The organism is Rhodococcus zopfii NBRC 100606 = JCM 9919, assembly GCF_001895025.1.
Classification (GTDB): domain Bacteria; phylum Actinomycetota; class Actinomycetes; order Mycobacteriales; family Mycobacteriaceae; genus Rhodococcus; species Rhodococcus zopfii.
Genome location: NZ_BCXI01000048.1, coordinates 1 through 53,609 on the forward strand (window position 1 = coordinate 1; position 53,609 = coordinate 53,609).

General features: G+C 69.3%; 42 protein-coding genes and 1 pseudogene. 12 read left to right on the forward strand and 31 right to left on the reverse strand.

The genetic code is table 11. The features are described from left to right. Positions 1 to 229 precede the first annotated feature (229 nt). The 19 genes from tyrS to infC all read right to left on the reverse strand — a co-directional run bounded on the left by tyrS (position 230) and on the right by infC (position 20,932). Positions 230 to 1,507, reverse strand: a complete 1,278-nt coding sequence (tyrS, locus tag RZ1_RS24885; RefSeq protein WP_072815237.1) for a tyrosine--tRNA ligase — start codon at positions 1,505 to 1,507, stop codon at positions 230 to 232. A gap of 7 nt (positions 1,508 to 1,514) precedes the next feature. Continuing rightward, a complete protein-coding gene (locus RZ1_RS24890; RefSeq protein ID WP_072815238.1) occupies positions 1,515 to 2,105 on the reverse strand; it encodes a DNA-3-methyladenine glycosylase in 591 nt (196 codons plus the stop codon). Between the two features lie 82 nt (positions 2,106 to 2,187). Next, positions 2,188 to 2,409 carry a Trm112 family protein gene (locus tag RZ1_RS24895; protein ID WP_068164102.1) on the reverse strand — a complete coding sequence of 74 codons (222 nt, stop codon included), beginning with the start codon at positions 2,407 to 2,409 and terminating at the stop codon, positions 2,188 to 2,190. Positions 2,410 to 2,448: 39 nt separating this feature from the next. After that, complete coding sequence (locus tag RZ1_RS24900) at positions 2,449 to 5,475, reverse strand: AMP-binding protein (protein WP_083583908.1); 3,027 nt, start codon at positions 5,473 to 5,475, stop codon at positions 2,449 to 2,451. Between the two features lie 103 nt (positions 5,476 to 5,578). Continuing rightward, on the reverse strand, positions 5,579 to 7,024 hold the full coding sequence (argH, locus tag RZ1_RS24905) for an argininosuccinate lyase (protein ID WP_072815240.1): 1,446 nt from the start codon (positions 7,022 to 7,024) through the stop codon (positions 5,579 to 5,581). 2 nt (positions 7,025 to 7,026) lie between these two features. Further along, positions 7,027 to 8,226 carry an argininosuccinate synthase gene (locus RZ1_RS24910; protein ID WP_072815242.1) on the reverse strand — a complete coding sequence of 400 codons (1,200 nt, stop codon included), beginning with the start codon at positions 8,224 to 8,226 and terminating at the stop codon, positions 7,027 to 7,029. A 47-nt stretch (positions 8,227 to 8,273) separates the two neighbouring features. Continuing rightward, positions 8,274 to 8,801, reverse strand: a complete 528-nt coding sequence (locus RZ1_RS24915; RefSeq protein ID WP_139281970.1) for an arginine repressor — start codon at positions 8,799 to 8,801, stop codon at positions 8,274 to 8,276. Between the two features lie 2 nt (positions 8,802 to 8,803). Further along, positions 8,804 to 9,733, reverse strand: coding sequence for an ornithine carbamoyltransferase (argF, locus tag RZ1_RS24920; protein ID WP_072815244.1), 930 nt, complete (start codon positions 9,731 to 9,733; stop codon positions 8,804 to 8,806). A 3-nt stretch (positions 9,734 to 9,736) separates the two neighbouring features. Next, positions 9,737 to 10,957, reverse strand: coding sequence for an acetylornithine transaminase (locus tag RZ1_RS24925; RefSeq protein WP_072815245.1), 1,221 nt, complete (start codon positions 10,955 to 10,957; stop codon positions 9,737 to 9,739). Next, on the reverse strand, positions 10,954 to 11,883 hold the full coding sequence (gene argB / locus RZ1_RS24930) for an acetylglutamate kinase (protein WP_072815283.1): 930 nt from the start codon (positions 11,881 to 11,883) through the stop codon (positions 10,954 to 10,956). Before argB ends, RZ1_RS24925 begins: the two co-directional genes overlap by 4 nt. A 26-nt stretch (positions 11,884 to 11,909) precedes the next feature. Beyond that, on the reverse strand, positions 11,910 to 13,112 hold the full coding sequence (gene argJ / locus RZ1_RS24935) for a bifunctional glutamate N-acetyltransferase/amino-acid acetyltransferase ArgJ (RefSeq protein ID WP_238072370.1): 1,203 nt from the start codon (positions 13,110 to 13,112) through the stop codon (positions 11,910 to 11,912). A 62-nt stretch (positions 13,113 to 13,174) separates the two neighbouring features. Beyond that, a complete protein-coding gene (gene argC / locus RZ1_RS24940) occupies positions 13,175 to 14,248 on the reverse strand; it encodes an N-acetyl-gamma-glutamyl-phosphate reductase (RefSeq protein ID WP_072815247.1) in 1,074 nt (357 codons plus the stop codon). Positions 14,249 to 14,401: 153 nt separating this feature from the next. Continuing rightward, positions 14,402 to 14,836, reverse strand: a complete 435-nt coding sequence (locus RZ1_RS24945) for a PspA/IM30 family protein (RefSeq protein ID WP_072815249.1) — start codon at positions 14,834 to 14,836, stop codon at positions 14,402 to 14,404. Between the two features lie 130 nt (positions 14,837 to 14,966). Beyond that, a complete protein-coding gene (pheT, locus tag RZ1_RS24950; RefSeq protein ID WP_072815251.1) occupies positions 14,967 to 17,450 on the reverse strand; it encodes a phenylalanine--tRNA ligase subunit beta in 2,484 nt (827 codons plus the stop codon). Between the two features lie 58 nt (positions 17,451 to 17,508). Further along, a complete protein-coding gene (pheS, locus tag RZ1_RS24955; RefSeq protein WP_072815252.1) occupies positions 17,509 to 18,579 on the reverse strand; it encodes a phenylalanine--tRNA ligase subunit alpha in 1,071 nt (356 codons plus the stop codon). Positions 18,580 to 18,660: 81 nt separating this feature from the next. After that, positions 18,661 to 19,473: a TrmH family RNA methyltransferase gene (locus tag RZ1_RS24960; RefSeq protein WP_072815253.1), complete on the reverse strand. Its 813-nt coding sequence runs from the start codon at positions 19,471 to 19,473 to the stop codon at positions 18,661 to 18,663. 38 nt (positions 19,474 to 19,511) lie between these two features. Then, positions 19,512 to 19,892 (reverse strand): 50S ribosomal protein L20, encoded by a 381-nt coding sequence (gene rplT, locus RZ1_RS24965; RefSeq protein WP_006553977.1) that lies wholly within the window; start codon positions 19,890 to 19,892, stop codon positions 19,512 to 19,514. A 62-nt stretch (positions 19,893 to 19,954) separates the two neighbouring features. After that, positions 19,955 to 20,149, reverse strand: coding sequence for a 50S ribosomal protein L35 (gene rpmI / locus RZ1_RS24970; protein WP_068164069.1), 195 nt, complete (start codon positions 20,147 to 20,149; stop codon positions 19,955 to 19,957). Between the two features lie 69 nt (positions 20,150 to 20,218). Beyond that, positions 20,219 to 20,932, reverse strand: coding sequence for a translation initiation factor IF-3 (gene infC, locus RZ1_RS24975; protein WP_169918115.1), 714 nt, complete (start codon positions 20,930 to 20,932; stop codon positions 20,219 to 20,221). 416 nt (positions 20,933 to 21,348) lie between these two features. Here infC and RZ1_RS24980 point away from each other — a divergent pair, with 416 nt between their 5' ends. Further along, positions 21,349 to 21,699, forward strand: a complete 351-nt coding sequence (locus tag RZ1_RS24980) for a DUF1844 domain-containing protein (RefSeq protein ID WP_072815254.1) — start codon at positions 21,349 to 21,351, stop codon at positions 21,697 to 21,699. On the opposite strand, the gene RZ1_RS24985 is transcribed toward RZ1_RS24980, so the two are convergent. Together RZ1_RS24985 and uvrA are read right to left on the reverse strand one after the other, a co-directional pair. After that, positions 21,693 to 23,510, reverse strand: coding sequence for a pyruvate kinase (locus tag RZ1_RS24985; RefSeq protein ID WP_072815255.1), 1,818 nt, complete (start codon positions 23,508 to 23,510; stop codon positions 21,693 to 21,695). The genes RZ1_RS24980 and RZ1_RS24985 overlap by 7 nt on opposite strands. A 79-nt stretch (positions 23,511 to 23,589) precedes the next feature. Beyond that, positions 23,590 to 26,514 carry an excinuclease ABC subunit UvrA gene (gene uvrA, locus RZ1_RS24990; protein WP_072815286.1) on the reverse strand — a complete coding sequence of 975 codons (2,925 nt, stop codon included), beginning with the start codon at positions 26,512 to 26,514 and terminating at the stop codon, positions 23,590 to 23,592. Between the two features lie 178 nt (positions 26,515 to 26,692). Here uvrA and RZ1_RS24995 point away from each other — a divergent pair, with 178 nt between their 5' ends. Next, positions 26,693 to 27,382 carry an MBL fold metallo-hydrolase gene (locus RZ1_RS24995; RefSeq protein ID WP_072815287.1) on the forward strand — a complete coding sequence of 230 codons (690 nt, stop codon included), beginning with the start codon at positions 26,693 to 26,695 and terminating at the stop codon, positions 27,380 to 27,382. Positions 27,383 to 27,455: 73 nt separating this feature from the next. Here the strand turns inward: RZ1_RS24995 and RZ1_RS25000 are convergent, their stop codons facing one another. From RZ1_RS25000 to RZ1_RS25015, 5 genes and pseudogenes are all read right to left on the reverse strand, one after another. Beyond that, on the reverse strand, positions 27,456 to 27,629 hold the full coding sequence (locus RZ1_RS25000) for a hypothetical protein (protein ID WP_218020488.1): 174 nt from the start codon (positions 27,627 to 27,629) through the stop codon (positions 27,456 to 27,458). Continuing rightward, a complete protein-coding gene (locus tag RZ1_RS31490; RefSeq protein ID WP_238071839.1) occupies positions 27,629 to 27,985 on the reverse strand; it encodes a zinc ribbon domain-containing protein in 357 nt (118 codons plus the stop codon). Before RZ1_RS31490 ends, RZ1_RS25000 begins: the two co-directional genes overlap by 1 nt. A gap of 94 nt (positions 27,986 to 28,079) precedes the next feature. After that, positions 28,080 to 29,108, reverse strand: a pseudogene (gene tnpB, locus RZ1_RS25005) (IS607 family element RNA-guided endonuclease TnpB); the annotation flags it as partial. After that, a complete protein-coding gene (locus RZ1_RS25010) occupies positions 29,108 to 29,290 on the reverse strand; it encodes a hypothetical protein (protein WP_218020489.1) in 183 nt (60 codons plus the stop codon). The pseudogene tnpB and the gene RZ1_RS25010, both read right to left, overlap by 1 nt. Positions 29,291 to 29,520: 230 nt before the next feature. Then, positions 29,521 to 29,706 (reverse strand): hypothetical protein, encoded by a 186-nt coding sequence (locus RZ1_RS25015; protein WP_072815257.1) that lies wholly within the window; start codon positions 29,704 to 29,706, stop codon positions 29,521 to 29,523. Between the two features lie 38 nt (positions 29,707 to 29,744). Here RZ1_RS25015 and RZ1_RS25020 point away from each other — a divergent pair, with 38 nt between their 5' ends. Beyond that, complete coding sequence (locus RZ1_RS25020; RefSeq protein WP_083583909.1) at positions 29,745 to 31,481, forward strand: alkaline phosphatase D family protein; 1,737 nt, start codon at positions 29,745 to 29,747, stop codon at positions 31,479 to 31,481. An 11-nt stretch (positions 31,482 to 31,492) separates the two neighbouring features. Here the strand turns inward: RZ1_RS25020 and RZ1_RS31495 are convergent, their stop codons facing one another. Further along, entirely contained in the window at positions 31,493 to 31,738 is a 246-nt protein-coding gene (locus tag RZ1_RS31495) for a hypothetical protein (protein WP_072815259.1), read from the reverse strand. A 277-nt stretch (positions 31,739 to 32,015) separates the two neighbouring features. Further along, positions 32,016 to 32,270, reverse strand: coding sequence for a hypothetical protein (locus RZ1_RS30705; protein ID WP_169918113.1), 255 nt, complete (start codon positions 32,268 to 32,270; stop codon positions 32,016 to 32,018). Between the two features lie 290 nt (positions 32,271 to 32,560). On the opposite strand from RZ1_RS30705, the gene RZ1_RS25035 reads away from it, so the two are divergent. The 3 genes from RZ1_RS25035 (at position 32,561) to RZ1_RS25045 (ending at position 44,416) form a co-directional block, all read left to right on the forward strand. Next, positions 32,561 to 33,292 (forward strand): hypothetical protein, encoded by a 732-nt coding sequence (locus tag RZ1_RS25035; RefSeq protein ID WP_072815262.1) that lies wholly within the window; start codon positions 32,561 to 32,563, stop codon positions 33,290 to 33,292. A gap of 115 nt (positions 33,293 to 33,407) precedes the next feature. Beyond that, on the forward strand, positions 33,408 to 33,665 hold the full coding sequence (locus tag RZ1_RS25040) for a site-specific integrase (RefSeq protein WP_072815263.1): 258 nt from the start codon (positions 33,408 to 33,410) through the stop codon (positions 33,663 to 33,665). Between the two features lie 161 nt (positions 33,666 to 33,826). Next, positions 33,827 to 44,416: a type I polyketide synthase gene (locus RZ1_RS25045; protein ID WP_072815265.1), complete on the forward strand. Its 10,590-nt coding sequence runs from the start codon at positions 33,827 to 33,829 to the stop codon at positions 44,414 to 44,416. A gap of 37 nt (positions 44,417 to 44,453) precedes the next feature. Here RZ1_RS25045 and RZ1_RS25050 read toward each other — a convergent pair whose 3' ends face one another. Continuing rightward, entirely contained in the window at positions 44,454 to 46,052 is a 1,599-nt protein-coding gene (locus tag RZ1_RS25050; protein WP_072815266.1) for an MFS transporter, read from the reverse strand. A 524-nt stretch (positions 46,053 to 46,576) separates the two neighbouring features. On the opposite strand from RZ1_RS25050, the gene RZ1_RS25055 reads away from it, so the two are divergent. Next, a complete protein-coding gene (locus tag RZ1_RS25055) occupies positions 46,577 to 47,962 on the forward strand; it encodes an aromatic ring-hydroxylating oxygenase subunit alpha (protein ID WP_072815268.1) in 1,386 nt (461 codons plus the stop codon). A 75-nt stretch (positions 47,963 to 48,037) separates the two neighbouring features. Here the strand turns inward: RZ1_RS25055 and RZ1_RS25060 are convergent, their stop codons facing one another. Next, positions 48,038 to 48,373, reverse strand: a complete 336-nt coding sequence (locus RZ1_RS25060) for a hypothetical protein (protein WP_238071838.1) — start codon at positions 48,371 to 48,373, stop codon at positions 48,038 to 48,040. 112 nt (positions 48,374 to 48,485) lie between these two features. Between RZ1_RS25060 and RZ1_RS25065 the strand changes: the two genes are divergently transcribed. From RZ1_RS25065 to RZ1_RS25085, 5 genes are all read left to right on the forward strand, one after another. Beyond that, the gene (locus RZ1_RS25065) at positions 48,486 to 48,956 is read left to right on the forward strand and encodes a hypothetical protein (protein WP_072815269.1); all 471 of its coding nucleotides are present in this window, start codon (positions 48,486 to 48,488) and stop codon (positions 48,954 to 48,956) included. Between the two features lie 64 nt (positions 48,957 to 49,020). Then, positions 49,021 to 49,560, forward strand: a complete 540-nt coding sequence (locus RZ1_RS25070; RefSeq protein ID WP_072815271.1) for a hypothetical protein — start codon at positions 49,021 to 49,023, stop codon at positions 49,558 to 49,560. Positions 49,561 to 49,681: 121 nt separating this feature from the next. Next, positions 49,682 to 50,491 (forward strand): TauD/TfdA dioxygenase family protein, encoded by an 810-nt coding sequence (locus RZ1_RS25075; protein WP_072815273.1) that lies wholly within the window; start codon positions 49,682 to 49,684, stop codon positions 50,489 to 50,491. Beyond that, positions 50,488 to 51,192 (forward strand): SDR family NAD(P)-dependent oxidoreductase, encoded by a 705-nt coding sequence (locus tag RZ1_RS25080; RefSeq protein ID WP_072815288.1) that lies wholly within the window; start codon positions 50,488 to 50,490, stop codon positions 51,190 to 51,192. Before RZ1_RS25075 ends, RZ1_RS25080 begins: the two co-directional genes overlap by 4 nt. A 22-nt stretch (positions 51,193 to 51,214) precedes the next feature. Further along, the gene (locus tag RZ1_RS25085; protein ID WP_238071837.1) at positions 51,215 to 52,615 is read left to right on the forward strand and encodes an ABC transporter substrate-binding protein; all 1,401 of its coding nucleotides are present in this window, start codon (positions 51,215 to 51,217) and stop codon (positions 52,613 to 52,615) included. Positions 52,616 to 52,702: 87 nt separating this feature from the next. Here the strand turns inward: RZ1_RS25085 and RZ1_RS25090 are convergent. Then, the coding region (locus tag RZ1_RS25090; protein ID WP_072815277.1) for an RNA-guided endonuclease InsQ/TnpB family protein at positions 52,703 to 53,609 on the reverse strand (907 nt) is incomplete at its 5' end.

Sequence of the window (53,609 nt, forward strand, 5' to 3'; positions counted from 1 at the left end):
TTCCGGGGCAACTGTTCCAACCTAGCAGAGGCGCCTCACCGAGTCAAAATCTCTCGGATCGATACGATCTTCTGCTGGGTGTTCGATCATCTCGGGGCACTAAAGTTGCCCGTACCTTCCGGTCCGGGTCTGTGTCCCTGTCGCTCGAACGACGACTAAGTTACGCCTCCGCTAACGGGCCGTCAAATCCGCAGGTCAACGGCCCGTCAGCCGTAACGGTCGAGGCTGGTCAGTCCCGCAGGACGCGCACGCCGGCGAAGTTCCGCTTGCCTCGCCGGACGACCAGCCACTGCCCGTGCAGGAGATCCGACTCGCCCGGTGTCCAATCCTCCGCGGCGATACGCCCGTTGTTGACGGACGCGCCGCCTTCCTTCACCGTGCGGCGTGCCGCGCCCTTGCTCTCGCACAGCCCCGTCGCGACGAGCAGGTCGACGATCGTGGACGACTCGCCGTCGCGGACTTCGGCGATCGACGCCTCGGCCAACGCGGCCGCGAGGGTGCCCTCGTCGAGATCGGCGAGCTCGCCGCGACCGAACAGTGCCCGGCTCGCCAGTTCCACAGCACGGGTGTTCGCCTCGCCGTGCACGAGGGTCGTCATCTCCGCCGCGAGCCGGCGCTGGGCCTCGCGTGCCTGCGGCCGTTCCGCGGTGGCGACCTCGAGTTCGGCGAGCTCTTCCTGACCGAGGAAGGTGAACCAGCGCAGGTACTTGATGACGTCGGCGTCACCGGCGTTCACGAAGTACTGGTACCAGGCGTACGGCGTGGTCATCTCCGGATCGAGCCACAGGCTGCCGCCGCCCGTGGACTTGCCGAACTTCTTGCCGTCGGCGGAGGTCACCAGCGGAACGGTGAGCGCGTGCACCGACGCCCCGTCGGTGCGTCGATTGAGTTCGACGCCGGCGATGATGTTGCCCCACTGGTCGGAGCCGCCGACCTGCAGCGCACAGCCGTACTTGCGGCGCAGTTCGACGAAGTCGTTGGCCTGCAGGAGCATGTAGCTGAACTCGGTGTACGAGATGCCGTCACCTTCGAGGCGGCGCTTGACGGTGTCGCGCGCGAGCATCACGTTGACCGAGAAGTGCTTGCCGATTCCGCGCAGGAAGTCGATCGCGCTGAGTTGTCCGGTCCAGTCCATGTTGTTGGCGACGACGGCGCCCGTCGGGGAATCGTCGAAGTCGACGAACCGCTCGAGCTGACTGCGGATGCGTTCGGACCACTCGGCGACGGTATCGACGGAATTCATCGTTCGCTCCCCCACCTCGCGGGGGTCTCCGATCATGCCGGTGGCGCCACCGGCGAGAACGATCGGTCGATGGCCCGCGCGCTGGAATCGCTTGAGAGCGAGAAGCGGCACGAGGTGACCGGCGTGCAGGCTCGGCCCGGTCGGATCGAAGCCGGCATACAACGTGAGCGGACCAGCGTCGAGGTCTCGGCGCAGTGCGTCGATGTCGGTCGATTGGGCGATGAGCCCGCGCCAGGTCAGTTCGTCGAGAATGTGCTCAGTCACCGCTCGATCATCCCATCCGGGGATCGGCGGCCGGCGCCCGCGGGCTCCGCCGGTATGCCGAGACGCCGACTGCGCCGGGGATCCACAGCCGCCACGGCCGGTCGGCCGCCTGCGAGATTCCGACGCGGGGGCCGGTCTGCACCGAGTCCGTCACGTCGCCGGCAGCGAGGTCCAGACGCACCCGCGATGTCGCATCGAGCACGTCGAGGCCGTTGTCGGCCAGGGTCAGGCCCAGTGCTTCGGCGAGATTGCCCGGGCCCCTCGCCAGGTTCGGAGCTGCGGTGCCCGGGGTCCGGCGGGCGCGGACGGTTTCGGCCCCGGACACGACCTGCGCTCCGCGCAGCAGCGCCGCACCCGCGACCCCGTCGGGTCCGATCGAGATGTTCGCGCAGTGATGGAGGCCGTAGCTGCGGTACACGTACAGATGTCCGGCCGGGCCGTACATGACCGCGTTGCGGGTGGTGCGACCGCGATACGAATGGGCCGCCGGGTCGGGCCAGGGACCGTCCTCGGGTCCGCCGTACGCCTCGACCTCGGTGATGCGCAGTGCGACGTCGCCGACGCTGAGGATCGCGCCGAGCAGCATGCGGGCGCCCATGACCGGGTCGACCGCCGCGAGCGGCGTTCGACGTACCGCCGCGAGCGGGTTCTGCCGGGTCGAGTCGTCGCCGGTCAGCCGGTCAGTCCTGCGTCCAGCCCGCGACCCCGCGCGCGACGTAGTCGTCGTGTTCGGCATCGGTGACGTCACGAGCTTCGTCGACGAGGAGGACGGGAATGCCGTTCTCGATGGGGTAGGCGCGCCGCAACCGTGGGTTGTAGAGCACCGCGTCGTCCACGAGGAGCAACGGCCCCTTGTCCTGCGGGCAGGCCAGGATGCTCAACAGCGTGGGGTCGACAGCCACCGTTGTCCTCTCGAAGTGCGATATGTGATCCGGACCAGGCTACCGCGCGGTGGAACCCGCATCGACGATGCCCGCCTCCAGTCGCGCGACGACCGCCTTGGTGAACCTCTTGTAGGTTCCCGTCTCGGGATCGGCGTACCAGGAACGCACGGTGGGTTTCGGCAGACCCTGCGCTCGCAGCGTGTCCGCGATGGGCCTGAAGGAGGGGCCGAGCGGGATGTGCGGCACCACGTGGACCACGTCGGGGCGTTCGGCGGGAGGAAGCGCGTCGAGTGCCGCGGTGATCTCCAGGACGCTCGGTGCCTTGTTCTCCCGCAGTGTGCACGCCGCGACGGCGAGGTCGGCGTCGCCGGCGCGCACGTCGTAGGCGACGACGAGATCGACTCGGGGTAGCGCTCCGAGGGCGTCGACGACGGGCTGCGCATAGACGGGGCCGTGTGGTGTGAGGATGACGGTGCGTTTGTTGTCGAGCAGCCAGAAGTCGCCGTCGGTGTCGCGCCGGAACAGGTTCTCGGTGGGGACCCAGGCGTCACCGGCCTCGAACACGCCACGCATCACTCCTGCGGAGATGTCCGTGGTCGCGCTCTGACGGCCGAGGAGCAGCCCGACCTCGCCGGGCGCGCTCTCCCGGACGAAGCCTCGCTCGTCCTCGAGGAATCGTCGGCCGACCGGATCGTAGGCAGCCAACCGGACGTCGGCGCTGCCGGGCAGCGCCCGGCCCTTCGACCCGACCTTCGCGCCGGAGACGTTGGCCAGCACGATCGCGCCTTCGGTGGAGGCGTAGAACTCGAGAACCTGCGCGGGCGTGAACCGCTCCATGGTGCGCCGCCACAGCCCGGGCGTCATGCCGGATCCGAGAAACAGGCGCACCGGATGGATGTCGTCGATGTGCAGCGAGGGGCTGTCGAGGATCTCGCGCAGCATCGCCCACGTGTAGGTGACGACGGTGACGCCGTACCGGTGCACTTCGTCGCTGAACCGTGCCGGGTCCAGTCCCCGTGACAGCGCGATGCGGGATCCGCCGGCGAGCGCACCGCCGAGACTGACGAGCAGTCCCGAGGAGTGGTGCAGTGGCGCCAGGCAGTACACGGTGTCGCCGCGGCCGAGGGCGGCGGCGGTGGCGGTACCGAACGCCGACAGTGCCCACCTGTGGTTGGTGATGAGCTTCATCTCGAGCGAGTCGCCGTGACCGGTGAACAGGATGAAGCCGAGTTCGCGGGCCGTGCCCGGGTCCGGCACATACCACCCCGGCAGTTCCACCGTGGTGGTGTCGAGGCGTTCGAGGTCGACGACGTCGGAGCCGGGTTCGATGTCGATGTCGCGTAGGTCGCCGCCGCCGAGCACGAGGGCGGGCAGGCCGGTCGCGACGGCGGTCGGGAGGTTCTCCGGGTCCGTGACGATCTTCTCGACGGTACCCAGCCGTAGTGTCTCGTCGAGGTCGGAGCCGGGCGGCAGCAGCACGGACACTCCGCCGATACGGGAGACCGCCGCGACCGCGGCCATGGCGCTGGGGCGCGTCTCCATGAGGACACCGACGTGCATGCCCGGGCGGACGCCGCTGTGGATGAGCCCCGCCACGACGTTGTCGATGCGGCGGTTGACGGCGGCGTAGGTGTAGACGCGGTCGTCGAAGATGAAGCACTCGCGGTCGGCGGCCTTGCGTCCCTGCTCCGCCAGCAGACTGCCGACGGAGATCCGCGTGCGCGGCTGGATCTGGCCGAGCCGGGCCAGCCGCGGCAGAGCCCGCGCGGCCTCACCCGACAGTTCGCGAGCGCCGCGGACGGTGCCCGCGGCGATCTCGGCGATGCCCTTGCCGACTTCCACGCCGACCTCGGCGATGGTGGCGGCGGTGTGGGTCAGCCGGCTGGTGACGGACACCCCTGTCTCGCCTTCGGCATGCGGTTCGGGCGCGGCCATCGGGACGATTCCGACCGGTCGATCACCCTGCTTCTCGCGCCACAGCACCCATTCCCCGACGGCGGGCCACGTGTGCTGCGCCGCGGAGGTACCGACAACCAGACCGAAATGACCTGCCCGCAAACAGTATTCGAAAACCTCTGCGCGAGGCGATGCCTTGCGGATGCCGCGTACGGCGAGCGGCTGCCCGATGTCGTCCACCTCGCCGACGAACGCGAGGATCGGGCAGGTGATGTCCGCGAGGGTTACGGCACGGTCGTTGATGACGAACCCGCCGCTGACCATCCGGTTGTGCGCGATGAACTGACGCAGCAGATCCGCGACCGCGGGACCCGACCAGGCGACCCAGCCCTCGGTGTCGAGGAAACGGCGTTGTGGTTCACGCGGCAGCAGCGCTTCGCGGTCGTGCAGTTGCATGACGAACTCGAGCCGGGCCCGCACCGTCTTGATCGGGTCGAGGAACTGGAAGCCGGTGCGGGCCATCCACCCGGTGATCGCCATCCGGTTGAAGACGTGGTCGGCGAGGAAGTCCGCGCCGCGGATAGCGACGGCGTCCGGGATACCCAGCGGCAGCGCGGCCAGGGTGTCCACCGGGCTGCCGAACGTGATCAGGCTCGCGATGTTGCGACTGCGCCGGTATGCCGCGGCCTGATAGCAGAACATGCCGCCCTGCGAGTATCCGGCGAGATGGATGTTCCGGCCCGTGTAGTCGTGTACCCGGTCGACGATCTCGTCGAGGGCGACGATGTGATCGGTGAGGGTGCGCTGCCAGCCGCCCTCTTCCTGGTCCGGGGACCCGAAGTCGACGACCCATGGATCGAGGCCGGCGGCGTGCAGCATCCCCACGGCGCCCTTGTCGCGGGTCACGTCGTACACATCGGCCGACATCATCATCGGCGGCACCAGCACGATCGGGATCCCCGTCGCCGCGGTGTCGGCCTCGGGGAAGTAGCGGCGCAGGCGGTACATCGGGGTGCGCGCGACGACCTGGAACGGCGACGGTGTCGCCCCCGTCTCGAGCCCGCCGAACCGAATCACCTCGAGTCCGTTCTGCGCCGCCGCCACGACGCGACGCAGAGGCCCCATCACCGATTCACTGCCAAGTCCCACGAACCGCACCTCATCCGCCGCGCGTACGAAATCCGACATGCCCAGAAGACCCAGACTGCCACACGCTCGGTATGCCACAGGCCGGTTCGAAACGCCGTGTGCGTCACACTCGGTGTCGATCGAACCGGCCTGCTCGGATCGCTCAGGCGCGAACCTGGTTCCTCAGCTCCTGCGCGGCCGCGCGGACCCCGGCGAGCTGCTCGGCGACGCGGTCGCCGGCCGTGCCCCCACGCGCGTTGCGGGACGCGATGGATCCCTCCACGGTGAGCACCTCACGCACCTGCGGGGTGAGCGCGGGATCGACCGCGGCGAGTTCCCCGTCGGTGAGGTCCTCGAGCCCCACACCGCGGCTTTCGGCGACCTTGACGCAGGCTCCGGCCGCTTCGTGCGCGACCCGGAACGGCACGCCCTGACGCACCATCCACTCGGCGATGTCCGTCGCGAGGGTGAATCCGGCGGGTGCGAGCTCGGCCATCCGGTCCGTGTGGAACGTCAGTGTCGCGACCAGGCCGGTGATCGCCGGGAGCAGCAGCTCGAGCTGCGCCACCGAGTCGAACACCGGTTCCTTGTCCTCCTGCAGGTCGCGGTTGTATGCGAGCGGCTGCGCTTTGAGCGTCGCGAGCAGACCGGTGACATTGCCGATGAGACGACCGGCCTTGCCGCGGGTGAGTTCGGAGACGTCCGGGTTCTTCTTCTGCGGCATGATCGACGATCCGGTGGACCACTCGTCGGCGAGGGTGATGTACCCGAACTCGGGGGTGCTCCACAGGATCACCTCCTCCGCCATACGGGACAGGTCGACGGCGATCATCGCGAACACGAACGCGGCTTCGGCCGCGAAGTCCCGCGAACTGGTCGCGTCGATCGAGTTGTCGGCGGCCGAGTCGAAGTTCAGCTCGGCGGCGATCGCGTCGGGGTCGAGCCCGAGCGACGACCCGGCGAGGGCGCCGGACCCGTACGGGGACACGGCGGCACGCTTGTCGAAGTCCCGGAGCCGCTGGACGTCACGCAGCAGCGGGTGCGCGTGCGCGAGCAGGTGGTGCGCGAGCAGGACCGGTTGTGCCGCCTGCAGGTGCGTCTTACCCGGCATGACCGCCTGCGGGTGCGCGGCCGCCTGATTCGCGATGGCCTCGACGACGTCGAGCACGCCCTCGGAGATGCGCCGCGCGGCGTCGCGCAGCCACATCCGGAACAGCGTGGCGACCTGGTCGTTGCGGGACCGACCGGCTCGCAGGCGCCCGCCGACCTCCGGTCCGACCCGGTCGATGAGGCCGCGTTCGAGGGCACCGTGGACGTCCTCGTCGGACTCGGCGGGAACGAATGCCCCGGAGGCGACGTCGGCGGCGAGCCGGTCGAGGCCGTCGAGCATGGTGGCGAGGTCGTCGTCGCTGAGCAGCCCGGCCCGGTGCAGGACCTTCGCGTGCGCCTGGGAGGCGCGCACGTCGTACGGGGCGAGTGCCCAGTCGAAGTGCGTGGACTTGCTCAGTGCCGCCATGGCGGCGGCCGGTCCGGATGCGAACCGGCCGCCCCACAGGGCACCTTCGTTGGTGCCGTGTGCCTGGACGCCTCCGGCGTCGTGCGCGGTCACCGTTACAGGCCCAGATCGCGCTTCGCGGCGACCTTGGACGACAGGCCGTGGATGTTGACGAAGCCCTTCGCGAACGACTGGTCGAAGCTGTCGCCCTCGTCGTAGGTGGCGAGATTGAAGTCGTACAGCGACTGCGAGCTGCGCCGGCCGTTGACGGTGATCGCGCCGCCGTGCAGGAACAGCCGGATGTCGCCGGTGACCTTCTCCTGGGTCTTGAGCACGAACGTGTCCAGGGCCTCCTTCAGCGGCGAGAACCACAGGCCGTCGTAGACCAGCTCGGACCAGCGCTGCTCCATCTGCCGCTTGTAGCGTCCGAGTTCGCGCTCGAGGGTGACGTGCTCGAGTTCCTGGTGCGCGGTGATGAGCACCATGGCGCCCGGGGCCTCGTAGATCTCGCGGCTCTTGATGCCCACGAGCCGGTCCTCGACCACGTCGAGGCGGCCGACGCCCTGTGCACCGGCGCGCTTGTTGAGTTCCTGGATGGCTTCGAGGACGGTGACGGGCTTGCCGTCGATGGCGACCGGCTTGCCGGCCTCGAAGCTGATGATCAGCTCGTCCGGGGTGTTCCAGTTGAGGGTCGGATCCTGGGTGTAGTCGTAGACGTCCTTGGTGGGCGCGTTCCACAGGTCCTCGAGGAAGCCGGTCTCGACCGCGCGGCCCCAGACATTCTGGTCGATCGAGAACGGCGACCGCTTGGTGACGTTGATCGGGATCTGGTTCTCCTCGGCGAAGGAGATCGCCTTCTCCCGGGTCCAGGCGTAGTCACGAACCGGGGCGATGACGTCCAGGTCGGGGGCTAGGGCGCCGAAGCCGACCTCGAAGCGGACCTGGTCGTTGCCCTTGCCCGTGCAGCCGTGCGAGACGACGGTGCCGCCGTGCTCGCGCGCGGCCTTGACGATGTGCTTGACGATCAGCGGCCGGCTGATCGCGGAGACCAGCGGGTAGCGGTCCATGTACAGCGCGTTGGCCTGGATGGTGGGCAGGCAGTACTCGTCGGCGAATTCGTCCTTGGCGTCGACGACGACGGACTCGACGGCACCGCAGTCGAGTGCGCGCTGACGCACCACCTCCATGTCCTCGCCGCCCTGGCCGAGATCGATGGCGACGGCGACGACCTCCTTGCCGGTCTCCTTGCCGATCCAGCTGATGGCAACGGAGGTGTCCAGCCCGCCCGAGTAGGCGAGTACGACGCGATCGGCCATTGTTCTTGCGCTCCTTCTTTATTCGACTGACGTCTATTGGTTGTAGTTCAGGCGAGTGATTCGATTTTCGCGGCCAGTTCGGCGCCCGTCATCGGCTCGCGGGCGATCACCGCGATGGTGTCGTCCCCGGCGATCGTGCCGACCACCTCAGGTAATGATGCCCGATCGAGTGCACTGGCCAGATAGTGCGCTGCCCCCGGGGGCGTGCGCAGCACCGCGATGTTGCCGCTGTGGTCCGTGGAGACCAGCAATTCGCCGAGGAGGCGGGACAGTCGATCGGTGCCTCCGGACACCCCGCGCACGGGGCTGCCGTCCTCCGGGACGACGTATACGCCGGCTCCACCGTCGGCGGCGCGGAGTTTGACCGCGCCGAGTTCCTCGAGGTCACGCGACAGCGTCGCGGTAGACACCTCGATGCCCTCGGCGGCGAGCAGCGCGGCCAGTTCGGTGTGGCTGCGCACCTCCCGGGTTGCGACGAGCGCGGTGATCCGCGCCTGCCGCGCCGCGCGCGTGGGGGCCGAGGACGCGGCGGGACGGTCCGTCGCTCCCTCGGGTCGGCTCGCCGCGGTACTCACGGTCAGTTCTCCCGCTGCTCGAGCAACCACACGAGCAGTGCCTTCTGGGCGTGCAGCCGGTTCTCGGCTTCGTCCCACACGACCGCGCGGGGTCCGTCGAGGACGTCGGCGGTGATCTCGCGACCGCGGTAGGCGGGCAGGCAGTGCAGCACGATGGAATCGGGCTTCGACAGGGCCAGGAGCTCGGCATTGACCTGGTACGGCCGGAACACCGAGTCGCGGTCGAGTCCGTCGTCCTCCTGCCCCATCGACACCCAGGTGTCGGTGACGAGCACGTCGGCGCCCGCCGCGGCGGCCTGCGGGTCGTCGGTGAGGGTAACGCTGCCGCCGGTCTCCTCGGCGCGGGCACGGGTCGCGGCTACGACGTCGGGGTCGGGCACGAACCCGGCCGGGGAGGCGATGGTGACGTGCATGCCGGCGGTGACGCCGCCGAGCATCAGCGAGTGGGCCATGTTGTTGGCGCCGTCGCCGAAGTAGGCCATGGACAGGCCTGCGGGGCTGCCTTTGTGTTCGCGGATGGTCTGCAGGTCCGCGAGCACCTGGCAGGGGTGGAAGGTGTCGGTGAGTGCGTTGACGACCGGGACCGTCGAGTGTGCGGCGAGCGCCTCGAGGCGGTCCTGACCGTAGGTGCGCCACACGACGGCCTCGGTGAACCGGGAGAAGACGCGGGCGGTGTCCTCGAGGGTTTCACCCTTGCCGATCTGGGTCGACCCGGCGTCGACGACGATGGCGTGACCGCCGAGCTGGGCGATGCCGGCGTCGAACGAGAGGCGGGTGCGCGTGGACGTCTTGTCGAACAGCACCGCGACGCTGTACGGGCCTTCGAGAGGACGCTGCGACAGGGGTGCCTTCTTGAGCTCGGCGGCGAGGTCGAGGATCTGTGTCTGTTCCGCGGGGGTGACGTCGTCGTCGCGCAGGAAATGCCTGATCATGGGTTAGCTCGTTCCTTCCTGCAGGGCCGTGTCGAAGATCGCGGGCAGTGCGGCGACGAACCCGTCGGCCTGTTCCTCGGTGAGGATCAGGGGCGGGGCGAGCCGGATGACGTCGGGGGCGGCGCCGTTGACGAGGTACCCGGCCTCGCGTGCGGCGGTCTCGACCGCGGCGGACTTCGGTTCGGTGAGGACGATGCCGAGCAGCAGGCCGGAACCGCGGACCCGGTCGACGAGCGGGTGTCCGAGTTCCTCGATGCCGGTGGCGAGGTGCTTGCCGACGGAGTTGACGTGGTCGAGGAGATTCTGGTCGTCGATGGTGCGCAGCACGGCGAGCGCGGCGGCGGCACACACGGGGTTTCCGCCGAAGGTGGTGCCGTGCTTGCCGGGCTGGAACAGCTCGGCGGCGGGTCCGGTGGCGACGACCGCGCCGATGGGCAGGCCACCGCCGAGACCCTTGGCGAGGGTCATCACGTCCGGGACGATCCCGTTGGCCTGGTGCGCGAAGAACGTGCCGGTGCGGGCGATGCCGGTCTGCACCTCGTCGAGGACGAGCAGCGCGCCCTTGTCGGCGGTGATGCGCCGGGCCGCGGCGAGGTAGCCCTCCGGCGGGACTACGACGCCGGACTCGCCCATGATCGGTTCGAGGAACACAGCGGCGGTGTTCTCGTCGACGGCGGCCTCGAGAGCGGCGGTGTCGCCGTAGGGGACGAATTCGACTCCGGGGGGCATGGGTTCGAACGGTGCACGCTTTTCGGGCTGGCCGGTGAGGGCCAGCGCCCCCATGGTGCGTCCGTGGAACGCCCTCTCCGCGGCGATGATCTTGGGCCGGCCGGTGAGCCGCGCGATCTTGAAGGCGGCCTCGTTGGCTTCGGTGCCGGAGTTGCAGAAGAACACGCGGCCCTGGCCGGGGCGAGCGGAGCGACGGGTGGTGTCCTCGCCGAAGTGCGCGAGCAGCCGTTCGGCGAGTTCGAGCACCGGCGGCGAGGCGTACAGGTTCGAGACGTGACCGAGCTGGTTCAGCTGCGCGGTGACCGCGTCGATGATCGCCGGGTGGCGGTGACCGAGGCTGTTGACGGCGATGCCACCGAGCAGGTCGAGGTACTGCTTGCCGTCGGCGTCGGTGACGATCGCGCCGTCGCCGGCGACGAGCGCGACCTTCGGCACGCCGTAGTTGTGCATGAGCGAATGCGCCCAGCGTTCCTGCAGGTCGGACGTGCCGGTCATGCTGTGCCTTCCTGGGTGGGGGTGGGCGTCTGGGGGTGGGTGAGGGTCACCATCGTGCCGATGCCCTCCTCGGTGAACAGTTCGAGCAGGACGGAGTGCGGCTGGCGGCCGTCGATGACGTGCGCGGTGGGGACGCCGCCCTGCACGGCGCGCAGGCAGGCTTCCATCTTCGGGACCATCCCCGTGTCGAGGGAGGGCAGCAGCGCCGAGAGCGCGGTGGTGTCGATCCGCGAGGTCAGCGAACTGCGGTCGGGCCAGTCGGTGTAGAGCCCTTCGACGTCGGTGAGGACGACGAGTTTCTCGGCGCCGAGCGCTTCGGCGAGCGCGGCCGCGGCGGTGTCGGCGTTGATGTTGTGCACGATCCCGTCGGCGTCCGGTGCGATCGTGGACACGACTGGGATGCGTCCGGCGGCGATGAGGTCGAGGACGGCGGCCGGGTCGACGGTGGTGACGTCGCCGACCAGCCCGATGTCGGTGTCCTCGCCGTCGACGACGACCGTGCGGCGGGTCGCGGTGAACAACCGGGCGTCCTCGCCGGAGATACCGACGGCGTACGGTCCGTGGCTGTTGATCAGCCCGACGAGCTCGCGGCCGACCTGACCGAACAGCACCATCCGCACGACGTCCATCACTTCGGGGGTGGTGACGCGGAATCCGCCGCGGAACTCCCCTGTCATGCCGAGGCGCTCGAGCATGGCGTTGATCTGGGGTCCGCCGCCGTGTACGACGACCGGGTGGATGCCGACGGTGCGCAGGAACGCCATGTCGGCGGCGAACGCCGACTTGAGGTCGTCGTCGATCATGGCGTTGCCGCCGTACTTGACGACGACGATCTTGTCGCGGAATTTCTGCAGCCAGGGCAGCGCCTCGGCGAGCACGAACGCCTTCTGGTGCGAGGTGAGGCTCGCGATGAGGTCCTCGAGCATGTCGTCTCCCGTCACGTTCTGTGCCGTCACGACGAGTACGCCGAGTTCTCTTCGACGTACGCGTGCGAAAGGTCGGTGGTGCGGATGGACACCTCGGCGTCGCCGATGCCGAGGTCGATGTCGAGGGCGATGTCGATGCCGGACAGGTCCACGTCGCGGGCTCCGGGGGCGCCGACGCCGTCGGTGCACACCGGGCTGCCGTTGAAGGTCACCGAGATCTTGTTCGGGTCGAGTTCGATCGGGGCGATGCCGATGGCGGCGAGGACGCGCCCCCAGTTCGGATCGGATCCGAACAGTGCGGTCTTGACGAGGCTGTCGCGGGCGACGGTGCGGGCACCGACGAGGGCGTCGGATTCGCTGGCGGCGCCACGGACGGTGACGGTGACGCGCTTGGTGACGCCTTCGGCGTCGGCCATCATCTGGTCGGCGAGGCTGTCGCACACGGCGAGGACCGCGGCGTTCAGTTCGTCCTGGGCGGGGGTGATGCCGCTGGCCCCGGAGGCGAGCAGCAGCACGGTGTCGTTGGTGGAGGTGGCGCCGTCGATGTCGAGCCGGTCGAAGGTCTGCCGGGTCGCGTGGCGCAGTGCTTCGTCGAGCTGGGCGGCGGTCGCGACCGCATCCGTCGTGAGGACGACCAGCATGGTGGCGAGCGCGGGGGCGAGCATGCCGGCACCCTTGCCCATGCCGCCGACGTTCCACTTGTCGGCGTGGTGCAGCGCGGCTTGCTTGGGGACGGTGTCGGTGGTCATGATCGCGTGCGCGGCGTCGGTGCCTCCCGAGATACCACCGGCGAGTTCGTGGACGATCTCGTCCACACCGGTGAGGACCTTGTTCATGGGCAGCCGGTCGCCGATGAGGCCGGTGGAGCACACCGCGATCTCGCCGGCACCGGTTTCGGTGCCCCAGTTGCTCAGCGCGGAGGCGAGCGCCTCGGCGGTCGCGTGGGTGTCCTGGAAGCCTCCCGGGCCGGTGCACGCGTTGGCGCCGCCGGAGTTGAGGACGACCGCGCGCAACGCGCCGGCGGTGAGGACCTGTTGGGACCACAGGACCGGCGCGGCCTTGACCTTGTTGGTGGTGAAGACACCGGCCGCGGCGAGGCCGGGGCCTTCGTTGAAGACGAGTGCGAGGTCGGGGTTGCCGTTGGCCTTGATGCCGGCCCGGATCCCGGCGGCCCGGAAACCGGCGGGGCTGGTCACGCCCTGGGTGCGGATGAGCCGCCCGCCGGCGATCTCGACGGCGTCGGCGTAGACGTGCTCGGCGTGCGGGTCCGCAGCGGGCGAGGTCGGGTCGGTCACGGGGCCACTCCTACGGTGGACAGGCCGGCGGTCTCGGGCAGGCCGAGCGCCAGGTTCATGGACTGCACCGCTGCTCCGGCGGTGCCCTTGGTCAGGTTGTCGAGTGCGGCGACGACGACGAGCAGGCCGGCGTCGGCGTCGACGGTGACGGCGATCTGCACGGCGTTGGAGCCGACCACCGAGCCGGTGGCCGGCAGGACACCCTCGGGCAGCAGTTGCACGAACGGCTCGTCGGCGTAGGCCTTCTCGTAGACGGCGCGGGCTTCGTCCGCGGTCGCGGTGGTCGGTGCGGTGCAGGTGGCGAGGATGCCGCGCGGCATGGGGGCCAGGACGGGGGTGAAGGAGACGGAAACCTCGGTGCCGGCGAGGGCGGAGAGGTTCTGCTTGATCTCCGGGGTGTGCCGGTGGACGCCGCCGATGCCGTAGGCGCGGACCGAGCCCATCACCTCGGAGCCGAGGAGGTCGACCTTGGGGGACTTGCCGGCGCCGGAGGTCCCGGAGACGGCGACGATCTGCACCTTCGGTTCGACGATGCCGGCGGCGACCGCCGGGGCCAGGGCGAGCGACGCAGACGTCGGGTAGCAGCCGGGCACCGCGATGCGGGTGGCACCGACGAGCCGCTCCCGTTTGCCGGGGAGTTCCGGCATGCCGTAGGGCCAGGTGCCGGCGTGCTCGCCGCCGTACCAGCGCTGCCAGTCTGCGCTGGACTCGAGCCGGAAGTCGGCGCCGCAGTCGATGACGACGGTGGTGTCGGGGAGCTGCTCGGCGATGACCGCCGAGTGACCGTGCGGCAGGCCGAGGAAGACGACGTCGTGACCGGTGAGGGTGTCGAGGTCGGTGGCGCCGAGCACGCGATCGGCGAGGGGCAGCAGATGCGGATGGAACTCGCGGAGGGTGGCGCCGGCGTTGCCGCCGGCGGTCAGTGCGCCGATGACGAGGGAGCCGTCCTGGTAGGCGGGGTGCCCGAGGAGCAGGCGCAGGACTTCGCCGCCCGCATAGCCGCTGGCACCCGCCACCGCGACCCGAATCGGCGACTGCGGCGTCGCCGTGAATGCCGGTGAGTTACCCATACGATTCATTATGCACGGCGATGCAAATTTATTCATTCGCGGGTCGTCGAACCACCCGTCCCCACCCGAGCGAATGTATCGTTCGGCTCCTTCAACCGAGCCAGCGGTACATTCGCTCGGACGAACGGGAACGGACGGCGGGCGGGCGGCGGGTCACGAGGTCATCGATCGCCGGATCTCGGCGAGTTTGTCCGCGGCGGCCTTCTTCCTGTCCTCGAACTCCTCCTCGAGCGTGCGCGCGGGTTCGGTCTCCCGAGCGAGTTCCTCCGCACCCATCGCGGTGCCGAGCCGCTTCTCGATCTTGTCCCGGACCGCATCGAAGGTGGGCACTCCGCCCTCGGTGTAGCCGGTGACCTCCTCGATCGACGGTGCGCGCACCACCCCTTCGGCGGGGGTCACGTCGGGCACCGACGGTGACGGTTCGACCTCCGGCTCCGGATCGGCGGGCGTCACGTCCGGAATGTCCGGGCCCGGCGGCACGTCCGGTACGGTCGGAGAATTCGGTTCGGCCGGAGTCACATCCGGCACGGGATGATCGGGCCGCTCGGGGTCGGGAGCACGGTCGGGGTCGGTCGGGTCCGTGGTCATGTCTCCAGGCTACGTCGCCGGTCTCCGTCACCGGCCTCCGCCGCTGCAACAAGTTCGACCGTGCCGGGTCGCGATCCGGTCACGAGGATGGGCACGCACACCGACCGTCCGGTACGTGCCCATCCGACGATCATCCGCGCAGTTGCGCTCCCACGGCAGCCGACGCGGAAGCCACGGCGGCATCCCGCGCCGCGCTCGCCTCGTCCTCGGTGAGTGTCCGATCCGGGGCGCGGAAACGCAGCGCGAACGCGAGCGACTTGCGGTCCTCCCCGACCTGGGCGCCTTCGAACACGTCGAACAGGCGCACGTCCTCGAGCAGATCACCGCCCCCGGCACGCAACGCGGCCTCGACGATCGCCGCGGGCACCGCCTTGTCGACGACGACCGCGACGTCCTGCAGCACCGGTGGGAACGGCGACACGGCCGGAGCGGGCAGCGACTCGACGATCGGCAGCGCATCGAGATTCAGCTCGAATGCGCAGGTCCGTGCCGGGAGTCCGGCACGCTCGATCACCGCCGGATGCAGTTCACCGGCGTGTCCGACGACCTCGCCGTCGACGAGCAGCGCGGCGCAGCGGCCCGGATGCCACGGCAGGTACCGGGCGGCTCGACGCTCGAGTCGCACCCCGGCGGCCGCCGCGACCGTGTCGGCCGCCGCGAACGCGTCGACGGCGTCGGCGGCGCGACCGCCGCCCCACGGACCGGCAGGCTCACGCAGGCCGCAGAGCACACCACCGATGTGTACCGGCTGCTTCGGCAACGATCCTTCGAGCACGGCGATCTGCTCGTCGGTGGGTCGACGATCCACCGGCAGCGCCTCGACCGCGCGCGTCTCGGCGCCGGGCAGCACGACCTGCGCGATCGAGAACAGCGACAGGTCCCGCTGGCCGCGAGCGACGTTGCGCGACAGCACCTCGAGCAGCCCCGGCAGCAGCGTCGTAGCGAGTTCGGGACGATCCGCCTCGAGCGGGTTGAGCACCCTGGTGGTGGTGCGGCGCGGGTCGTCGACGTCCAGACCCCACGTGTCGAAGACGTGCGCGGGCAGGAACACCGGCGCCAGCACCTCGACGTATCCGTCGGAGGCCAGCGCCCGGCCCACCGCGCGGCGGCGCTTCTGCGACGGCGTCAGGCCGCGCCCGGCCGGGGCGGCGGGCAGCACCGACGGGATCTGCTCGAGGCCCTCCAGCCGCAGCACCTCCTCGACCAGGTCGGCGGGCTGACGCAGGTCCGGCCGCCACGACGGCGGCGTCACGATGAGCTGACCGTGCCCGTCCACCCCGACCCCGACCTCGACGGCGCAGCCGATCTGGGTGAGCCGACGCGCGGCGGTGCCGTTCGGGTAGGCGACCCCGGCGACCCGGTCCGGCAGGTCGATGTCCATGCGGATCGAGACGGGCTCGACCGGGATCGACACGTCGGTCAGCAGCGGCTCGACCCGGCCACCGGCGATCTCCACCAGCAGCGACGCCGCCCGGTCCAGCGCGGGCAACGCCACCTCGGGGTCGACGTTGCGTTCGAAGCGCTTACCGGCCTCGCTGGAGAGCTTGTGCCGGCGGTTGCCGCGGAACACCGCCAGCGGATCCCAGGTGGCGGCCTCGAGCAGCACGTCGGTGGTGGTGTCGCCGACCTCGGTGGTGGCGCCGCCCATGATGCCGGCCAGGGAGACGACACCGGAGTCGTCGGCGATGACGACGTCCTCCGGGTCGAGGTCGCGCTGGACACCGTCGAGGGTGGTGAGCTTCTCCCCCGCGCGAGCCCGGCGGATGACGAGCTCACCCTGCAGGGTCGCCGCGTCGAACGCGTGCAGCGGCTGACCGAGCTCGAGCATCACGTAGTTGGTGACGTCGACGGCCGGGCTGATCGGGCGCACCCCGGCGGTGAGCAGGCGCCGCTGCAGCCACCACGGCGACACCGCGTCCGGGTCGATGCCGGTGACCCGGCGCGCGGCGAACCGCGTGGCACCCGACTCGGGTTCGAGCCGGATCGGGTACGCCTCGCCGTCCGCCGGATTTGGGGTCACCTGCGCCGGATCGGAGAACTCGAGGTCGAAGCCGCACGCGAGTTCGCGGGTCAGGCCCCGCACCGAGAAGCAGTAGCCGCGGTCCGGGGTGATGTTCAGTTCGATGACGGTGTCGCCGAGGCCGAGCAGGTCGTTGGCGTCGGTGCCGGGCACCGCGCTGCCCTCCTCGAGCACGAGGATGCCCGAGTGGTCCTTGCCGATGCCGAGTTCGGCGATCGAGCAGATCATGCCGTCGGACACCTGGCCGTAGGTCTTGCGGGTCGCGATGACGAAATCGCCGGGCAGCACCGCGCCGGGCAGCGCAGCGACGACCAGGTCACCCTCGGCGAAGTTGCGGGCGCCGCACACGATGCCGCGCGGCTCGGCTTCACCGACGTCGACCCGGCAGAACCGGATCGGCTTCTTGAATTCGGTGAGCTCGGTGATCTCGACGACCCGGCCCACGACGAGGTTGTCGATGCGGGTGAGGGTGTCGACCTCCTCCACCTCGAGACCGACCCGGACGAATCCCGCATCGAGTTCCTCGGCGGTGACATTCCACTCCGGGGTGGAACGCTGCAGGATCTCGGTCAGCCAGGACTGCGCTACTCGCACGTGAGTTCAGCTTTCTCGTTCGTTCGATTCTCGGGAGTTGTCGGGTTCGGGGCGGGCGTCAGCCCTGCACACCGAACGGCAGCGTGAACCGCACGTCGCCTTCAACGATGTCGCGCATGTCGGAGATGCCGTTGCGGAACTGCAGGGTCCGTTCGAGTCCCATTCCGAACGCGAACCCGGTGTACACGTCGGGATCGATGCCGGAGGCCCGCAGCACGTTGGGGTTGACCATGCCGCAGCCACCCCACTCCACCCAGCCGGCGCCGCCCTTCTTGTTCGGGAACCACACGTCGACCTCGGCGGACGGTTCCGTGAACGGGAAGTAGTTCGGCCGCATGCGGGTACGGGTGTCCGGACCGAACAGCGCGCGGGCGAACGCGTCGAGGGTGCCGCGCAGGTGCGCCATCGTCAGGCCCTTGTCGACCGCGAGACCCTCGATCTGCGAGAACACCGGGGTGTGGGTGGCGTCGAGCTCGTCGGTGCGGAACGTGCGCCCCGGGCACACCACATAGATGGGGATCTCGCGGGACAGCATGGTCCGCACCTGCACCGGCGACGTGTGGGTGCGCAACACCTGCCGCGAACCCTCAGGGGCGATGTGGAAGGTGTCCTGCATGGTCCGCGCCGGGTGGTCCGGCAGGAAGTTCAGGGCGTCGAAGTTGAAGTGCTCGGTTTCGACCTCGGGACCCTCGGCGACCTCCCAGCCCATCGCGACGAACACGTCGGAGACCTGCTCGGAGATGATGGTGATCGGGTGCCGGGCACCGGCCGCGCCGCGGCTCGCCGGCAGGGTCACGTCGATCGCCTCGGCGACGAGGACCGCAGCGTCGCGCTCGGCCTGCAGCTGCGCCTTCCGCTCGTCGAACGCCGCCTGCACGGCGGTGCGGTGGGCGTTGACCCGTTTGCCTGCGTCGGCGCGCTCGTTTCCGGGCAGCGAACCGAGCGCCCGCTTCGCGAGCGAGACGGCCGCCTTGTCGCCGAGGTGCTCGATCTTCGCCTGCGCGAGCGCATCGAGGTCGGTGGCGGCGGCGAAAGCCTCCTGCGCGGCCTTCTCGGCGGCGGCGAGCGCTTCCTCGGTCAGCGCGCTGGGGTCCACTGCCGGCGGGGTGCCGCCCTCATTCTTGGCCACGACCGGTGCAACTCCTTCTTCCGGCGAACGTTTCATTCGGGTACTGCCGGGACCGGATCCCGGCAGCACAACACACAAATCCTAGGCGATGGGTCCGTGCACGCGATGCTGCACCCGCGCGCTGGCATACAGGCAGATCGACGCGGCGGTCGCCAGGTTCAGCGACTCGGCGCGACCCCGGATCGGGATCCGCACCCGATGATCGGCGCGTGCGGCGATCTGCGGGTCCAGTCCGTGTGCCTCGTTGCCGAACAGCCAGGCGGTGGGCGCGGCGAGCAGCTCGTCGGCGTCGTCGAGATCCACTTCGCCGTCGGCGGCGGTGGCGAGCACCTGCAGACCGGCCTCGGCGAGTGCGCCGAGCACCCGGTCGGTGTCGCGTTCCCGGGCCACCGGCAGATGGAACACGCTGCCCGCAGACGCGCGCACGCACTTGCCGTTGTGCGGGTCGACGCTGTCGCCGGCGAGGATCACACCGTCGGCGCCGACGGCGTCGGCAACCCGGATCACGGTTCCGGCGTTGCCGGGCTCGCCGACCGCGACGGGCACCGCGAGAAGCCGGGCCTGCGGGGAGAGCGCCCGGTCGAGCGGCACGTCGAGCAGGTCGCACACGGCGACGACACCCGGCGGGGTGACGGTGTCCGACAGGCGCTCGGCGGCACGATCGGTGACGAGCGAGACGTGGACGCGGCGACGGTGCGCGGCGTCGAGCAGACCCGGGTAGCGGGCAGCGGCGGCGGCGGTGACGAACACCTCGTGGACGGTCGCGGTGTCGAGCGCCTCGGCGACCGAGTTCTCCCCCTCCGCCAGGAATCGGCCGGTCTTGCGGCGTTCGGCGGTGCGCAGCAGTTTCACAGCAGAAACGACCCGTGGTGTGCGCTCGGTGAGCGGATCCACGGGTCGTTGCTGTGCTGTCGTGTCGTTCAGTGTGCTGCTCAGGCTGCCGGAGCGTTCACGTCGGCCGGCAGGGCGGCCTTCGCGACGGCGACCAGGCCCGCGAACGCCTCGGCGTCGGAGACGGCGAGCTCGGCGAGGATCTTGCGGTCGACCTCGACACCGGCGGCCTTGAGGCCCTGGATGAACCGGTTGTAGGTGATGTCGTTGGCGCGGGCAGCGGCGTTGATGCGGCTGATCCACAGCTTGCGGAAGTCACCCTTGCGCGCACGACGGTCGCGGTAGGCGTAGGTCAGCGAGTGAAGCTGCTGCTCCTTGGCCTTGCGGTACAGCCGCGAGCGCTGCCCGCGGTAGCCCTTGGAAGCCTCGAGAATCGAACGGCGCTTCTTCTGGGCGTTGACTGCCCTCTTCACGCGTGCCACTGATATGTCCTGTCAGTTTCGGGGGGCAGGTACTCGCCCCCGGGATGGTCGGTCGGGAAAGCTCAGATGTCGAGCAGGCGCTTGATGCGCGGCGCGTCGACGGCGGCGACGACGGCGGTGCCGTCGAGGCGGCGGGTCACGCGCGAGGACTTGTGCTCGAGCAGGTGGCGGCGGCCGGCCTTCTGGCGCAGGATCTTCCCGCTGCCGGACACCTTGAATCGCTTCGCGGTGCCGCTGTGGGTCTTCGACTTGGGCATGGAGTCCTCAGTTCTTCCGGTTGTTCGGGGACGTCGTGCTCGTACAGCACCGGCTGTGCTGCCGAGCGGCTAGCTGGTCTGCGCGTCGCTCTGATCGCTGGCCGGCTGGTCCTCGGCCGGTGCGGGCGCGGGAGCAGCGGGCTCCGCGGCGGACGCGGGGGTCGGCCGCGGTGCGGCCTTGGCCTGCGGGGCCTGCGCGGCCTCCTGGGCCTTCACTCGGGTCTTCGCGCCCTTGTGCGGGGCCAGCACCATCGTCATGTTGCGGCCGTCCTGCTTGGGCGAGGTCTCGATGAAACCGAGATCGGCCACATCGGCACCCAGACGCTGCAGCAACCGGAATCCGAGTTCCGGACGCGACTGCTCGCGGCCACGGAACATGATGGTGACCTTGACCTTCGACCCGGCTTCGAGGAAGCGAACGACGTTGCGCTTCTTGGTCTCGTAGTCGTGGTCGTCGATCTTCGGCCGGAGCTTCTGCTCCTTGATCACGGTCAGCTGCTGGTTCTTGCGCGATTCGCGCGCCTTCTGCGCGGCCTCGTACTTGAACTTGCCGTAGTCCATGATCTTGCACACGGGCGGGCGGGCGTCGGGGGCCACCTCGACCAGATCGAGGTCGGCTTCGTATGCCAGGCGGAGTGCATCTTCAACACGCACGATTCCGACCTGTTCACCACCCGGTCCGACGAGTCGGACCTCGGGAACTCGGATGCGTTCGTTGATGCGGGTCTCAGCGCTGATGGGGCCTCCTAGGTAGAGCGGTGCGGTCTGTTGACCGCGCCGCAGCACGTGGGCCCGATATTCCTCGACGAAAAGACCCCGCAGCGGCGCCGAAGCTCCACGCGGGGTCCGATTACCGACCGGCCCGACGAACCGGCAGCCGGAGCTGCACGCTCATCGCTCACCATCGAGGCGAGTCGCCCCCAGCACACAAGGTGCGGGGCAGACCGGACCACTGAGCTGCAACAATGTGCCGCCAGAGGTGGGAGTCGGACTCCACTTTGCTGCCCACGCGTGTTCCACGTGGGCGGTCGTGGCATTCAGAGTAGCAAATCTGCACGTGGGGATCGAATCGGGCACCCCGCGCCCGACCCACACGCGATCGAACTGCACCCCCGCGCCCGACCCACACGCGATCGAACTGCACCCCCGCGCCCGACCCGCAAGCGATCGAACGGGACCGAGGTGGGATCCTCGACAGCATGACCGACACCCCCGAGACGCCCGCCGACGACGTGCGCGACCTGGCCGAGATCCCCGCCGTCGAGGTCATCAGCCGCGCCGCCGTGATGCTGATGAGCTCCGCTGCCGAGAAGCTCGGCCTCGCCGACGAGAACCCCGACGACAGCGTCCACCTGGACCTCGACGAAGCACGCCGCGTCATCACCGCGCTCGCCGGCCTGGTCACCGCGTCCGTCGAGTACCTCGGACCCCACGCCGGCCCCATCCGCGAGGGCCTGCAGGCCCTGCAGAAGGCGTTCCGTGAGGCGTCGGCACATCCCGACGAGCCTGGCAAGGGACCCGGCGAGAAGTACACCGGACCCGTCTACTGAGCCTGCGGGACGCCCGGTTCCTCCCAGGCCCGCAACTGCCGCAGCAGCGAGTCCTTCTTGCGCTGGTGATCGGACATCCGGCGCAGCACGTCGTCGAGGAATCGCACAGCGTGATCGACGTACGGCCCCTTGTTCAACATGACGCATTCCGCTCGCCCGGACGCCGCCGCATCGGTGATCTCCGCCCGCGACGGCCGTCCGGTGCGCGCCAGCGTGTCGAGCACCTGCGTCGCCCAGATCACCGGGACGTGCGCCGCCTCGCACAGCCACAGGATCTGCTCCTGAACCTCCGCGAGCCGCCCGTACCCGGCCTCCACCGCGAGATCGCCGCGTGCGATCATCACGCCCACCTGCGGTGAATGCATCGCGGCGAACAGGATCGACGGGAGATTCTCGAAGCCACCGACCGTCTCCACCTTCAGGATCACCCCGAGGTTCGTGCCGCCGAGTTCGGCGAGCCGGTCCTGCAGGCCGGTCACGTCCGCAGCGCTGCGCACGAACGACAGGCTGACCGCGTCGGCGTGTTCGACGACGAACGGCAGATGTGTCAGATCCTCCTCGGTGAGCGCGGGCAATCGCAGTTCGGTATCCGGCAGGTTGATGCCCTTTCCCGCGCCGAGCCGCGAGCCGCGCGGACCGGCGTCGACGATGCGCACCCGTAGACCCGACGAGCCGGATTCCTCGATCACCCCGCCGATCTTGCCGTCGTCGAAGAAGATCCGGTGGCCGATGCCGGCGTCCTCGAACACCTGCGGCAGCGTGCATCCGATCCGGGGCGGCTCGGCGTCCGCGTCCACGGGTTCCGCGTCCGGGACGACGAGCAACTCGTCCCCCACGCGCAGGGTGAGCCTGCGCTCGCGGGCCGGCAGGTCGGCGACCGCCGTGCTGTCCCCGCGGTGGGCACGCAGTCGCGTCCCCGGGACGAGGTAGGCGGTGTCGGCAAGTTCGGCGCGCACGCCGTGTTCGGTGTCGACGACGACGAGAGTGCGCTTGGAGCCGCGGGTGTCGCGGAAGGTGACGCGGTCGCCGGGGCGGCGACGCGCCAACCACAGTTCGTCCTGCACCGGGACGGTGACCGTGCCGTCATCGCAGGCCGGGGCGCCGGGGCGTGCGAGCCGGACCGCGACCGGGGCGACGGTGCGGCCGAGCGCGTCGCGCTCCGGTTTGGCGTGGACCACGGCAGGACCGGGTATCACGGGCCCCGTGCGCAGTTTCGGTCCGCCCAGATCCATCGTCACGGTGATGTGCCGGCCGTGCGCACGTTGGGCACGCCGCACGTGCGCGATCATCTGCTGCCACTGCTGCGGCGTGTCGTGGGCGCAGTTGATGCGGACCAGTTCGGCACCGGCCGCGACGATCCGGTCGACGAGGTCCGCGTCGGTGGCGGCCGCCGTCGGCAGGGTCACCATGATGCGGGTGCGGCGTCCACCGGCCGCGGCACCGAGCAGCGCGGCGGCGTTCCGATCGAGCAGGCGCCGGCCGTCGACGAAACCGACCGCCCCGGAATCGATCTCGCAATCCGGAAGGTCGGCCAGCCTGGCCACCGCGTGGCGCACGGCGTCGATGTTCGCGAGCACGTGCGCCTCGGCGCGACCGAGGGACGACAGCCCGCATTCGGCGAGATCGGACTGCAGATCTCGTATGTCGCGGCGGCGCAGCGCGACGTAGTGCGCGAGGTTCTGCGCGCTCGCGCGGTGCCGGGGTTGGGCCTGCGCCCACCGTTCGTCCGCGGAGGCGGCAGCGACGAGCCCGTCCCGCAACTCGTCAAGGGCGGAGGCGATCGCGATCAGATCGACGGGAGCATCGGTCATGGCGTCAGGCTACGGAGCGCGCGTTTCCCCCGCCTTACGCGCAGTTGAACGGTCAGTCATCGCTTCGTGCACCCTTCCGCTACCCGACCGCCGCGGCCTTCTTCGGGGCGCGCTTGCGGGCCGGCTTGCGAACCGGTTCCGGTGCCGGCGCGACGTCGAGTGCCTCCGCGAGGAACCGCCCGGTGTAGCTGGCTTCGGTCGCCGCGATGTCCTCCGGGGTGCCCTGCGCGACGACGGTGCCGCCGCCCGAGCCGCCCTCCGGTCCCATGTCGATGACCCAGTCCGCGGTCTTGATGACATCGAGGTTGTGCTCGATGACGATGACCGTGTTGCCCTTGTCGACGAGCCCGTTGATGACGCCGAGAAGCTTGCGGATGTCCTCGAAGTGCAGGCCGGTGGTCGGCTCGTCGAGCACGTAGACGGTGCGTCCGCTCGACCGCTTCTGCAGTTCCGCGGCGAGCTTGACGCGCTGCGCCTCACCCCCGGACAGGGTGGGCGCCGGCTGCCCGAGTCGCACGTATCCGAGCCCGACGTCCACGAGGGTCTTGAGGTACCGGTGGATCGAGGTGACCGGCTGGAAGAACTCGGAGGCCTCCTCGATCGGCATGTCGAGCACCTCGGCGATGTTCTTGCCCTTGTAGTGCACCTCGAGGGTTTCGCGGTTGTAGCGGGCGCCGTGGCACACCTCGCACGGCACGTACACGTCGGGCAGGAAGTTCATCTCGATCTTGAGGGTGCCGTCGCCGGAGCACGCCTCGCAGCGGCCGCCCTTGACGTTGAACGAGAACCGGCCCTGCTGGTAGCCGCGCACCTTCGCCTCGGTGGTCTGCGAGAACAGGGTGCGGATCTTGTCGAACACACCGGTGTAGGTCGCCGGGTTCGACCGCGGGGTTCGGCCGATCGGCGACTGGTCGACCTGGACCAGCTTGTCGAGCTGGTCGAGACCGTTGACGCGGGTGTGCCGGCCCGGCACCTGGCGGGCGCCGTTGAGCTTGTTCGCCATCACGGTCGCGAGGATGTCGTTGACCAGCGTGGACTTGCCGGACCCGGACACGCCGGTGACGCTGGTGAGCACACCGAGCGGGAACGACACGTCGATGCCGCGCAGATTGTTCTCGCGGGCCCCGACGACGGTGACCTGACGCTTGCGGTCGATGGGCCGGCGCACCGGCGGCACGTCGATGCTCCTGCGTCCGGACAGGTAGGCACCGGTCAGCGATTCGGTGTTGTCGAGCAACTGCTTGTACGTGCCGGTGTGCACGACCCGGCCGCCGTGTTCACCGGCGAACGGCCCGATGTCGACGACCCAATCGGAGGCGCGGATGGTGTCTTCGTCGTGTTCGACCACGATCAGGGTGTTGCCGAGATCCCGCAGCCGCGTGAGGGTTTCGATGAGGCGACGGTTGTCGCGCTGGTGCAGGCCGATGGACGGTTCGTCGAGCACGTACAGCACGCCGACGAGGCCGGACCCGATCTGCGTCGCCAGCCGGATGCGCTGCGCCTCGCCACCGGAGAGGGTCGCCGCGGCGCGCGAGAGCGTGAGGTATTCGAGGCCGACGTCGAGCAGGAATCCGAGGCGCGCTTGCACCTCCTTCAGCACCGACCCGGCGATGGCCTCCTCGCGGGTGCCGAGGGTCAGGCTGTTCAAGAACGCCGAGCACTCACCGATCGACAGATCGCACACCTCGGCGATGGACTTGTGTCCGCCGTCGGCCGAGATGGTGACCGACAGGATCTCCGGCCGCAGCCGCGCGCCCTCGCACGCCGGGCACGGAATGTCGCGCATGTACCCGTCGTAGCGGTCCTTCATCTGCTCGGACTCGGTCTGCTCGAGCCGGCGGTGCAGGAACGGCATCACGCCCTCGAACTCGGCGTAGTACGAGCGCACCCGGCCGTAGCGGTTCTTGTAGCGGACGTGGACCTGTTCGGTACTGCCTTCGAGGATCGCCTTGCGGGCCTTGGCGGGCAGCTTGTTCCACGGGGTCGACAGGTCGAAGCCCATGATGTCGCCGAGACCGGACAGCAACCGGTTGAAGTACTCGGAGCTCTGGCCCGCCGACCACGGCGCGATCGCGCCGTCCTCGAGGGTGCACTCGGGGTCGGGCACCACGAGTTCCGGGTCGACCTCTTTGCGGACGCCGAGACCCGTGCACTCGGGGCAGGCACCGTACGGGGAGTTGAACGAGAACGAGCGGGGCTCGAGGTCGTCGATGGACAGCGGATGCGCGTTGGGGCACGCGAGCTTCTCGGAGAAGCGGCGTTCCCGGTCCGGGGCGTTCTCGTCGCGGTCGACGAAGTCGAGCACGACGATGCCCTCGGCGAGCCGCAGTGCCGTCTCGATCGAGTCGGTGAGCCGCTGCTTGGCGGTGGCCTTGACGGCGAGGCGGTCGACGACGACCTCGATGTCGTGCTTCTCCTGCTTCTTGAGCTTCGGCGGGTCGGTCAGCGGGTAGACCACGCCGTCGACGCGCACGCGGGCGAAGCCCTGGACGGTGAGCTGCTCGAACAGGTCGACGAATTCGCCCTTGCGGGTTCGCACGACCGGCGCGAGGACCTGGAACTTGAGTCCCTGCTCCATGTCGAGCACCTGGTCGACGATCTGCTGCGGCGTCTGCCGCGCGATCTGCTCACCGCAGACCGGGCAGTGCGGTGTGCCGGCGCGCGCATACAGCAGACGCAGGTAGTCGTAGACCTCGGTGATGGTGCCGACCGTCGACCGCGGGTTGCGGTTGGTGGACTTCTGGTCGATGGACACCGCCGGGGACAGGCCCTCGATGAAGTCGACGTCCGGCTTGTCCATCTGGCCGAGGAACTGACGTGCGTACGCGGACAGCGATTCGACGTAGCGCCGCTGCCCCTCGGCGAAGATCGTGTCGAAGGCGAGGCTCGACTTGCCGGACCCGGACAGCCCGGTGAACACGATGAGGCTGTCCCGCGGGAGGTCCACGTTGATTCCGCGCAGGTTGTGCTCCCGCGCGCCTCGCACGATCAGGCGATCCGCCACGCCACGTCCTTCCTTCGGACCCCGCGCCTGGTGGGCGCGGACGGTCCGGTTGCGTTTCGATGGGCCGGCGCCGAATCGCGCGACACCGGACTGTGCCATGGTAGGCGCGCCCACCGACACGTTCCCGTTGGTAGCCTCCTCACCTCGGCCGATGCGACTCGGCGGTAACGTGCAACACATGCCGAAGCACCCCGTGACCATCGACGACCACTACACCGGGGAGGTCTCCCCCGGCGGCCCCGCGCAGCGCCGCACGATCCCCGGCGCGACCATCGTCAAGCTCTCCGTCGGCCAGATGGACAACAACACCTATCTCATCACCGATACCGCCACCGGCAAGTCGCTGTTCATCGACGCCGCGAACCAGCCGGACCTGCTCGTGAGCTACCTCGCCGAGAACGCGCCGAAGCTCGAGCTGATCGTCACCACGCATCAGCACTGGGATCACTGGCAGGGTCTCGCGCAGGTCGCCGCGGCCACCGGCGTGCCGACCGCCGCGCATCCGCTCGACGCCGAACCGCTGCCCGTCACGCCGGCCCGGATGCTCATGGAGGGCGACACCGTCGAGATCGGTGAGCTGTCGTTCGAGGTGCTGCACCTGTCCGGGCACACCCCGGGCTCGATCGCGCTGGTTCTCGAGGAGCAGGGCACCGGCCGGCACCACGTGTTCACCGGCGACTGCCTGTTCCCCGGCGGCATCGGCAAGACCGCGGACCACGAGAAGTTCACCTCGCTGCTCGACGACGTCGAGACGAAGTTGTTCGGCCGCTTCGGCGACGACACCGTCATCTACCCGGGGCACGGCAAGGACGCGACGCTCGGGGCCGAGCGTCCGCACCTCGGTGAGTGGCGCGAACGCGGCTGGTAACGAACACGGCCGGTAACGCAGTCGCCGAAGGCGACACCGTCGGAGCGACACCTGCGCGGGCGTTCCGAAACCGTCAAGCAGGCGGAAACGGCCGCGACGGCGGCGTCGCGAGGGTGAGCAGGTTCCCGTCGGGATCACGGACCTGGGCCAGCGTCGAGTAGTCGCCCTCGATGTCGTCCCCGAGCACGATCCCGATACCGTTGCCTTCTGGTGAGCGAACGTGAGCACGCTCTGTTCGCTTCGCCATCAGACAGCCTCACCTTCCGGTGAGACAGTCCCCGTCTTACCCCTGTGAGGGTGCGGGGTTGACGCTTCAACGCCTGCTGCCTTTTCCGCTGCTGCGGATCGGGTCTTGTGCGTGGCTCCACGTCCGTCTCCACCCGGATCGGTGGCGGCCGGGCTACTCCCGGTACCGGTCCCCGTTGCACCCGTGTGCTGGGTCTCGCCGAGGCGGGCGAGGTTGATCGCGGCATTATGATCACGATCGATCGTCAGGCCGCAGTGTGCACACACGTACGTCCGGTCCGCGAGGGTCAGGTTTGGTTGTCGCCTGCCACATCCCGAACACGTTTTCGATGATGGGTAATAGCGGTCTGCCTCCACCAGCGTCGAGCCGTACCAGCGGGTCTTGTAGGACAAGCATCCGCCGGATCTGCGCCAACGCCGCGTCCGCGAGCGCCCGGTTCAGACCGCGCTTGTAGGCCCCACCGGCCGAGCGCATCCCCGCAGCGTTCACCGTCTCCACCACGATCACCTGATGCCACTGCGCCAACGCGGTGGTGGTCTTGTGCAGCACATCACGGCGCACCGCCGCCGCGTGGGCGTGCGTCCGGCCGATCCGCCGCTGAGTTTTCCGCCACCGCTTCGACGGCTTCTGTTTCGTCTGGGTTGCCACGTTGTACGGGCCATGCTGCCGCGCGGCCCTGCGCTGCAGCGCCTGTAGCCGAGCCTGGGCGGCAGACAGGGACTTCGGTGCCGGGACCCGGTCGACCTCACGGCCGTCCGGGGTCGCGACGACGAGCAGGGCGTCGGCCTTGACCCCGACGTCGACACCGACCACCGGCTCGCCGAATCCCACATGAGCGGGTACCTTCACCGGGCGCTGGACCAGCACCTGAAGGGCCACATGCCACCGCCCGGACGAATCCTCACTCAACGTGGCCGACAGGATCCGGGCGGTGCCCGCCTCGATCCGGCGGGCCAGTTTCCGAGTGGACTCATGGGTCGTGACCCGCCCGATCCTGGGGAGGGTGACGTGATGCCGGTCGGTCTCGACCCGGATCGTGCCGGTGGTGAATCGCACCGATCGCCGCGACCGGGCCGTCTTGAACCTCGGGAACCCGACCGTCTTCCCGGCCCGCTGACCCGTGCGGGACGTCGACCATGCGTCCAATCCCCTGGCGAGAGCGTCGAGGCCGGTGTTGTACGCCTCCTTCGAGTTCTCGCGCCACCACGGCGCGAGGTCCTCTTTGCGGGCGTTCCAGGCCTTGCGCAATGCGGGCAGTGACCACCCCAGCGACGGCGTCAACTCGTCCTCGGCGAGACCGTAAGAGCGTTCCGCAGTCCGCTGGTCGAGCACCGCTTTGACGGCGGCGAGCATCGTGTTGTGTGCCTTGCGGGCGGCACCGGCGTGCGAGCGGAACGCCCGCACCTGCGCGGGCGTCGGATCGAGGGCGAACTTGTATGCCTGCGCCGTCGAGCCGGGCGGGATCTCGAATCGGGCCATCAGGACCTCGCCTCGACAGGCCCGTCGTGCCGGGTGGCGGTGACCGCCCGCATCGAGGTCGGAACCTCGATCATGCCGCGCGGCGGATCGTCGTCGGTCACCACGATCCGGCAGCCCTGCGTCGACAGAGCCGCCTTCGAATCCTCGGCTGCCGAACCGGCCGGACGGTCGCGATGGTCCACGACGATCATGCTCGCAGAGGGCTCCGACACAAACCCGTGCCTCCACCACCTGGCCGTCAGGTCGAGGCTCGGCCACCTCGACCGAGATGGTGTTCGGCGCCGCCGAGCAGGCACCGGCATCCGGGTCCTGACCGACCCCCGGCTAGGCGGTCTGCGGATGCACGCCCTGAGGTACCGCGCTCACTCGGGCTGCTTCAACCGCCATGAGAAACACATTCGATCATGTTTGTTCACAGGATGTCGAGCAGTTCGTAACCCTCGGCGCCGAGCGCCCGCACCTCGGCGAGTGGCGCGAACGCGGCTGGTAACTGCTGGCCGACACCCCTTCCGGCGCGACCCTCAGGCGGTCCGGACTCGATGCGGAAATCGCCGGAATCGTCCTGGGAGCGCTCGCTGCGAGTACCGTCGGACCGCATGAGTCGGTCGCTCAGTCGAGCACGGGCACGGTGACGCCGTGGCGGATCTCGTTCTCGGCCCGTTACTTCGGCACGTCGGTGCTACGGACGCCACGGTGTGGGTGGAGACGTCCGCTCCGTGCACCGTGCAGGTCCTCGGTAACTCGGAGAAGACGTGGACGGTGGCAGGCCACCACTACGCCCTCGTCTCGGTCGAGGACTTGGAACCGGGATCCACCACGCCCTACGAGGTCCGTCTGGACGGGCGCGAGGTGTGGCCACATCCCGGCGACGACGCGTCCCTGATACGGACGCACAGTGCCGGCGCCCGGTTCGTCCTGGCGTTCGGCTCGTGTCGCGTGGCGACGGCCCCGGACGACGGGGATTCGTCCGCACTGGGGACCGATGCTCTCGTGGCCTACGCGCAGCGCATGCGCGCTCGCTCCCCCGAAGAGTGGCCCGACGCCCTGTTGTTGCTCGGCGACCAGGTGTATGCCGACGAACTGTCGCCGGAAATGCGGCGGCGTGTCGGCGAGCGGCACGATCTGTCGCAACCACCGGGCGCGCAGGTGCGGAACTTCGAGGAATACACCTGGCTGTATTCCCAATCGTGGTCCGAGTGCAACGTCCGTTGGCTGTTGTCGACCGTGCCGACCTCGATGATCTTCGACGACCACGACGTGCATGACGACTGGAACACCTCGTACCTGTGGCGGGCCGAAGTGGAGGCGTCGTCGTGGTGGGAGGAACGGATCGTCGGCGCCCTCATGTCGTACTGGATCTACCAGCATCTCGGGAATCTCTCACCGAAGGAACTGTCCGAAGACGCGCTCTACGCCCGTGTCCGGAACTGCGGGGGTGATGCCGAGCCGATTCTCCGCGCCTTCGCGTCCGATGCGGACGAGGAAGCGGACGGCGCTTCCGGCACGCGGTGGTCCTACCGGCGGGACTTCGGTTCGGTGCGGATGCTGATGATCGATTCGCGGTGTGGCCGGGTCCTCACAGCCGACCGCCGGGACATGGTGTCGGATCCGGAGTTCGACTGGATCGAAAGCCAGACCGAGGGCGACTACGATCACCTGCTCATCGGGACGTCATTGCCCTGGTTGCTTCCGCGTGCCATGCACGACGTCGAAGCGTGGGACGAGTTGCTCGCATCCGGCGCGCGCGGCGAACGCCTCGGGCGGTGGGCCGAAAAGCTCCGTCGCGGTGCGGATCTCGAGCATTGGTCTGCGTTCCGCGACTCGTTCGAGCGTGTCGCCCGGTTGCTGGCGGAGGTCGGCAGTGGACGCCGCTCGGGGCCGTCCGATGTCACCCCGGCGACGGTGTGCGTGCTGTCGGGCGACGTGCACCACGCATACGCCGCTCGTGCCCACTTCCGCGTCCCCGTGAGCGCGGCGATCTACCAGTTGACGTGCTCGCCGTTACACAATCATGTCCCGACGGCGGTCCGGGTGGCGTTCCGTGTCGCCTGGAGCCGCGCAGCAGAACGCTGCGTACGCGCAGTTCTCGGGCGGGTGACGCCAGTGCCGGACACCTCCATCACCTGGAGCAAGGCAGCCGGTCCGACATTCGGAAACCAGGTCGCCACGCTCCGAGCCGAAGGTCGCGCCGCGCATCTGACCATCGAGCGGACGGTGACAGCTCGCGGCGCACACCATTTCGAGACGGTCGCCGAGCTCGGCTTGACTTCCGACGGACCCCCCGCCGTGGAGCAACCCTCCGACGTGCAACGCCGACGGCGACGAAACCCGGCCACGCGGTGGCGTGCAGCGAGGACAGTCAGGGAAACCTGACTGGCCTGGGCTTATCGATGGCCCTCTCCCGCTGTGCCGTCCTGCGACTGCCCTTCGCCCGTCGTCGGCCCGTCCTCCGACTCGACGAGGTCGGCAAACGCGGTACCCGAGACCATTCCGTCGGTTCCCGGCACCGTTACCGTAGGTCTGGCACCGGGCTCGTACATCTGCTGAATCTCGTGTGCCCGTTCCTGCGCACTACGTTTCGTGTCGTTGTCGAGGTCGTCGAAATCGTCGGGTGTCCGATCTTCGTCCACAGCACTCGCTCCAATCGTCACTGGTCCCCGCGAAACAGGCCTCCGGTCCAGAATCCTCCATCGGGCGGTACGGGGACGCCGTTTCGGCCCGACCGCTCATGAAGCACGCCCTGGTGTCCGGATGGGCCATGCTCGGCACTGCCCGACAGGACCGGGAAAGCGCGAAGTATATTCACCCAGGAAGTGCCGCCTTTAGCAGAACCCACAACCGCGAGGACGCCTGCAGCGAGCTCGCCTCTGCTTGTGAAACCTTCGTTCTTGGTCACGAACTTGCGCATCACCTGCTGGGCGATACCCACTTCACATCGAGTGCCCGTTGGAGGAAGCGGCAGCTCGGATCAAACTCGTTGCCGCCACGGAACGGAAGCCGCCTAGCTCCCAACGCGCGAGCAGAGATCTTCTGGACCTTGACGTCCTCTCCGGCCTGAAGGCCGACGACACGGTCATCTATCCGGGTCACGGCAAGGATTCGACGCTCGGTGCCGAGTGTCCGCATCTCAGGGAGTGGCGCGAGTCGGCCGTCGGTCGTCATCCGAGACGCTCACCTCAGTGAGAACGACCGGCGGCGAAGAGAGGGCTCGGCCGACCTCGCCGAGGAACCGGGTGCTCGTGACGAACCTCCAGGCCGGCGGTCCGCGCGACGCTGCGGTGGGGATCGGCGCCTCGACCAGTCGGAACGTCCTCTCCTCCCGCTCCGGGCGGCGACCCTGCACAACGACACGACGCCGCAATCGCCGTCGTCGAGGCGACTCCGGTGGTTGTCTGGATCCGGAATCGGTGCGCCCCGGCGTCACCATCTGATCGACCGCAGAGGAGAGCAGCATGGATTCCGATGTCCCGGAACACGGCGAACCGCAGCCGGCTCGACACGATCCGGACCCGCGCACACGCACGATCTGGATCTTGGGTACTGCCGTGGTGGTATTGGCCGGTGTGCTCATCGTGGTGCTCAGCCTGTTTCTGCTCCGCAGCCGGGATGCCGACTCCGAGGCCACATCAACTCCCCCAGCCGGTGGTGAGGCCACCTCGGCACCGACGCTGCCCTCCACCACCGACAGCGCAGGAGAGGTAACCCGGCAGTCTGCACCGCCCCCACCCACCACTTCGGTACCGGCAGAGGAAGATGCACCGCCCGAACGCAACCGACCGGAGTGGCCCGGGCCGAACTTTGTCGGGCTGACGCCTTCACCGGAGTTCCCGACATCGCTGCCACAGTGGACGATGACGAGATCGTGGACCGTGCTGCCCCGCTACTTCGACGACTCGCCGTGGACAGAAGCTTCCGGCCCGGATTACGGAGCTTTTCCCGCCACCATGAACGGCTGCGATTCCAGCCGCTTCCTGGTGCGCTGGCGGGCTGTCAACGACACCAGCCGGCTCGTCGCCACCTACGTCGATGCCGTCGGCACGCCAGGAATGCAGGTCACCGGAAACGCCGGCTGGATGGACCTCGACCAGTGCCACACTCCGGCGTTCCGGCTCCTCGGCGCCACCGACGGATCGACACTCACCGATGTGACGATCGCGGTCCAGCAATACATGCCGGCCCCCTGATCCCACGTCGACCGTCGCTATCGGTCTGGACCGGTGAGCTGCCTCGCGCCCTCCGAGCCCCGCATCGATCGTCGACCCGGCGGCCACCGTCACACGCGGTGGTCCGAGGACGAACATGTTCCTGGCGCACCTGACGGTCATCGAGCGATCTCCCACCACGGTCCATTCGTATGCGTTCGATCTGCGCGACTACTTCCGATTCCTGGGCGAACACCAGATCGACTGGACCGCTGTCACTCACGATCGGGACGAGCAGATGTCGCCTCTGCCGATCGCCACAAGGCGATGTTCCGCCTGGATTCGTCGTACGTTCGATCCGTCGCCCGGGACCCCGGCGCAACGAGCTCGGGCACGTGCTGCAGCGAGTTGGTGAGATGGTCCTTCATGCAGACCGCGGGGTGCGGCGCAGGCATCGGCCGCACGGCAGAAATCTGCACCGGCAATGCATGGAACTCCGCTTCCGAGGCAGCCGCCACGGATAGAATCGAGGACCTGCGACGGCACGGGGGGCGCTCGGTTAGGAGCTGATCCCGGATGACCGATCAAGCGACACTCCTCGACTACCTCAAGAGGGTGACTGCCGAGCTCTACCAGGTGAAAGAGAAGCTTCACGAGTCCGAAGCCGTGCGTCACGAACCGATCGCCGTCATCGGGATGGGCTGCAGGTTCCCCGGTGGGGTGCGGTCGCCCCAGGACCTGTGGCAGTTGGTGGAATCCGGTTCGGAGACCGTCACCGGCTTTCCCGAGGACCGGGGCTGGAATTCGGCCGAACTCTACGATCCGAAGGCGGAGCAGGCCGGCAAGACCTACACGCTGCAGGGCAGCTTTCTCGACGACCCGGCGGGGTTCGATCCCGAGGTCTTCGGCATCTCGCCGCGCGAGGCGCTGGCGATGGACCCGCAGCAGCGTCTGCTGCTCGAAACGAGCTGGGAGACCTTCGAACATGCCGGCCTGGATCCGCGGTCGGTGCACGGTTCCCGGGTCGGGGTGTTCACCGGGCTGTCCGGGATCGACTATGCAGCGCGGGCCGGGGGGCGGCCACCCGCGGACCTCGAGGGTTACTTCATCACCGGCAACGCCATGAGCGTCGCGTCCGGCCGGGTGGCATACAGCTTCGGTCTGTCCGGACCTGCGATCACCGTCGACACCGCGTGCTCGTCGTCGCTGGTGTCCATCCACCTCGCCATGCAGGCACTGCGCGGCGGTGAGTGCGAACTGGCCCTGGCGGGTGGGTCGACCGTCATGGCGACGCCGGGGGTGTTCGTCGAGTTCAGCCGCCAGCGTGGACTGGCCCGCGACGGGCGGTGCAAGGCGTTCTCGGCGGCCGCCGACGGCACCGCGTGGGGCGAGGGCGCGGCGATGATCGCGTTGGAACGGCTGTCCGACGCGCAGCGCCACGGTCGGCGGATCCTCGCCGTGATCCGGGGCAGCGCGGTCAACCAGGACGGTGCCAGCAACGGCCTGACCGCACCGAACCGGCGGGCCCAGGAGCGCGTGATCCGGCAGGCGCTGAGCAATGCCGGGATCGGCCCGGCCGACGTCGACGTGGTCGAGGCGCACGGCACCGGCACCACCCTGGGCGATCCGATCGAGGCGTCCGCCCTGCTGGCGACCTACGGCCGCGATCGCCCGGCCGGCCGGCCGCTGTGGCTCGGCTCGGTGAAGTCGAATCTCGGGCACACCCAGGCTGCCGCCGGGGTGGCCGGGGTGATGAAGATGATCATGGCGATGCGGCACGGCGTCCTGCCGAAGACACTGCACATCGACCAGCCCACCCCGCACGTCGACTGGTCCGCCGGGACGGTGTCCCTGTTGACCGAGAACCGGGAATGGCCCGAACTCGACCGGCCCCGCCGGGCGGCGGTCTCGTCGTTCGGTATCAGCGGCACCAACGCTCACGTCGTCCTGGAGCAGTCCCCACCGGACGAGCAGCCGGCCCCCGACCCGAGTGCCCCCGCGGGCGAGGTGGTGGCCTGGTTGGTGTCGGGCCACACCGAGCCCGCGCTGCGCGCGCAGGCCGTGCGGCTGCGCGAGTACGTGTCCGCCCACCCCGAGTTGACGCCCGCCGCGGTGGCCGGATCGCTGCTGGGCTCGCGTGCCGCCTTCGATCACCGCGCCGCGGTGATCGGCGCGCGGTCCGAGACCCTGCTCGGCGGCCTCGGCGCGCTCGCTCGCGGCGCCCCGAGCGCCGACGTCGTCACCGGTGTGGCGACGGAGGCCGGGGACCGGCCGGTGTTCGTCTTTCCCGGCCAGGGTTCGCAGTGGGTCGGGATGGCAACGGAATTGCTCGATACATCGCCGGTGTTCGCCGACGCCGTGCGGGCATGCGCCGAGGCGCTGGCTCCGCACACGACGTTTTCGCTGCTCGAGGTGCTGCGCGACCGGGATCCGGCCTCTCTGGACCGCGTCGACGTGGTGCAACCGGCGCTGTTCGCGATGATGGTCGGGCTTGCTGAGCTGTGGCGTTCCCACGGTGTCGAACCCGCGGCTGTGGTCGGACATTCGCAGGGTGAGATTGCCGCCGCCTGCGTCGCCGGCGCGCTGAACCTCTCCGATGCGGCGCTGGTCGTCGCCGCGCGCAGCAGGGTGATCGCGGCGTCGGCGCGGCGTGGCGGCGGGATGGCCTCGGTAGCGCTGCCCGCGGACGTGGTGCGGGACAGGATTTCCCCCTGGGCCGGCGCCGTCGAGGTGGCGGCGGTCAACGGGCCGTCCGCGACGGTGGTGTCCGGTCCCGTCGGGGCTCTCGACGCCCTGGTCGGACAGTGCCGGGACGACGGCGTCCAAGCCCGCCGGATCGCAGTGGAATACGCCTCGCACTGCGCGGACATATCGGTGCTGCGCGAACCGATCCTCGACGTGCTGGCCCCGGTCCGGCCCCGCCGGTCGCGGATCCCGTTCTACTCGGCGGTGACCGGGGGCGTACTGGACGGCGCCACGCTCGACGCCGACTACTGGTACCGGAATCTGCGCCACCCGGTCCGCTTCGAGCCCGCGACGAGAGCGCTGGCCGCGGACGGGTATCGCTTGTTCGTCGAGTCGTGCAGCCATCCCGTCCTGACCGTGCCGATGCAGGAAACCCTCGACGCGGAGGGCGTCGCCGGTTACGTCGTCGGCACCCTCCGGCGCGACCGGGCGGACCTGCGTCAGTTCACCGCCGCCCTCGCGGACGCGCACGTCCACGGCGTGCAGGTGGAGTGGGATCGGGTGCGGTGGGCCCGACGCCCCGGACAACAGTGGGTGGACCTGCCCACGTATGCCTTCCAGCGCCGCCGTTACTGGCTGGACGGGCCCGCACCGGAGGGTGATGTCGCCTCGGCGGGCCTGGACACGGGCGGGCATCCGATGCTCGCCGCGTCGGTCGAGCTCGGCGACGGCCGGGGCGCGGTGTTCACGAGTGTGCTGTCCCTGCACCGTCTTCCCTGGTTGCACGACCACATGGTCGGCGACGCCGTCGTGCTGCCCGGCACGGCCTTCGTGGAACTCGCGCTGCACGCGGGGAATCGCGTCGCCTGCGGCCGGCTCGAGGAGCTCACCCTCGAGGCACCGCTGGTGGTCCCCGCTGACGGTGAGGTCGCGGTGCAGGTGAGTGTGCTCGCCGACGGCGACACCGGCCGATGCGCGGTGGCGGTGCATTCCCGGCCCCCGGACGGCTCGCCGGACACCCCGTGGACCCGGCACGCCACCGGCACGCTCGCGACCGCCACCGTGGATGCCGCCGATTTCCCGGAACTGCAGTGGCCACCCGCCGATGCCGCACCGGTCGACATCCGCGGTCTCTACGACCTGCTCGACGAGGCCGGTTACGGGTACGGTCCGGTCTTCCGGGGCCTGCGCGCGGCGTGGCGCCGCGGCGACGACCTCTACGGCGAGGTGCGCCTGGGCGGCGACGACCCGGCCGCAGCGGTCGCGGGGTACGGGATCCATCCGGCGGTCCTCGACGCCGCGCTGCACCTGATCGCGCTCGGAACCGCCGGGACCGGTGTCCGGTTGCCGTTCGCCTGGCGCGACGTGCAGGTGCATGCCGTCGGCGCCACCGCGCTGCGGGTGCACATCACCACGACCGGACCCGAGCGCTACCGGGTATCGGCCTACGACGCGACCGGCCGACCGGTGGTGACCGCGGACTCGTTGACGCTGCGCCCCCTCGGGGAGACGGGTGCGCCGGTCCCGGGGGTCGGTGCCGGCCTCTACCGCGTGGAGTGGATGCCGGTCGGATCCCCCGCCCCGGCGCCGACGGGCCCGATGCCGGTGGACCTGATGCCGCTGACGGAGGCCCTCGCCGGGGACGGCGATCTTGCCGGTCGTGTCCTGTGGCTGCCCGCCGAACCGGGTGAGGAGCCGGATACGCCGGCCCGGGCGCACGCCGCCGCGGAGGCGACGCTGCACGCGGTGCAGTCCTGGCTCCGGGACGAGCGCCTCGCCGAGACCCGCCTGCTGGTCACGACCCGGCACGCGGTCGCGGTCCGGGACGACGAACCGGTCGACGACGTGGCCGCCGCGCCCACCTGGGGTCTGGTCGGCGCTGTGCAGAACGAGAATCCCGATCGCATCATCCTGGTGGACCTGGACGGAGCGGCCGGTACACTCCCCGACCCCGCGTCGTTGTCGACGGCGTTGTCCTGCAATGAATCTCAGATTGCCGTCCGAGACGGTGTGCTGCTGACACCGCTGCTCGCCGCAGTGGCACCCGCCGAAACGGGCCCGCCGCCCTTCGGCTCGGACAGCATCGTCCTGATCAGCGGTGGCACGGGCACCATCGGCCGACTGATCGCCCGCCACCTCGCCATTCGGTACGGAGTGCGCCGGCTGGTGCTCATCGGCCGGCACGCGCTCGACGCCGGCAGCGCATCCGCCTTGCGCGCCGAGTGCGCGGCGACAGGAACCGACGTCGAGATCGCCGCGTGCGACGTGACCGACCGCGCGGCAGTGGCCGCACTGCTCGACGGCATTCCCGGCCTCACCGGCGTGATCCATGCCGCCGGGGTACTCGACGATGCCACCGCCGCCACCCTGAGCGCGGGTCAGTTGCACGCGGTGCTGCGGCCCAAACTGGACGGCGCCTGGCACCTGCACGAACTCACCCGCGATCGGGCTCTGACGGCGTTCGTGCTGTTCTCCTCCGCGGCGGGGGTCCTCGGCGGCGCCGGGCAGTCGAACTATGCGGCGGCGAACGTCTTCCTCGACGCCCTCGCCCAGCACCGCCGCGCCCACGGCCTCCCGGCGGTCTCTCTGGCCTGGGGGTTGTGGGATCGCCCCAGCGGCATGACCTCCCATCTCGATGCCGCCGATCTGGACCGGTTGCAGCGCAACGGCATCGACACCATCGACGTGGACTCGGGGCTGGCCCTGTTCGACGCCGGGCTCGCCGCGAACCGCCCCCTGATCGTGCCGCTGCGGCTCTCGACGCGCGCCGCGCGCACCGAGGGACAGTCGCTGCCGCCGATCCTGCGCCGGGTGCTGGGGACCCGTCGCCGCCGGGTCGCGGCCACCGCATCGTCGACGGGGCTCGCCGACGAGTTGCGCGCGCTGGAGCCCGGCGACCGGTACAGCCGGGTACTGGACATCGTCACCACCCACGTGGCCGCAGCACTCGGCTACGACAGCGGTGAAGCGATCGACCCGGAGCGTGCCTTCAAGCAGCTGGGCTTCGATTCGCTGACCGCGGTGGAATTGCGCAATCAGCTGGCAACCGCGACCGGCGTGAAGCTGGCCGCGACCGTCGTGTTCGACTATCCCACCGCGGGCGAGCTCGCCCGGGAGCTGCTGACCCGTCTGCTCGGCAGCGAGACCGCTCCGCAGCCGACGACTGCACCGGCCCGCGCCCGGAGCGCCGACGACCCGATCGCGATCGTCGGAATGGCCTGCAGATACCCGGGCGAGGTGCACTGCCCCGACGACCTGTGGCGACTCGTCCGCGACGGCCGGTGCGCCGTGGGCGCGTATCCCCACAACCGGGGCTGGAATCTCGACGAGGTGTACGACCCGGATCCGGAACGGACCGGCACCACCTACATGAAGGAGGGCGGGTTCCTCCACGACGCAGACGAATTCGACGCCGCATTCTTCGGTATCAGCCCACGCGAGGCGATCGCGATGGACCCGCAGCACCGGCTGCTCCTCGAAAGCGCCTGGGAAGCACTGGAACACGCGGGAATCCGGCCGGACACACCCGACCTCACCGACACCGGTGTGTACGTCGGGCTGATGGGCGGCGACTACGGCTTCCACCTGATGACCCGGCGCGACGTCGACGCCGAGGGCTATCTGATGACCGGGACGAGCAACAGCGTGGCCTCCGGTCGGATTTCCTACGCGCTCGGTTTCACTGGTCCGGCCGTCACCGTCGACACGGCCTGCTCGTCGTCGCTGGTGGCCGTGCATCTCGCGGCCCGTGCGCTGCGCGACGGGGAATGCGCGCTGGCGCTGGCCGGTGGCGCGACGGTGATGGCCACCCCCGGTGTACTGATCGAGTTCAGCCGTCAACGCGGACTGGCGCCGGACGGTCGCTGCAAGCCGTTCTCGGACCGGGCGGACGGAACCGGGCTCAGCGAGGGCGCGGGGATGGTGGTGCTCGAGCGGCTCAGCGACGCCGAACGCAACGGCCACCGGGCGCTCGCGCTCATCCGCGGATCGGCGGTCAACCAGGACGGGGCCTCCAACGGATTGACCGCCCCGAACGGGCCGTCCCAGGAACGCGTGATCCGGCAGGCGCTGGCGTCCGCCGGGCTCGGCCCCGCCGACATCGACGCCGTGGAGGCGCACGGCACCGGCACGCGACTCGGGGACCCGATCGAGGCGCAGGCACTGCTGGCCACCTACGGCCAGCAGCGGGACGGCCGGCCGCTGTGGCTCGGATCGATCAAGTCGAACATCGGCCATGCCCAGGCGGCGGCCGGGGTGGCCGGCGTGATCAAGATGGTGCTGGCGATGCAGCACGGGGTGCTGCCGCCGAGCCTGCACGGCGACACACCGACCCGGCACGTCGACTGGACCGCGGGCGAGGTCTCGCTGCTCGCCGAGCCGGTGCCGTGGCCGGACACCGGACGGCCCCGTCGCGCCGGGGTGTCGTCGTTCGGGATCAGCGGCACGAACGCGCACGTGATCCTGGAACAGCCGGCCGCACGCGCGCTGCCGGAGGCGTCACCTCCGTCGGCGGCCCCGCTGGCCTGGGTGATCTCGGGAAAGACCGAGCATGCACTGCGCGCGCAGGCCACTCGGCTGGCGGCCTTCTGCGACCGGAGCGCGGATCTCCCGGATCCCGCCGACCTCGCGTACTCGCTGGCCACCACCCGGCCCGGTTTCCCTCACCGCGGCGCGGTGATCGGAGGCACATCGGCCGATCTGCTCGACGGTCTGACCCGCCTCGCGACCGGACGGCCCGGCGGCAACGTCGTCACCGGGACGAGCACCCGCGGCAGGACGGCGTTCATGTTCACCGGCCAGGGTGCGCAGCGCATCGGGATGGGTCGCGGCCTCCACGAGACCTACCCGGTGTTCGCCCGTGCCCTGGACGAGGCCTGCTCCGCACTCGACGAGCACGTGGAAATCCCGGTACGGCAGGTGCTCTGGGACGACACCGGCGGCGCGCTCGACCGCACCGAATACACCCAGCCGGCACTGTTCGCTCTCGAGGTGGCGCTGTACCGGCTGCTGCGGGAGTGGGGCCTCACCCCCGACTACCTGATCGGCCACTCCATCGGAGAGATCACCGCCGCCCACGTCGCGGGGGTGTTCAACCTGCCCGATGCCGCCGCCCTGGTGGGTATCCGCGGCCGGTTGATGCAGGCGACCGAACCGGGCCTGATGATCGCCGTGCGGGCCGGCGAGGGGGACATCCGGGCGCGGATCGACGGCCGCGTCGATCTCGCCGCCGTCAACGGCGCCGACGCGGTTGTCCTCTCGGGCGGCGAACGCGACGTCCGTGCCGTTGCGGCCGAATTGTCCGCCGCCGGACTGCAGACCACGACCCTGCGGGTCGGCCGGGCCTTCCATTCGACCCTGATGGAACCCGTCCTCGACCGGTTCACCACCGCGGTGTCGCGGCTGACGGCACAACCGCCGGAGGTTCCGGTGATCTCCAACGTCACCGGGCGCGTCGCCTCGGCCGAGGAACTCACGTCGCCGGACTACTGGGCTCGGCACCTCCGGCACGCGGTGCGTTTCCACGACGGCGTGCGCGCACTCGGCGACCTCGGCGTCACCCGCCTTGTCGAGGTCGGTCCCGGTGCGGCCCTGGCCGCCCTCGCCTCCGAGGTCGTGCCGACCACGATCGCCACGCTGCCCGGTCGCGGCGATGAGGCACATGAGGTCGTCGAGGCGGTCGCTGCCGCCCACGTGCAGGGCGCCACGATCGACTGGGATCGGATGCTGCCCGGCCGGCGTCGGGTGGAGCTGCCCACCTACGCGTTCCAGCGGCGGTCCTTCTGGCCGACGGCGCCGACACGCACGAGCGGGGATCCGGCGGAGCTGGGGCTGGGCCCGGCCGGTCATCCGTTGCTCGGCGCCGCGGTGCCGCTCGACGACGACGCGGTGATGTTCACCGGAAAGCTGTCGCTGCACCGGGATTCGTGGATCGTGCCACCACCGGCCGACGACGGTGCCGAGCCGTCGACGGGTGAGGTGAGGACGGTGCTGCCTGCGGTTCTGGTCGACCTCACGCTGCACGCCGCGCACACCGTCGGTCTCGACCACATCGCCGAACTCACCGTGCACCATCCCCTCCTCCTCGCGCCGTCGGGACAGGCTTCGATTCGCGTGCTCGTGTCGACACCCGGCACCGACGGTGGTCGCACCATCACGATCTCGTCGACCCCGGACGAGACCGAGAGCCCCGACACCTGGGTGCGGAATACCTCGGCGACGGTCGACGACGTCGTCGGTCCCGGTGGGGCACCGCATCGCATCTCGGGCGACGCCGACGCCGAGGTGCGCCTCGACGAGGGCACCGACACGGACGGGTTCGGCATCCATCCGGTGCTCCTGCAGGCGGCGCTCGCACCGGTGCTCGGCTGGGACGAGGTGCCGCTGATCTGGTCGGGGATCCGGTTGCACACGGTCGGCGCGGAGGCACTGTCGGTGAAGTTCGACGCCCTTGGGGGCGGACGGTATCGCGTAGTCGCCGTCGACACCGCGGGTGAGCCGGTACTGACCGTCGATGCGCTGCAGGCGGTGCCGCAGGCCGACGGGTCGGGCACGGGACGCGGAGCGGCACAGCGACTGCATCGGCTGTCCTGGGTGCCGGTCGAGGTCGCCGCGACCGAACCGGCCCCCGGTCCGGTCGTCGTCCTCGGCGAGTCGGATTTCGACCCGACCTTCCCGCACTGTTCCGATCCGGCAGCGCTGCGTACCGCGAGGGACGGTGCGGTCGCGGACGGCGAGCGGCGGCCATGGACGGTGCTCGTCGAATGCCGCACGGCCGGCGGGCACGGTCCCGGTGCCGTTCACGACGGGTGCGCCCGGGTGCTGCGGCTGCTGCAGGCGTGGCTCGACGACGACGATGTCGCGGACAGCACGCTCGTTCTCGTGACCCGCAACGCGATGGTCACCGGAACCGAGCGGGACCGCACCGAGGACACCGATCCGGGGGCCGCGGCGCTGTGGGGGCTTGTCGGCTCCGCGCAGAGTGAGAACCCGAACCGATTCGTGCTGATCGATCTCGACGACGCGGCGGACACCGAAGCCGCGATCACGGCCGCGCTGGCGAGCGGGGAACCGCAGTCGGCAGTCCGCACCGGTGCCGTTCTTGCGCCTCGGGTGCGGCGGCTGCGTGCCGCCGACGAGTCCGGTCCCCCGTTCGATCCCGCCGGTACCGTTCTGATCACCGGCGGCACCGGCACCCTCGGGTCGCTGGTCGCGCGGCACCTGGTGACCGAGCACGAGGCACGGCATGTGCTGTTGACCAGCCGCCGTGGACCCGCCGCCGAGGGCTGTGATCGGCTGCTGCGCGAGCTGAGGGACAGGGGAGCGGAAGCGCGTGCGGTTGCCTGCGACACCGCCGACGAGGCGGCCGTCGCCGAGTTGCTGCGCCGGATCCCGTCGGAACATCCGCTCACGGCGGTCGTCCACGCGGCCGGCGTGATCGACGACAGCACCCTGACAGCGCTCACCCCCGAGCGACTCGACACGGTGCTGCGGCCGAAAGTCGACGCGGCCTGGAACCTGCACCGGCTGACCGTGACCTCCGATGTGCGGGCGTTCGTCGTGTTCTCGTCCCTCGCCGGCATTCTCGGGGCACCCGGGCAGGCGAACTACGCCGCCGCGAACACATTCCTCGACGCCCTCGCCCATCACCGTCACGCCCTCGGGCTGCCCGCACTCTCGATCGCGTGGGGCATGTGGGCACCCCCGAGCACCATGACCGGCCACCTGGGGACGCTCGATCTCGCCCGGTCCCTCCGCAGCGGCATGACCCCGCTGACCGCGGAGGACGGTCTGGCTCTCTTCGACAGCGCGCTGGCGGCCGGGGTACCCACCGTGGTGGCCGCCCGGTTCGACCACACCGGCGCGGCGGCACCCTATGTGCCTGCGCCGCTGCGCGGCCTGATCCGGCAAGCCCGTCCGCGTGCCGCGGGGCCGGCGGCGGCCGGATCCGCGGATACCGGGTCGTCGAATTGGGCTCAGCGCCTCGCCGAGCGGTCGGTTCCCGAGCAGCGGCATCTGATGCTCGGGCTGGTCCGGGGCGCAGCGGCCGCGGTGCTCGGCCACGACGCGCCGGACTCGGTCGACCCGGAGCAGGCATTCAAGGAGCTCGGTTTCGACTCGCTGGCAGCTGTGGCGCTCCGCAATGAACTCGGTGCCGCCACCGGGCTCCGGCTGCCGACGACGATGGTGTTCGATCACCCGAATCCGCGGGCGGTTGCGGAGTTCCTGCGCGCGGAACTCGTTCCGGATCCGGTGGCGGTCGCCTGTGCCGACATCGACCGGCTCCGGCTGGACCTTGCCGAGGTCGGCGGCGACGGGCAGGCGCGGTCCGCGATCGCGGCGCGGCTGGAATCCCTGTTGGCCGAGCTCGGATCCCCGGACCGGGCAGGGACCGACGCGGTCGACAAGATTCGGGCCGCGACCGGCGAGGAAATCCTCGACCTGATCGACCGCGACCTGGGGCCCGACGACGGGTCGATATGACGCCCCTCGCAGCGAGCCGATCCGCCGCGCGGCCGGATCAGAGCGGTGCAGCACCCTTCGGCGCGGCAGCCGGCGGCCCGTCCGCACGTACCATGCGGAACGAGTTCGCCAAACCGAGCAGTGCCGCGCCGAGCGGGACGAGCAACGCGATCTGCAGAGCGATCGGGCGTGCGTCGGTGTTGATCCGGACGACCTCGTCGCGGATCACTGGCGGCTGACCGGCGAGCAACTCCTCGAGCTGGGTGTTGCTCATGACCTCCGCGTCCTCCTCGAGGACCTGGGCGACGCGTTGCTGCTCGGCGGGCGGCAGCACATCGCTCGACTCCGCCATCGACGTGAACGTGATGGACAGGGTCGCGAGCAGGATGGCGCCGGCGAACGCCAGTCCGAACGACAGGCCGAAGGACCCGGCTGCCGAGTTGGTTCCGGCCGCTTCGCTGACCCGTTCCTCCGTGATCGGCGCGAGCGTGTAGTTGTTCAGCTGCGAGACCAGCAGGCCCAGACCCGAGCCGGCGATCGCGAGGGGAAGCAGCAGACCCCATCCGAAGTCGGCGCGCGGCACGATCGGAATCAGGACCACGATCCCGATCGTGACGAGCAGAAATCCCCACCTGATGACAGCTCCCGGTCGACGGTCGCCGAGCTTCCTGCCTGCGACCAGTGCGACGACGAACATGCTGAGAGAGAGCGGGGCGAGGGACAGGCCCGCCTGCATGGCGTTGTACTCGAGCACCATCTGCAGGTAGATCGGCAGCGCGATCATGATGCCGCCGAGGGCGATCTGCTGGAGCATCTGTCCGGTGATGCCGAGCCGGAAGACCTTCGACCGGAACAGATCCGGATCGAGCAGTGGGGTCGAACCGGCGCGTGTGCGTCGCACCAGCCAGAAGGCGAGGCCGGCGAGTGCGGCCACGCCGATCACCAGCAACCCTGCGACCGCTTCGCCGCCTTCCTGCCAGACCAGGATGCCCAGCACGATGCCGCCCATGCCGAGCACGGACAGGAGTGCACCGACCCCGTCGACACCGCGGGATCCGGTGTAGGGCACGTCGCGGACGAGTCCGATACCGGAGAGCACAACGGCGATGATCACCACCTCGAGCACGAACGCGAGGCGCCAGGACAGGTAGGTGGTGATGAATCCGCCGAGCAGCGGTCCGACGGCCGCGGCTATCGCGGCGGCCGCGCCGACGAGTGCGTAGACCTTCTTCTGCGCGTCCCCTTCGAAGTTGCCGTGGATCAGGGATTGCATCGCCGGCAGCAGCAGCGACGCCCCGATCCCGCCGACGACGGCCCAGAACACGATCACCGCGGTCAGGCTCTGCGCGAGGGCCATCGCCGCGGCGCCCGTCGCATAACCGAGCAACCCCAGCACGTAGGCGCGTCGGCGGCCGATGAGGTCGCCGATCTTGCTGCCGATGAGGATGAATGCGGCGGATACCAGTGCCTCGAGCGCGATCGCCGATTGCACACCGCTGACCGTCGTGTCGAGATCGCGCACCACCGACGAGATCGACACATTCATCAGCGAGGTATCCACCACGAGGACGAACATCGCCATCGCAAGCAGAATCGCGAGCAATTCCGGGTGGCCGGATTGTTGATCGGAACCGCGGGTAATCGACTCGTCGGTCATGGCAGTCCACCGTTTCCGCCCTCGTGAACTTATCCGCACAGCGTGTGCGGCATCCACCGCTGGATTCAGAGGGTACGCGCCTGCGCACCGCCCCGACCGGATTCGCGTGCAAATCGGCCGTCCGTCCGCTGCGCGATCGCGGCGCATCGACCCGGATATCCATGTGACCCACACCCATTGACACCATCGATTGTGGCGTGCATCATAAGTAATCAATCAAGTGATTAATTTGTTCGGGGCCGGTCGACACCATCGACCGTGGGGGCACAACGAGCCGAACCGTGGCTGCGCTTTCTCCTCACCGGCCCCGGAGGTCCGGTCCCGCACCGGAAGACGGTCGCGCCACCAGATTCACCACCCTCCCGCGAGACCCGGGAGGTACCGCGGCGTGTCCGCGCCCCCGGAACCACCCCTGCATGCTCGTCCGCTCGAACAGTCAAGAGCCAAGAGCCACATTACTTTCGGATCTTCACATCGACAGCCCGCGTTTCACGACATCGTCGACGACGAGAAGGAGCGAGATCATGAGTTCCACGCAGCCCCTGACGGATCCGGTACGGCCGGCGCGGCCCGGCGAGTGGGTCGACACCGGTTTCGGCCTGGCCGACATCGGCCACGACAGGTTCTCCCTGCGCATCAGCACCGACCGCTACACCTCCCGCGACTTCGCCGAGCGTGAGCGGGAATCGATCTGGATGAAGGTGTGGCAGGTCGCCGGCCGTGTCGACGAGCTGCCCGAGGTCGGCGACTGGAAGGTCTTCGAGATCTACGACCAGTCGTTCATCCTCGTCCGCGGCAAGGACGACCGGATCCGTGGCTTCGTCAACGCCTGCCGCCACCGCGGCAACCCCCTGTGCACCGGCAAGGGCAACACGCAGCGGTTCATGTGCCAGTACCACCTGTGGTCCTACGATCTCGAGGGCAAGCTGCGCGGTGTCCTGCGCGAGCGGGTGCTCGGCCCGATCGACAAGGACGACAACTCGCTCATCCCCGCCTCCGTCGACACCTTCGCCGGATTCATCTTCGTCAACCCCGACCCGAATGCCGAGCCACTGGCCGACTACCTCGGCCCCGAGGTCGCCGAGATGTTGGCGCCCTACCGGCTCGACGAGATGGTCACGGTGATGGACGTCCGCGAAAAGCTGGACTGCAACTGGAAAGTCGTCGTCGATGCCTTCTCCGAGGGCTACCACATCAACGGCATCCACCCGGAACTGCTGAAGGTGATCAACATCGACCCCAGCACGAGCCGTCACCGCTTCATGGACGAGCACTGCGTCTCGGTGGCCCCGTTCGAGGTCGCCGGGGTAAACACGTACGGCCCCGAAGAGCAGGTCCAGGGAATTCGCGAACTTCCCGGCACCTTCCCGACCGTCACCGCCGTCCTGCCCCGATTCGAAGAACTGGTCGACGGATACCGCACCGAGGGCGTCCTCGAATTCCCGGAGGGGGTGACGGTCCGCACCCTCCTGCAGCAGGCCACCCGCGACACCCTGACCGGCCAAGGCCTGGATGTCAGCGGCCTCACCGACGCGCAGATGAGCGACAACCACGGCTGGGTGCTCTTCCCGAACTTCTTCATGACGATCCGGGCCGGGGAAGCCACCGTCATCCTCGCGCTCCCCGATCCGGACGGTGACCCGAACCGCTGCGTCTGGCACATCAGCAGCTACATGTGGCTACCCCCGGAGGTCCGGGGCAGCTTCCAGGTCGAGCCGGTCCGGGTTGAGGAACCGGGCAGCTTCCAGTACTTCCTGGCGCTCCAGCAGGACTACGAGCAGATGCCGCGCCAGCAGCGCGGCCTCCGCAACAAGGGCCTCGACCACATGACGCTGGTCAAGGAAGAGATCGTCATCGCCCACTTCCACGCTGCCGTCGACCGCTACCTCGCGGCCGCCGCGACTTCGTGACCACCGACCACCGACCACCGACCGAAAGAGACTTCTCTTAACGCCCCTCCTGCCCGAAGGCAGGGGATTCCCGACTCAGACGGCAACCGCCACCACCCGGAAGGAGGTGATCCGCTTGAAGCCAGGCCGGCCCCGGCCTTTGACCGTGAACGAGGCATCCAATGCCTGCGCGTAGGTGCGCAGCATCTGCTGCTGAGCGACCTGGGAACCATCCCGCAGCCACGACGAGCGGGCCCGGGTGGCGGTCAGCTGCTTGCTCAGTTTCGCGAACGTCGGCTTCGCGCCGGTCCCGGATCGGTGGACCGCTTCGTTCCACAGGAACCGGCAGCGATGCCACTCCTCGATCAGGGCGCGTTCGGCGGTGGCACCCGGCCGCAACCGGTAGTTGTAGCGCACCACCTCGGTCCCCATGCCCGGCACGCTAACCGACACCACCGACAAGGTTTACCCGACACCACATACCGGAAGGAGGACGGCGCTTGCGCTCCCTCGTGAACAAGGGAGTATCCGCGCCGAACATCAGATGACCGTGACACAGGTCGAGGACATCCTCGACGACCACACCGGGCACGCCCGCCGGGTCCTCGAATACAGCCTCGTCACCAAGCGCCTGGTCGACGAGGCGAAGCAGCCCGGTTTCACAATTGACAGCTGGGCACCCCTGGCCGAACTGGTGGCGGTCGACGAGTTCGAACGCGTGGGGAACTTCAAAGAAGTGATGGACTGGTCCGGATACGTGGAGTTCCTGACGAATTGGGCGAAGTCCTCCGAATGGGAGTGCACCTTCAAACGCATCACCGAGACCGCCGGCGTGGTGTTCCTCGAACTCGAAGAGCGCAGCCGCATCGGCGATTTCAGCAGTGTCGTCAACTCGGTGTCGGTGTACGAATTCGACGACACCGGCCACATCCGGCACATCGACGTCTATCTGCAGATGGCGCTGCCCGAGACCGGGATGCTCGGCAGCTACGACAACGTGAACATCTCGGAGTGACCGTCCGTCCCACTCCCCCACCGCATCGAATCCCCAGCACGAGAATCACATCGAGAGGATCCGGATGAACAACGAGCAGCGCATCGCCCAGCATCGTCGCCTCGCCGAGAGCTACCGCAACGCGTACCTGCGCCAGGGCGTGCAGGACGGCCAGGAGTACACCGACGACAACGGCCACGAAGCCTGGAAATTCGCTCCCGACGCAATCTACACCTCCCCGTACTTCACCGGTGAGGAAGTCATCCTCATGAGCGAGGCCGTCGTCGACACCGCGAAAGCCGCGACGATGGAGGCGAAGGCGTACTCGCTCGTGTTCCCCGACTGGAAGCCGACGAGCTTCAAGTACTGGCCCGCCGAGAACGGCGTCGTCTGGAAGACCCGCTGGCAGGGCACCACCGTCGACGGCACGACAATGGGCTTCTACAGCTACAGCTTCCTCGAGACCAACGAGGACGGCGAGATCACCCGCTGGGAGACCCACGTCAACGACGAGTACACCCCGTTCCTCCAGGTCGCGATCGGGGCGAGCGGACCGTTCCACGGCACCACCGCCTACATCGACGCGCTTCACCGCTGCCTCGACAAAGCCGGCGTGTCCTTGTGACCTGACGGCCCGGCGGCCCGATGGTGTTCGAAAGCCGCCGGGCCGCCCTTGCTGATCGGACCAAAAATCCGTTTGTGACACAACCGATTCCGTGTTTCCACGAGACACGAAAGGATTCCTCATGCTCGAGACCACAGCGCTCGCTTCATCGTTCGGCATCGAAGTGACCGGGGTCGACGACCTGAACGACGACGCGGTGACCGCGCGGTTGACCGAAGCCCTGAAGTGGCGTGGTGTGCTGCTTTTCCGCGGGCTGAACCTCGACGACGAGGCCCAGCTCGCGTTCGCCCGCAGACTGGGCACGCCGGTCCAGCCGCTCCCCGGCCAGGAGATCATGACGGTCTCCCTCGACCCGGCCGTCACCCGGTCGGCCGAGTACCTGAAGGGCACCTTCAGCTGGCACATCGACGACACCACCAACGACATCCCGGCCAAGGCGACGGTGCTCACCTGTCGCCATGTCGCCGCCGTCGGCGGCGGCACCGAGTTCGCGAGCACCTACGCCGCGTACGAGAACCTGCCCGAGGCCGAACGCAAGCGCTACGAGGGCCTGCGGGTGCTACACAGTTTCGAGGCCGCCCAGCGCACCGTCTACCCCGACCCCACCGACGAACAGGTCGCCCGCTGGCGCCATCTGCCCACCCACGAATCCTCGCTGGTCTGGGAACGCCGCGACGGCCGCAAGTCCCTCGTCGTCGGCGCCACCGCCGATCACATCGTCGGTATGGAACCGCACGAGAGCCGGGCTCTCCTCGACGAACTGCAGGCGTGGACCACGCAGGAACGCTTCTGCTACACCCACGACTGGGAGGCGGGCGACATGGTCGTGTGGGACAACACCGGCATGCTGCACCGAGCTCTCCCCTACGACCCGTCGTCCGAGCGTCTCATGCGACGCATCACGATTGCCGGGGACGAAGCATGGACGTGAGAACTGCGGTCGTCACGGGAGGCGGCTCGGGAATCGGCAAGGCCGTCGCGCAACGCCTGCGCAAGGACGGCCACCGGGTGGCGGTTCTCGATCTGAAGCCGAACGATGCGGAGTACGAATACCGGGTCGACGTCACCGACCGCGCACAGATCGACGAAGCGCTCGACGAGATCCGGCAGGAACTCGGCCCGGTCACGATCCTCGTGAACGGCGCCGGGCTCGAGGTGTACAAGCGGTTCGTCAACCTCGAGTTCGCCGACTGGCAGCGCGCGATCGACGTCAACCTGAACAGTGTCTTCCATTGCACCCACGCGGCGCTGCCGGACATGCTCTCCGCGGGGTGGGGGCGGATCGTGAACATCTCCTCCTCCAGCACCCATTCGGGTCAGCCGTTCATGTCGCCTTACGTCGCGGCCAAATCCGCCGTCAACGGCCTGACGAAATCCCTGGCGCTCGAATACGGCCCGAACGGCATCACCGTCAACGCCGTGCCGCCGGGCTTCGTCGACACCCCGATGCTGCGCAGGACCGAGGAGAAGGGACTGCTCGGCGGCACGATCGAGGAACACATCCAGCGCACCCCGGTCCGCCGTGCCGGTCGTCCCGAGGACATCGCAGCAGCCTGCTCGTTCCTGGTGTCGGAGGAAGCCGGCTACATCACCGGGCAGATCCTCGGCGTCAACGGCGGCCGGAACACCTGAGGCTCGGCAGAGGAAAAGACACGTGAAACGACAACAGCATTTCCTTGCCGGGCGGCGACGCGTGGCCGTAGCCGTGGCCGCGGTCGCACTGGTGGTCGCCGGCTGTGGCGGCCGGACCGGCACCGAAACCGAGGGCACCACGTCCGGGCAGGGCGGGTCGTCGACGGTCTCCGCGGACTTCGGTGACCTCACCGGCATCTGCCAGGACGGCGACGCCTCCACCGCCACCACGCAGGGCGTGACCGCCGAACAGATCGAGGTCGGCGTCTTCACCGACATGGGATTCACGAAAAACTCCGAATTTGTCGACGCAGCAAAGGTGTTCACCTCCTGGTGCAACGACAACGGCGGCATCAACGGACGCACCCTCGTCGCCAACACCCGCGACGCGAAACTCATGGAACCCCGCCAGCGCATGATCGAGGCGTGCCGCGAGGACTTCGCCCTCGTCGGCGGCGGCGCCGGGCTCGACGCCCTCGGCGTCAAGGAACGCCTCAGCTGCCTGCTGCCCAGCTTCCCCGCCCAGGCCGTGCAGGAACGCTCCGCCGGCGCCGACCTCGAGATCAGTGCCTCACCGGCGAAGATTCCCGGATACGACAACTACGCCGGGTTCCGCACCTGGGCCGTGAACGAGGCCTACCCCGAGTCGAAGGCCGCGGTTGGGATGATCAACGGTGACTCGGCGGTCACCAAGGTCATAGAGCAGATGACCCTCGAGACTCTCGACGCGATCGGAGCCACGGTCGTCTACAACGAGCTGTACCCGGCGATGGGCGTCTCGGACTGGACGCCCTACGCTCAGGCGATCAAGAGCAAGGGCGTCAAGGGCCTGATCTTCATGGGGACCTGGGAACAGCTGGCCAAGCTCGAGGACGTCCTGACCAACATGGACTACAAGCTCGACTGGATCGACCCCAACAACAACGCCTACAACGCCCAGTTCATCGAGTTGCTCGGCCGTTCCGCCGACTTCCAGAACAACATCGTCGACCTCAGCGGCGTGGCCCCGCTCGACAGCGACGAGGCCGCCGTCGAACAACTGAAGGCGCTGTACGCGAAGTACGCACCCGACGCGCAGATCACGCTCCCGGCGATGCGCGCCTGGTCCTCGTGGTTGCTGTTCGCCAAATCCGCCGCCGCCTGCGGCGACGACCTGACCCGAAAGTGCCTCTACGACACGGCCCGGCAGGAGACCGCCTGGACCGGTGGCGGCCTCCACGCCGCCAACGACCTGCAGAATCCCATCCCGCCGCAGCCCTGTTTCAACGTCGAGCAAGCCACCGCTGACGGCTGGGAGGCGGCCGATTTCAACCCCGACAGCGGCCTGTACCGGTGCGACATCCCCGCCCGGAAGTACACCGCCGACTTCGGGGTGCCGATGACCCTCGCCGAGGTCGGCAAGACCATGGACGACGTGCATTGACGTCCTCCCCGGCCTGAAGGCCGAGGATTCCTACCAGCGCCGGCGGCGCTCTCGGTGGGTTCCTGTTTCATCGAATCGTGCTCCCCGCTAGGCGGGCAGGCTTACCGTCTCTCCGCAGGCGTTTAGCCTCTCCGCCCGTCCGGCGGCGAGAATGTTCCGTGCAGCATTCAGATCCCGATCGTGGACCGCCCCACACGGGCACGTCCAGGTGCGGACCGACAACGGCTTCTTCCCGTCCACCCGCCCGCAGTCCGAGCAGGTTTGGGTCGACGGGAAGAACCTGTCCACCTTCCCGAACACCCGCCCGTACCGGGCGGCTTTCTCCTCGAGCATCCGGGTGAACATGCCCCACCCGGCGTCGTGCACCGACTTCGCCAACCGTGTCCGCGCCAGCCCGGTGACACACAGGTCCTCGACATAGATCGCTTGGTTCTCGCGGATCAGCGTCGTGGAGTGTTTGTGCGCCCAGTCCGTGCGGGCATCGGACACCCGGGCATGAGCCTTGGCGACTTCGATGCGGGCCTTGGCCCGGTTCCTGCTGCCTTTCTGCTTGCGGGACAGGTTCTGCTGCGCCCTGCGCAGTCGGCGTTCGGCACGGCGGAAGAACCTCGGCGACTCGATGACCGTGCCGTCCGAGAGCACCGCGAACGTGCTGAGCCCCAGATCGATCCCGACCTCGGTGTCGAGTTCCGGCAACGGCTCGTCGGTGGTGACGACCACGAACGAGGCGAAGTACCGTCCGGACGCGTCCTTGACGATCGTCACCGACGACGGCTCCGACGGCAGATCCCGGGACCAGGCGAGTTTCACATCGCCGATCTTCGGCAGCCGCAACATGCGGCCGTCGGTGACGGCGAAGCGGGCGTTGCGGGTGAACCGGATCGCCTGCCGGTTGTCGCGGCGGGACCGGAACCGCGGCGCCCCGACCCTGCGACCCCGGCGCTTGCCGGTCAGCGAGGCGAAGAAATTACGGTAGGCGGTGTTCGCGTCCGCG

Excerpts from the sequence above, each read along its gene's own strand:
- RZ1_RS24890 (WP_072815238.1), bottom strand. The coding sequence starts at position 2,105 with ATGGGCGCCCGCATGCTGCTCGGCGCGATCCTCAGCGTCGGCGACGTC.
- RZ1_RS24900 (WP_083583908.1), bottom strand. The coding sequence starts at position 5,475 with ATGTCGGATTTCGTACGCGCGGCGGATGAGGTGCGGTTCGTGGGACTT.
- RZ1_RS24910 (WP_072815242.1), bottom strand. The coding sequence starts at position 8,226 with ATGGCCGATCGCGTCGTACTCGCCTACTCGGGCGGGCTGGACACCTCC.
- argF (WP_072815244.1), bottom strand. The coding sequence starts at position 9,733 with ATGATCAGGCATTTCCTGCGCGACGACGACGTCACCCCCGCGGAACAG.
- RZ1_RS24925 (WP_072815245.1), bottom strand. The coding sequence starts at position 10,957 with ATGACCGGCACGTCCGACCTGCAGGAACGCTGGGCGCATTCGCTCATG.
- argB (WP_072815283.1), bottom strand. The coding sequence starts at position 11,883 with ATGCTCGAGGACCTCATCGCGAGCCTCACCTCGCACCAGAAGGCGTTC.
- argC (WP_072815247.1), bottom strand. The coding sequence starts at position 14,248 with ATGGGTAACTCACCGGCATTCACGGCGACGCCGCAGTCGCCGATTCGG.
- RZ1_RS24945 (WP_072815249.1), bottom strand. The coding sequence starts at position 14,836 with ATGACCACGGACCCGACCGACCCCGACCGTGCTCCCGACCCCGAGCGG.
- rpmI (WP_068164069.1), bottom strand. The coding sequence starts at position 20,149 with ATGCCCAAGTCGAAGACCCACAGCGGCACCGCGAAGCGATTCAAGGTG.
- RZ1_RS24980 (WP_072815254.1), top strand. The coding sequence starts at position 21,349 with ATGACCGACACCCCCGAGACGCCCGCCGACGACGTGCGCGACCTGGCC.
- RZ1_RS24985 (WP_072815255.1), bottom strand. The coding sequence starts at position 23,510 with ATGACCGATGCTCCCGTCGATCTGATCGCGATCGCCTCCGCCCTTGAC.
- RZ1_RS24995 (WP_072815287.1), top strand. The coding sequence starts at position 26,693 with ATGCCGAAGCACCCCGTGACCATCGACGACCACTACACCGGGGAGGTC.
- RZ1_RS25000 (WP_218020488.1), bottom strand. The coding sequence starts at position 27,629 with ATGGCGAAGCGAACAGAGCGTGCTCACGTTCGCTCACCAGAAGGCAAC.
- RZ1_RS25015 (WP_072815257.1), bottom strand. The coding sequence starts at position 29,706 with ATGCGGTCCGACGGTACTCGCAGCGAGCGCTCCCAGGACGATTCCGGC.
- RZ1_RS30705 (WP_169918113.1), bottom strand. The coding sequence starts at position 32,270 with ATGACGACCGACGGCCGACTCGCGCCACTCCCTGAGATGCGGACACTC.
- RZ1_RS25035 (WP_072815262.1), top strand. The coding sequence starts at position 32,561 with ATGGATTCCGATGTCCCGGAACACGGCGAACCGCAGCCGGCTCGACAC.
- RZ1_RS25040 (WP_072815263.1), top strand. The coding sequence starts at position 33,408 with ATGTTCCTGGCGCACCTGACGGTCATCGAGCGATCTCCCACCACGGTC.
- RZ1_RS25045 (WP_072815265.1), top strand. The coding sequence starts at position 33,827 with ATGACCGATCAAGCGACACTCCTCGACTACCTCAAGAGGGTGACTGCC.
- RZ1_RS25050 (WP_072815266.1), bottom strand. The coding sequence starts at position 46,052 with ATGACCGACGAGTCGATTACCCGCGGTTCCGATCAACAATCCGGCCAC.
- RZ1_RS25055 (WP_072815268.1), top strand. The coding sequence starts at position 46,577 with ATGAGTTCCACGCAGCCCCTGACGGATCCGGTACGGCCGGCGCGGCCC.
- RZ1_RS25060 (WP_238071838.1), bottom strand. The coding sequence starts at position 48,373 with ATGGGGACCGAGGTGGTGCGCTACAACTACCGGTTGCGGCCGGGTGCC.
- RZ1_RS25065 (WP_072815269.1), top strand. The coding sequence starts at position 48,486 with ATGACCGTGACACAGGTCGAGGACATCCTCGACGACCACACCGGGCAC.
- RZ1_RS25070 (WP_072815271.1), top strand. The coding sequence starts at position 49,021 with ATGAACAACGAGCAGCGCATCGCCCAGCATCGTCGCCTCGCCGAGAGC.
- RZ1_RS25075 (WP_072815273.1), top strand. The coding sequence starts at position 49,682 with ATGCTCGAGACCACAGCGCTCGCTTCATCGTTCGGCATCGAAGTGACC.